Raw genomic sequence first — 57671 nt, 5'->3', positions numbered from 1 at the left:
CTTTTATTTCTAGAGAAGCTAAATATGATTAAGAGTTTAGAGTAAGGGAATTATAGATATTATAGGTCAAATTTAGAACTTTTCCAAATAACTTATCTAAGTATAAAATTATTCATTCTATAATTAAGTCTATTTATCAGAAAGGAGGAAGTAAGATGGTAGATAAGATTAAAAAGAGTAAAGAGGAATGGAAGGGAATTTTAACGGAAGAGCAATTTAGAGTTACACGGGAAAAAGGAACTGAAGCTCCTTTTGTTGGCAAATACTATAATTATGATCAAAAAGGAATCTATAAGTGTATAAATTGTGGACTAGAATTATTCTCATCAGAAAAGAAGTATGATAGTGGGAGCGGGTGGCCTAGTTTTTGGGAAGTGATTGATAAGGACCATATTGATTATAAAGCAGACAAAAGTTTAGGTATGGCAAGAACTGAGATCTTATGTGCTGCTTGTGGTGCACATCTAGGCCATATATTTAATGATGGACCGCAGCCTACTGGAAAGAGGTATTGTGTCAACTCTATTGCCTTGGATTTTGATAAGAAAGATTGATTTTTTAATCTGGATAGTATCAAAAAGAGTCTTATCTTCGGATAGGACTCTTTTTTTATTTTTCTTAATTATATTAATTTCTAATATTAACAGATAAACAGGTGTAAAGACACTTGACATTACAGCAGTCAAATTATACAATATTGAGTAGTAAAGTTGGAAGTAGAATAGATAATATATAAATCTTAGGAGGGAGTTATGAATACTGAATTGATTGAGAGAATAAAAGAGCTAAAAGAAGAAAGAAATGCTATTATTATGGCTCATTATTATCAGATAGATGAAGTACAGGCAGTTGCTGATTATACAGGAGATTCTTTGGGGTTAAGTCGTAAGGCTGCCGAGACTGATGCCGAGGTTATTGTTTTTTGTGGAGTAGATTTTATGGCTGAAAGTGCAGCTATCTTATCTCCTGATAAGACAGTATTACTTCCTGAAATAGATGCCGGCTGTCCTATGGCAGATATGGTCAGTGTGGATGCTCTGCGTCAGAAGAAAGCAGAGTATCCAGATACTACTGTTGTTTGTTATGTTAATTCTTCTGCAGCAGTTAAGGCAGAGAGTGATGTCTGTTGTACATCTTCAAATGCTGTTGATATTGTTAATTCAATAGATAATGATCAGATCTTATTTGTACCTGATCAAAACTTAGGAAATTATGTAAGCCAACAGACTGATAAGGAAGTTATCTTATGGGAAGGTTTCTGTATTACTCATCATCGAGTAAAGAGCAATAGCATAGAGAAAGTAAGAGAACTTCATTTAGATGCAGAGGTTTTAGTACATCCAGAGTGTAGGCCAGAAGTGGTAGAATTAGCTGATTTTGTAGGTAGTACTGCCCAAATTTTGAAATATGCCCATGAATCTAAAGCAGATAAATTAATTGTTGGAACTGAGATGGGTATTTTGTATCAATTAAAAGAAGATAACCCAAATAAAGAATTCTATATACTTAATCAGGGATTGATCTGTCAAAATATGAAGAAGACCTCTTTAAGTAATGTACTTAAGGCTTTAGAAGATAATAAATATCAAATTACAGTAGAAGAAGAGATTAGAGTTAGAGCAAAAAGATCTTTAGATAAAATGTTAGAGCTTAGTAAGTAGTGGTGGTTAGAATGTTAAATAGATATTTGGTAAATTTTAATTTGGCAGAATTAAAGCAAGAAAAGGATGAATATTTGGTAATTGGAACTGGAATTGCTGGTTTAACTACTGCAATTAATTTATCTGATCAGGGAAGAGTTATTTTATTAGGTAAAGAAGAGTTAAAGGATTGTAATACAGAGTATGCACAAGGAGGAATTGCAGCAGCAATTTCTAAAGAGGATAAAGCAATTTTACACTATACAGATACGTTAAAAGCAGGGGCTGGATTATGTAATCCCAAGGCTGTAGATATTTTGGTTAAAGAAGGTAGTCGGAGAATATATGACTTAATAGATTTAGGAGTAGGTTTTGATCGAAAAGATGATGGCATTTCATTAACTCAAGAAGGAGCTCATAGCTGTAGAAGAATATTACACGCTGGAGGAGATGCAACTGGAAGAGAGATTAGATCATCTTTGGCAAGAAGGGTTAGAGAGAATCCAAATATTCAAGTAAAGGATAGAATTTTTGTTATCGATCTTTTAGTGAATAATGAGCAGATTTATGGAGTTTTAGCTTATGATCAGAAGCAGGAAGAGTATATAGCTTATCTAAGCTCAGTTGTAGTTTTAGCTACTGGTGGAGCAGGAGAATTATACCAATCTACCTCTAATCCTAAGGTAGCCACTGGAGATGGAATTGCTTTGGCCTATCGAGCAGGTGCTAAAGTAATGGATTTAGAGTTTATACAATTTCATCCAACTACTTTAGAATTAGAAGGTGTAGATAACTTCTTAATTTCTGAATCTGTTAGAGGTGAAGGGGCAGTATTAAGAAATCACGCTGGTGAAAGGTTTATGAGTAAATATCATGAATTAGCAGATTTAGCTCCACGAGATATAGTAGCAAGAGCTATTTATGAAGAAATGAAAGAAGCAGAAGCAGATTGCGTTTATTTAGATCTAAGTCATTTGAATTCAGAGTTTATTATCAAAAGATTTCCTACAATTTATCAGACCTGCTTAGATTATGGTATAGATATAACTAAAGAATATATACCAGTAGCTCCTGCTGCCCATTATTTAATGGGAGGAATTCTTACTAATACCAATGGTGAAACTAATATAGAGGGGTTATTTGCCTGTGGTGAAACAGCATCTATAGGAATTCATGGTGCTAATAGATTAGCTAGTAATTCACTATTGGATGGATTAGTTTATGGTAAGAGAGTTGCTGATAGAGCTATTGATTATATTAGAGATATAGAAGGCGAAAAATTGGAAGAGTTAACTATTATTTATGGAGATCAATGTTCTGAAGGTATTAATATAGATATAGATAAGCTTAGAAATAAGTTGAAAGATATCATGTCTGATCAAGTTGGAATAATTAGAACTGAAGGTGAATTGAGAGTCGCTTTAGCAGAGTTAGAAGCTTTATTGAATTGTTTGAACTTTGATCTATCTGATGTATCAGGCTTTGAATTACAGAACTTAATTACTGTAGCTTATTTAACTGTTAAAGCAGCCTTAGTAAGAGAAGAAAGTCGTGGAGCCCATTATCGTAGTGATTTTCCTGAAAGTAGAGTAGAGTGGGAAAAGCATACTATATTACAAAAAGACAATCAGTGGGAGGAATTGAGCATTGAATTTGAATAAAGAGATGGTCTTAAAGATAATTGATAATGCTTTAAGAGAAGATATAGGTACAGGAGATATCACAACTCAAGCAGTTATTGATCAAGATCAAGAGATGACTGCTGATATATTAGCCAAAGAAGATGGAATAATTGTTGGTCTAGATGTAGCTTTTTGGGTATTTGAATATTTAGATAGTAGCGTTGAGTTTAGACCTTTGGTCAAAGAGGGAGAAAGAGTAGAAAGAGGAACTATTATTGCCAAAGTGAGTGGTCTTACAACTTCAATTTTAACAGGAGAAAGGTTGGCTCTTAACTTCTTACAAAGAATGTCTGGTATAGCAACTAAGACTGCTTATTATAGGAGTTTAGTTAAAGATTATGATGTCAGAATTGTTGATACTCGAAAGACTACTCCTGGTTTAAGAATACTAGAAAAATGGGCTGTTAAATTAGGTGGAGGAGCTAATCACCGTTTTGGACTTTATGATGCAGTAATGATTAAGGATAATCATATTAGAGCTGTAGGGGGAATTCAAGAAGCGGTTAACCGGGCAAGGCAGAATATTCCTCATACAATGAAAATCGAAATAGAAACTGAGAGCTTAGCAGATGTTAAAGAGGCTTTAGTTGCTAAGGCAGATATTATTATGCTAGATAATATGAGTTTTGAAATGATGGAAGAAGCAGTAAGATTAATAGCTAATAAGGCTATTGTAGAGGCTTCTGGTGGAATAACTGCTGAAAATATAATTGAGGTAGCTAAAACAGGGATAGATGTAATTTCCTTAGGAACTTTAACCCATAGTATTAAATCTTTGGATATTAGCCTGAATTTTTAGCTTGGCTTTGAGATTGATCTGTGGTGTGGATAAGATATAATTTGTCATAAATGAATAGAGTTATTAGCACAATATGTGACTTGTCACTTGTCACCTGTTACTTACTTTTCATTCTTAATATAGAGTTAGAAAAAATGGATACAATAAAAAATAAGGAGGATTAAAGTGGCTAAAGATAAAAAAGGATTTTTAGCAAGAAAGAATATAGAATTTTCATTAGAGCGTTATGGAGTTAAGGCTTTAGGTTATATGGCTCAAGGGTTATTTGCTTCATTAATTGTAGGGTTGATTTTAAAAGTGTTAGGACAAAGGTTAAATATTCCTATATTATTGGACTTTAGTAAGACTGCTATGGGAATGATGGGGCCGGCTATTGGTGTAGCTATTGCTTATGGTTTAGAAGCACCACCATTAGTTATCTTTACTTCTGTTGTAACCGGAGCAGCAGGCGCAGAGCTAGGTGGTCCAGTAGGAGCTTTTTTAGCAGCAGTGATTGGTACTGAGTTTGGGAAGGCTGTTTCTAAAGAAACTAAATTAGATATAGTACTGACACCAGCTATAGTTATTATTATGGGGATGTTAACTGCTAAATTTGTTGGGCCTGGGATTGATACTTTGATGAAGAGCTTAGGACAGGTGATTATGAAAGCAACAGAATTACAACCAGTACCTATGGGAATTTTGGTTTCAGTGCTAATGGGTATGTTCTTAACATTACCAATTAGTAGTGCGGCAATAGGATTAATGTTAAGTTTAAGTGGTTTAGCTGCAGGGGCTGCAACAGTTGGCTGTAGTGCTCAAATGATTGGTTTTGCTGTAATGAGTTTTCGTGAAAATGGATGGGGTGGAGCAATTAGTCAAGGTTTAGGCACATCAATGTTACAGATGCCTAATATAGTTAGAAACCCTTATATTTGGATACCACCAACACTAGCAGGGGCTATTTTAGGACCAATAGCTACAACAATTATGCCAATGAAGAATATTCCAATTGGGGCTGGAATGGGTACAGCTGGTTTGGTTGGGCAGTTTGGGACTGTAGAAGCTATGGGAATAAAAGCAATAGGTTCAATTATATTATTACACTTTATATTACCTGCTATTCTGACCTTAGTTATTGCTGAATTTATGCGTAAACAAGGTCTAATTAAAGATAATGATTTATTATTGGATCTATAATTATTGATTAAATATTTGAAAGAGCTATATAGCTCTTTCAAATATTTTTTTATTTAGATAAGAAAATTCACTTATCCTACTCTGATTTAAAGTGATGAAATTAACCTCCGGATATCCCAGATAATCATAAATGTTATAGATATTTACTTATATTCCCTGGATAAAATTTAATTTTCTTCAAAGAAGGTTTTTGTCGAAAATTATCGAATATAATTATTAAGTAAAAAATGATTTTAATTGCATCAATATAACAAGATATGTTATTATTAGACAGTGATTAAAGATTTAGATCAAGGGGGGATATAATGTTTAAATTTAAAGACATGAAGATAAAAAGAAAGATTCTGGTAGGAATTGGACTAAGTTTTATAATTGCTATGTTAATCTTGGGTGGAATGGTGGTCTATCAATTTAATAAGTTATCAGATAATAGTGCTATACATCTAAAAGAAGTATTACTAACTAAAGAACGGGATAGAATCAAGGATACTGTACATACTATGGCTCAGAATTTAGAACAGATATACCAAGAGAATAAGGAAGAGCTATCAGAAAAAGAGTTGAAAGAATTAATAGTAGATAAGAATAATCAAGTAAGTTTTGGAGAAGCAGGTTATTTCTTCATATATGATTATCAGGGAGAAACAGTTGCATTACCGCCTGATCCTAAATTACAGGGTACTAATCGTTGGGATTTAAAGGATAGCGAGGGGACATATATTATAAGAGAGTTTGTTCAAGCTGTTAAAGATGGAGGAGGATTTGTCACTTATATTTATGAAAATCCTAATACTAAGGAAAAAGAAAGAAAGTTTGGTTATGTAGAGGATATTGCTGGAAGCAATTGGTTTATTGGAGCTGGAGGATATGAATCGGTAATTGATAGTGCTTTAAAGGAATCTAAAGAAGAGATAGAAAAAACTAAATTAAACACTATACTAATGTTAATGATTATATTTGTGCTTACTATAGTAGTTTTAGGTTTTATTATATTAAAAATATCTAACTATTTGACTAAGCATATAGATAGAATTTTAGCTGGATTTAGAAAGGTAGCTAAAGGTGATTTAACTGTAGAACTAGAAGTAGTAAGTAAGGATGAATTGGGAGAATTAACTGAAGGCTTTAATCATGCAACTGAGGGACAAGCCAATATATTGAAAGAAATATTAACTACTGTAGATGATCTATCTGCATATAGCCAAGAGTTATCTGCATCTTCAGAAGAGGGGAATGCAGTTACTGAGACTGCTTCTGAAAGAATTAATGAGATGGTTGCTAGTATTGAAGAGATTTCTAGTAGTAGTCAGGAAATGGTTAGTTTAACAGAAGACACTAACTTAAAGGCAGAACAAGGTAGAGATATGATTGAAGAGACTATTGTTAAGATGAAGCGGATTAGTGACAAGGTAGAAGGTGCTAAAAATATTATTAGTGACTTAGATAATACATCTCGCCAAATTAATGAAATTATCAATATGATTACAGAAATAGCTGAACAGACTAATTTATTAGCTTTAAATGCATCTATTGAAGCTGCTAGGGCAGGACAACATGGCCATGGTTTTGCAGTTGTTGCAGAGGAAATTAAATCTTTAGCTGAGGAGACTGCTAAAGCTACTGATAAAGCAATAACTTTGGTTAAAGAAACTCAAAATAAATCTAATCAAGGTCTAGAAGCTATAAAAGAAGTGGATGGAGAGAGCAGATCTGGTAGTAAGTTAATTCAAAAAACAGGGAATTCTTTTAAAGAAATTGCTGATTCTGTTCAAGATACATCAGCCTATATAGAAGAAGCAACAGCATCAACTCAAGAACTTGCTGCTAATAGTGAACAGGTTATAAATGCTACTACTGATATGAAAGGTATGTCAGATGAAGTAACCAAATCTGCTCAAGAATTGGCAAATATGTCGTTGAAATTAAAAGAGTTAGTAGATGAGTATAAGTTATAATTTAGTTTCTCAACAAGGATATAGTCATTCAATTTTCAAGAAAAGCTGAGATATTTTTGCTGTTAGCTACTAGCCTTCAGCTATTAGTATTATTTTTATAAGCTTTAAGCCAGCTGCTAGTAGCCAATAGCTAGCAGCTAAATTGAAATTTATAAATATTAAAAAACTTAATAAGTTATTATAGCATGTTACTGACTAGATCAGGCAAAAGCTAGGAGAAAATTTTTGGGAGATATAATCAGATATGATTAAGATACTCAAAACAATAATTTTCTTCTGGCTTTTTAATTTTTGTTATATAAATTATATTAAGTTTAAATATGTTGGAATTCTTATTTTGACTCATTCAACTTAGGAGGGATAATAATGAAAAAGAAAGTTTTGGGATTATTAATTGCTATATTAGTAATAAGTAATTTATTTGCTAGTATAAGCTTAGCAAGTTGGTTTGATGAGGAAGATGATATTAATAGTAATCAAATTAAAATTGGATTTTTGCTCAAAACAATGCAAGAAGAGAGGTACTTAAGGGATAAATTTGCTTTTGAAGATGAGGTTAAAAGATTAGGGGCTAAATTAATCTTTGATGCAGCTAGTAATGATGAAAATCTTCAATTAGCTCGTTTTAAGAGGATGTTGGATAAGAATGTAGATGTGGTTGTATTACAGCCTGTTAGCAGCAATAAGACATCTAAAATGATTGAGTTAGCACATAAACAGGGGGTTAAAGTAGTAGGTTATGATAGTTTGATTCTCAATGCTGATTTAGATGCTCATGTTATGCAAGATAGTTGGGCAGTAGGGAGATTACAAGGTGAAGCAATGTTGGAATGGTTTAAAGAGAAGAAGGGAAAAGTTGAAGGGAATGTAGTTTTAATCAAAGGTCATCCCAATGATTCTAATGCAATTATGATGACAAGTGGAGCTAAAAGAATAATTAAGAATAATTCAGGATTAAATCTTGTAGCAGAAAGATGGCATAAGGGATGGTCTTCTGATAAAGCAATGGCTACTGCAGTAGAGTTGTTAGATAAATATGATAATAATATTGATGCTTTTATCTGTAATAATAGTGGTATGGCTCGTGGTGTTGTTGCAGCTTTAGAAGCAAAAGGTTTAGCAGATAGTGATAAAGTATTTGTAGCTGGTTCAGATGCAGATCTTCAAAATATCAAATACCTTGTTCAAGGAAAACAGAATGTTGAAATTTTTAAGAAGATTAAACCATTAGCTAAAGCTGCAGCTAATCTAGCTTATAAATTAGCTAAAAATCCAACAAAAGAGATAAAAGAATTAACAGTGGTAGATCGAATGCTTGATAATGGTTATAAAGAGGTTCCTACAATTGTAACTCCTATTGTAAGAGTTATTAAGGATAATATTGATCAGACAGTGATTAAAGCTAATTTTTATGATAAAGATGATATTTATAAAGATTAATGTTAAAATGTTTTAATTGATTTCAAATATATAATAAAGAAGGTGTTAGCTTATGTTAAATATATTTAATTGGAGAGATATATCAATTAAATGGAAGATAGCTGTCTTGTTATTAATTGTTACTATAGTTCCTTTATTAATAACAGGCTTCTTTATACAAGTTAATAATTACAATAAGCTTAGGGAGTCTTTGCTTCAACAAGGAAGTACAAACTTAAAAGTTGTTAAAGATAGTTTAAAAGCTCAAGAGGATAAATTAGCAGAGATATCTAATAGAGTCTTAGAAAACCAGGAGCTAGTTAATGCTATTAAACGTGAAGATGCTGAAATGCTATATGTTCAATTAAATAAGATAATGAAAAATGAATCTTTAGATTTTTTAACCTTTCTACTACCTGATGGTAGGGTAGTTAGAAGGGGAAATAATCCTAGTAATTATAAAGATAAACTACCTTTTAATAAGATTATAAGTCATACTAAAGAGACTCAAGGTTCTTTTGTTACTTATAAGAAGTATCCAATTGATTTATTAAAGAAAGAAGATAATGTAGGTAATAATTTGAGTAATAGAATAGTTAGTACAGCTAATCAAGAAGATGCTCTAACTATCATGGGAGTTCTACCAGTTAGATTTTTAGATAGATTAGTTGGTTTCTTTATTATGGGGGACATCTTAAATAACAATCCAAATATTTATAATCAAAGATTAGAAAATTTAGTTTTTGCTAATGAAACTTCTAAAAATAATGATTTTTCCGGTATTAAAATGGATGGTAGTTATATAATCGCTTCCCAGGAGCATTGGTCTCCAGAAAAAGGACTAGTTAATGTAGAAATTAAAGAATTAACAGAAGAGCATCTATTATTTGAAGATCAGATAAAAGGGATAAATGGTGAGAATTTGGCAACTCTTAGCTATGCTATTCCTAAGCTTCGTTTAGAAGCTAGTAAACGGGAAAGCTTATGGATTACTATTAAGATTATTGTGATAGTGATTATGGCAGTTGCTTTAATATCTATCTTATTATCTCTAAAGGTTGGTCAAAAAATAGATGTGATCATAGATAAACTAAAACAGATTGCTAATGGCGATTTAAGAACTAGACTAGAGGTTAAAGGAAAAGATGAATTAGGAGAAGTAGCTCTTGAATTCAATCAAACTATTGCAGCTCAAGCTAATATTTTAAAGAAGATATTAGCTATGATAGATGATATATCTTCTTATAGTGAAGAGTTATCTGCTTCTTCTGAAGAAGGAAATGCGGTAACTGAAACGGCTACTGATAGAATTAATGATTTGGCAGCTGGTATTAGACAGATTGCTGATAGTAGCCAAGAAGTAGCTAATTATTCTCAACAAGCTCATGATAAAACTGAGGTAGGAGAGAGAATGATCAAAGAAGTAGTTACTAAAACTGAAGAGATAGTTAATGCAGTTGAAGAAGCTAAAAATACTATCAATAGTTTAGATGATACTTCTCAAGAGGTTGGAGGAATAGTTAACTTAATTACAGAGATCGCAGAACAGACTAATCTTTTGGCATTAAATGCTTCTATAGAAGCAGCACGTGCAGGAGAATATGGACATGGTTTTGCAGTGGTAGCAGAGGAGATTAAAGAGTTGTCCGATGATACTAGAAAAGCTGCTGATAAAGCTATCACTTTAATTAAAGAGACTCAAAATAAATCTAAAGAAGGATTATTAGCAGTAGAACAAGTTAATAAAGAAGCTAGAGCAGGAAGAGAACTAATTGAAGAGACTGGACAGTCCTTTAAGGAAATTGCCGAAGTAGTAGAAGATACTTCCGCTTATATTCAGGAGACAACTGCTTCTACTGAAGAATTGTCATCAAATAGTGAAGAGATTAGTAGAGCAACTGAGGATATGAAAGGTATGTCAGAAGAAGTGACCAAATCCTCAGAAGAGTTAGCAACTATGGCATTAGAGCTTAAAGAATTGGTGAATAGATATAACTTGTAAGCTATTAGTATTATTGTATAAGCTCTAAGCCAGCGGCTAGTAGCCAATATCCAGCAGTTAATAAAAACTGTCACAATATCTATCAAGTATTTAATGTTAATCTAGATATAAGCTATAGTTTAACAATTTAAATTGTTAAACTATAGCTTATTATATTTGAAGATAATAAAATTTGATAATATTTCAGTATAAAAGTTAATGAATTGTATTTGATTTAAAGTTTTTGAAAAAGGATTTTGTAGAAAAGTGTCGAAATTATCAAATATAAGATCATAAGTAAAAAGGGGGGGAGCTGGTCAATTCCAGCAAATGATTGTGAGTATATTTGACAAATTTAAATCTTTTAAGTATGAATTAATGATTAAGTTAACTTTGATGATGATAATAATCTTAGGGTTAATTATAGGAGTAAATTACTATATGGCTAGGGATGGATTAGTTGATGAATATAAGGTTGCAGAAGAGAAAGCAGTTCATCAAGTAGAAAGTTCATTAAAGTTAGTTGATGTAACCTATAATGTTTTAAATAATAAGATGGAAGAGAAGATGAAAGAGATCGCTAAAGATTTACTTAAAGAGTATCAACAAGCAGGTCAAGTCTTAAGTAATAAAGATTTAGAAAAGCTAAAGGCTAAATATGGAGTATCAGATCTTTATATTATAGATAAAAGAGGAGTTTTGATTAGATCAACAGTTGAAGAGAACTTGAATTTGAATTTGGTAGATGCTATTGGTGAACAATTTGGAGAATTTTTAGATAATATAAGAAAGAGAGGGGAATTTGTAGGAGACAAAGTTGCCTTAGAGGTTGGAACTAATAAGTTAAAGAAGTTTGCTTATCAACCAGTAGTAGCTCAAGATTATATTATCGAAATTGGATGGTATGCAGAAGATTTTGATTCTAGTATTGCCAATTCTAATTTTGCTAAGGTATTAGATGAGATTACTAAGAAAGATAGGATTATTAAGAAGGCAAGAATATTTGATTCTATTGACTTTAGAACTATAGGTGATAAAAATTATACTATTCCAGCAGCACATAAGCTTAAATTAAGACAAGCAAAAATTGGTGATGAAATAGTGATTAATGAAGAAGATAAGAGTGGTAATCAATTAACATATACCTATAAGCTTGTTCAATTAGAAAGTATGGATCATGGTAGAATTGTTCAAATTCTATCTAGTAATGAAGAAATGAAAGAAAAGTTAAAGCAACAACTTAATCTGAATTTAAGTATTTTGTTATTAGGAGTTGTAGTTGCTCTATTAGCTTCATACTTTATTAGTAATGAAGTTATTAATCCTATTAATAATTTAGTTGATAAGATGGAAGGTTTGAGTGATGGGAATTTAACCTCATCTTTAGAAGTGCATAGGAAGGACGAATTTGGTAAATTAGCTAAAAGTTTTAATCATACTATAGTTAGTTTAGCAGAGTTAGTTGAAGAGCTTATTGCTGCTACAGAATATTTGACTGCTAATAGTGAAGAATTATCTGCCTCTTCTGAAGAAGCAGAAACTACACTGGAAGCTGTTATAGGAAATATTCAAGAGATGGTAGGTAGTATTGAAGAAGTAGCTACCAAGGTTGAACAGGTTAGTGCATCTGCTCAAGAAGTAAGTGCTACAAGTAATGATGGTAAAGGTTTAATAGCAAAAGCAGTTCAAGAGGTTGATGAAATTAAGAATAAAGTTAATTTAGCAAATAATAAGATAACTGAGTTAACTACTAAATCTGAAGAGATTGAAGAGATTATAGAGATTATTACTAATATAGCTGATCAGACCAATTTATTAGCCCTGAATGCATCTATAGAGGCTGCTCGTGCTGGAGAACATGGAAGTGGTTTTGCTGTAGTGGCAGAAGAAATTAGAGGGTTATCAGAAGAGACGGCTCAAGCAACAGATAAGATAAGTAAGCTGGTAAGTGAGATTAGAGTAACCTCTCAAGAAGCTAATGAAGCGGCTGAAGTTGGAAATCAGCAAGTTAAAGAAGGAAAAGAAAGTATTGACCAAGCTGGAGAATTATTTATGCAGATTGATAAGGCGATAGAAGAGACAAGTTATCAATTACAGGATATTAGTATTTCAACCACTAGATTAGCTGGAAATAGTGAAGATGTTAATAATTCAAGTAATGAAATTATCAATATGGTTGATGAAGTTACTAATTCTTCCTTAGAATTAACTAAATTAACTAATAGATTAGATGAATTGATCAATAAATTTGAGGTTGAATAAATAAAGATAAACCTATACTCTATAGAGTATAGGTTTTCTAATCTAAGTTTAATTATCAGGCCAGACGACTATAAGCTTTCTAATTCTAGAGTAAAATGTAGGTATAGCATTATAATAAAATATTAGGATATTTTCATATTAATTTATGATTTATAATGTATAATTAAAAGACTAAAACCTTAAACTATTCAATTAATAAAAAAATTGATACAATATTTATAAATTATTATCCAATATTTTGAGTTTAGATGGTTTTAATTATTAATTATCAATTATACATTGCAAATTATTAAAATGCTGTAATATTTCCAGTGGATTTTATTTTAGAGTTGAATATCTGCCTACTAATAAAGGTAGTAAGTTACCTTAATTTTCTCTTTGAATTTGGCTGGCTGAGGTGATTGCAGATGATTAAGATTTATACTTTGTTTATAATTTTTTAGTCTACTAGATTTTATTTCTTGAACTTTATGAATTCTCAGATCTTTCAAGTTTAATATCTTTGCTATAAGCTTTAATTTTTCTTTACTATCTGTGAGTGTTTCCTTAAAAAGTCTTTTCTGTTGTTGTTGATAGTCTTGAAAATTATAATAAAGTTCTCTTATATTATAAGTAATTTCAATGGAACGATTATAAGTAGCATGTTTGTTACTAGGATCTGTATTATTAATTATTTGAAGTACATTTCTTAGTATATCTATCAATTGATTATCTGTATAATTGTTGTTAATTTGAATTTTTAGAGGAATAGTTATTTTAAATTTTTTTCTGTTGTACTTATCATTATTAGTTTTAATAATTTGCTTAAGTTTTTTTATGCTATTTTCTTCTATATCATCTTCATCATTTAATCTTTCCATTAGCAAATCAACATTTTGATTGATTTCATATTCAAGTTGTACCTCACTCTTTCCTATACCACTAACTTCAAGCATGATTACTGTTTGATTAGGAGTCAAGTCAAGAGTACTCATTCCAATTGTAGAGATTGTATCTTCGTTATCAGCAGCCCAAAGTGGCAGAGAAAAATAAATCACCATCAATAAAGTAAGCATAAAGGTCAATCTTTTCTTATTCTTAATATTAACACCTCCTAGGTTTGATTAAATTAAAATAATTTGGTAGATTATATCTTAATTATATTATAAAACTAGTGCCTTATGCTAGTTAAATCTTGAGTTGTGAGGTGTTGTTGAAGCTAATTATTAAGATATTTTTTTACTTTGAAAATTAAAACTATCACAAGATATTAAAAGTTAAGCACATTAAAATTATTTATTAACAAATATTAATAGTGATAATTTTAATTAGGAGGAGAGATTATATATGTCTAAGAAGATAGTGGTAATTGGTGCTGTTGCAGCTGGAGCTAGTGCAGCTACTAAAGCTAGAAGAGAGGATGAACAAGCAGAGATAGTAGTTTTTGAAAAAGGACCTTATGCTTCTTTTGCTAATTGTGGGTTGCCCTATTATGTAGGGGGCACGATTAAAGAAAGAAAGAATCTATTTCAAGTTAGTAATGATTATTTTCATGAGAGATTTAATATTGATCTAAGGATTAATCATGAAGTAACTAAGATTAATAGAAAGGATAAGCAAGTTGAAGTTACTAATCATGATACTGGAGAGAAGTTTAGCGAGAATTATGATAAATTGATTATTGCAGTAGGAAGTGAAGCAGTTAAACCTCCAATTCCAGGTATTGAAAGTGATAAGATTTATACATTGTTAACTGTCCCTGATGCTGATGCTATTATGAAAAAGTTAAGAGAGAAACCTAAAAAAGCTGTAGTTGTAGGTGGTGGGTATATTGGTGTTGAAACTGCTGAAGAGTTACATTCTAGAGGTTTAGAGGTTAGCTTGGTAGAGATGGCAGAGCAGATCTTAGCACCATTAGATCAAGAGATGACTACTCCATTACTCCAGCATATGGAAGAAAAAGGAGTAAATCTTGTTTTAGCTAATGGGGTGACAGAATTTAAAGATGAAGACAGTATCAGAGTAGTTTTAGAGAGTGGTAAAGAGATAGATGTTGATTTTGTTGTGTTAGCTGCTGGAGTAAGGCCAAGGTTAAATCTTCTCAAAGAAGCTGGATTAGAAGTTAGTGAGGTAGGAGTTGTAGTTAATGAGTATATGCAGACTAATGACAAAGATATTTATGCTGCTGGAGACATTGTAGAGAGTAGTAATTTGATTACAGGTGAAAAAGCAAGAATTGCTCTAGCTGGACCAGCTAATAAGCAAGGTAGAATTGCAGGAGCCCATGCAGTAGGAAATACAAAGAAGAAGTTTAAAGGTGTGGTAGGGACAAGTATTGTTAAAGTTTTTGATTTAACTGCTGCTAGCACAGGTCTGAATGAAAAAGAGTGTATACGAAAAAATATAATCTATTATACTGTCTATCTAAATAAAGGAGATCATGCAGGATATTACCCAGGTTCTGAGAGTTTAGAGATTAAATTATTGGTTGAAGAAGAAAGTGGTAAATTATTAGGAGCTCAGTCTATTGGTAGAGAAAGTGTAGATAAGGTAATAGATACTTTTGCTACGGCTTTACATGCAGAAATGACAGTAGAGGATTTAGAAGATCTAGATTTAGCTTATGCACCACCATATTCCTCTGCTAAAGGTCCAGCAATTATGTCAGGGATGATAGCTGCTAATCATTTCAGGGGAGAGACTGATTTACTAAGTCCTAAAGAATTACAAGCTATGTTAAAAGATGAGGAAGAGATTCAATTAGTTGATGTTAGAACTTCAGCCGAATATAAAAATTCTTATATTAGTGGTGCTAAGCATATACCTATAAATGAATTACGTGGTAGAATAGATGAATTAGATTCTGCTAAACATACAGTAGTTTATTGTAGAAAGGGTTATAGAGGTTATTTAGCTTATAAGATATTAATAGCTAATGGATTTGATATAGTTGAGAATTTGACAGGTGGTATTTTAGCTTGGGAGCTATTAGATAATAAAAATAGAGAGTCATAGACAAGTTTTAATTATACTTTATACTCTTGACATCTTTTGATAAAGTATATATAATTAATTCAAACACCCCCTCTATAGGGGGGTTAAAAAACAAAGGCAATATTGTAATATTTGAATATGATAATATATCAACATGAAAGACATAGAATAAATTAAATTATAATATTATAATTTAACAAGGGGAGTGATTAAGATGAGGAAAAAAGGATTTATTGGATTTGTTGGTAGGTGGAGTTGGCTTCTAATAGTGGCTTTTTTAGTATTAGGGTGGCAACACCCAATTATCGGTAGTTTGGCTTTAGTCTGTATGATTGCTCCTATTATAGTAGCAGCTTGGAAAGGTGGAAGAGTTTGGTGTGGAGCCGTATGTCCAAGAGGAAGCTTTAATGATAATATATTAAGTAAAATTAGTAGAAGTGTAGAGATACCTTCCATTTTTAAGACAATATGGTTTAGAGTTTTGTTCTTTATCTTCTTAATATATAATTTTATATCAGGAGTTATTAAAGCCAATGGTGATTTAGTAAAGATAGGTTTTGTTTTCTACAAAATTATATTTTTAACTACAGCAATTACAATTTTATTTGGTATCATATTCAATGAGAGAACTTGGTGTTCTTTCTGTCCTATGGGGTCATTATCTGCTTTAATTACTAAAATTAAACGTAAATTAAATGAAAGGCCCAAGAGAATTAGAGTTGACCAGGACAAATGTGTTAATTGTAAGATTTGTGAAAAAGAATGTCCTATAGGATTAACACCTTATGATTTTACTAACAATAATGATAAAGATTTGGATTGTTTACATTGTGAAGAATGTGTATATGCTTGTCCTGTTAATGCTTTGGAAAGAAAATAATAAAGATACTAAGGAAATAAATTATTTTTGGAGTGATAAAGATGGAATTTACTAAAGTAACTTCTGAAAGTTTTGAGCAGAAGGTTTTAGGAGCAGAAGTTCCTGTCTTGTTAGAATTTTCTTATAAATATTGTTCAGCTTGTCAAGAGGTCAAGGAGTTTCTTAAAGATAATATAGATATAGAAGAGATAAAGCTCTTGGAGATAGATATCTCTACAAATCAAAAAATGGCTGAGAAATATAATGTTGATAAAACACCAACATTATTACTATTTAGCCATGGTAAAGAGCGTGGCAGGCATATAGGATATCTTGACCAAGATGAATTAGAAGAGTTATTAAGTCAATTATCAATAATTAGTAGGATAAAGGAGATTATAATGGAGCTGTTCTAACTATATAATCTTTCTTATAAATCTAGATAATAGTTCTAAAAAGAAATGTAAAAGCTTAGTTTGGCCACAGATTAGAGAATAAAGGGCTAATTTATAAAATTAGTATTAAAGATTAGTGGAGATTTGTGTTGATCTGTGGTAGAAAATAATTATAATGAGTTGATCAATTATTTGGACTAAAGAATGAAGTAAGGTATTTAAGCGCATATTAATAAAAGATACTAATCTAAAGGATAAGAGGTGGTAATTATGATCTTTGATGCTTTATTTGGATCAAAGGTAGAGGCGATATCTCCTAAAGAAACAGAAGAGAAATTAGCTAAAGCTAATGTACAAATATTAGATGTTAGAACTAAAGAAGAGTATAATCAAGGGCATATTCCTAATTCAATTAATATTGAAGTAACAGAAGTAGAGAACAATTTAGATAAAATAAATAAGAATAATGAAATTATCACTGTTTGTGCATCTGGGATGAGAAGTAATAGAGCCGCTAAAAAATTAGTGGATTTAGGATATGAGAAAGTAAAGAATATGAAGGGTGGAATGATGGCCTGGAAAGGGAAAGTAGAATAAGGTTAAATAATAAAACAGCAGCTATATAGCTGCTGTTTTATTATTTATAGGATTTTTAGTGAAATCTAAAGGTTCAAATATCTTTTTCAGATTATTTAAATAAATTATTTTATCCTATTGACAAACTTGTATATACAAGTTATAATAACTTATGTAAGGTACTTGTATATACAAGTTTCAGATTTGAAGAATAGTCATTATTGCATAAATAAAAAAGTATATACAAATTATAAGATTATAACCTATATAAAAATTTAAGATTACAAGCTATCTTTAAAATTTATTATTATAATTGGTTTTGGTTAAGAAGATAGAAGAGTAGTAATTGCTAGAACTCTATAATTCTGATAATAACTAGCTCTTACTTATATAATTAGATAATAATTCAACTTTTTAACCGATTATTTACAACTTCTAATTTAGCTTGTAATAAAAATATAGGGGGGTTATAAATGTCTAAATTTTCAAAAGAAGCAGAAAAATTATTAGAGTATATTGGTGGGAAAGAGAATATTTCAGCAGTATCACATTGTGTAACAAGGATGCGTTTTGTATTAAATGATACTAAGAAATCAGATATTGATAAGATTGAAAGTATTAGTTGTGTAAAGGGTACCTTTGCTCAAGCTGGTCAGTTCCAAGTTATCATTGGTAATGAAGTATCAGATTTTTATAATGAATTTGCAAAGATTTCAGGTGTATCTGGTGTTAGTAAAGATGCTGCTAAGAAAAATGCTAGGCAGAATCTAAATTGGTTACAGAGATTAATATCACACTTGGCTGAAATCTTTACACCATTAATTCCAGCTTTGGTAGTTGGAGGTTTGATCTTAGGATTTAGAAATGTAATTGGAGATATCAAGTTATTAGAAGGTGGGACTAAGACTTTAACAGAGGTTTCTCAATTTTGGGCAGGAATTCATCACTTTTTATGGTTGATTGGTGAAGCTATCTTTCACTTCCTACCTGTAGGAATCACTTGGTCTATCTCTAAAAAGATGGGTGCTACAGAGATATTAGGTATCATATTAGGTATTACTTTGGTATCGCCACAGTTATTGAATGCCTATGGTGTAGCTGGTGGAGCAGAAGCACCAGTATGGGACTTTGGATTTACACAAATTAAGATGATTGGTTATCAAGCACAGGTTATTCCAGCTATTTTAGCAGGATTTACTTTAGCTAGTTTAGAAAAATGGTTACGTAAATTTGTTCCAGAGTATATTTCAATGATTTTAATTCCATTCTTAGCATTAGTACCAACTGTATTATTAGCCCATACTGTATTAGGTCCAATTGGTTGGACAGTTGGTTCTTATATTTCTAATATTGTATATGTAGGGTTAACATCAGCTTTTGGTTGGTTATTTGCAGCAGTATTTGGTTTTGCCTATGCACCATTAGTAATCACAGGATTGCACCATATGACAAATGCTATTGATTTACAGTTAATGAGTGAGTTTGGGGGAACTAATCTATGGCCGATGATTGCTTTATCTAACATTGCTCAAGGTTCTGCAGTATTAGCGATAATTTATTTAAATAGAGATGATGAGGAAGAGAAACAGGTTTCTATTCCAGCAGCAATCTCATGTTATTTAGGAGTAACTGAACCAGCTATGTTTGGTATTAATCTAAAATATATATTCCCATTCTTAGCTGCTATGATCGGTTCAGCAATTGCTGGCTTAGTTTCAGTGAGTTCAGGAGTTATGGCTAACTCAATTGGTGTTGGAGGATTACCAGGTATTTTATCAATTCAACCACAGCATATATTAATGTTTGCTGTTTCTATGCTAATAGCAATAATTGTTCCATTTATCTTAACTATCTTCTTTGCTAGACATAAGATTGCAACTGGAAGAAAGAAGATATAGATAAGATATATTTAAATATATAATGAAATTTCAATGTGAGGTTATAGAAAGATAAAGCGACAGTTTCGTGATTAGGCGTTAGGAGGTAGGAGTTAGGAAGACCTTACTAACCCCTATAACTTATGACCTAGCACCTAAAAATATCTCTTTATACCCATTAAATCATATTGTATAAGCTATAATAATAGAAGAATTAAAAATTAACAAAGCTCTCCTTCTTTAATCCAATGGAGAGTTTTGTTTTATAAGAGGTGATCTATTATGGAAAATATTAATGCTGAGTGGTGGAGAAAAGCAGTTGTATATCAGATTTATCCTAAAAGTTTTAATGATACTACAGGAAATGGTATAGGAGATTTACAAGGGATTATAGAAAAGTTAGATTATTTAAATAAATTAGGTGTAGATGTAATTTGGTTAACACCTATATATAAATCGCCACAAAATGATAATGGATATGATATTAGTGATTATTATAGTATTTATGAAGGATATGGCACTATGGAAGACTTTGATAGATTACTAGCAGAAGCTCATCAGCGGGATATTAAGGTTATTATGGATATAGTAATTAATCATACATCTACAGAGCACCAATGGTTTAAAGAGTCTGCTAAGTCTAAGGATAATCCATATAGGGACTTTTATATATGGAAAGATCCTAAAGGTGGAGCAGAGCCAAGTAATTGGAAGTCTAAATTTGGTGGTTCGGCTTGGAAATATGATAAAGATACTGGACAATATTATTTACATCTTTTTGATGTAACTCAAGCAGATTTGAACTGGGAAAATCCAGAAGTTAGAGAGAAACTATATAAAATGATGAATTTTTGGCTAGGTGAGAAGGGTGTAGATGGCTTTAGATTAGATGTAATTAACCTAATTTCTAAGAATCAAGATTTCCCAGATGATGATGGTTCAGTTGCTCCTGGAGATGGACGAAAGTTTTATACTGACGGTCCAAAAGTTCATAAATATATGCAAGAGATGAATCAAGAGGTCTTTTCTAAGTATGAAATGATGACAGTAGGTGAGATGTCATCAACTAATATTGATGATTGTATCAAATATACTAATCCTAAGCGGAAGGAATTGGATATGGTCTTTAGTTTCTATCATTTAAAGGTAGACTATCCTAATGGTGAGAAATGGACTAATGCTGATTTTGATTTTATTGAGTTAAAGAAGATTTTATCAGATTGGCAGGTAGGAATGAATCAAGGTGGAGGTTGGAATGCATTATTTTGGTGTAATCATGACCAACCAAGAGTTGTAAGTCGATTTGGTAATGATGGGAAATATCATAATAAATCCGCTAAGATGTTAGCTACTACAATTCATATGATGCAAGGAACTCCTTATATTTATCAAGGCGAAGAGTTTGGAATGACTAATCCAAATTTTGCAGATATTAATGATTATCGTGATGTAGAATCTTTAAATGCTTATAAGATTCTTAAAGAAGAAGGAAGATCAGAAGAAGAGATTATGTCTGCCATAAAAGCTAAATCAAGGGATAATTCTAGAACTCCGATGCAATGGAATTCAGGTCAGCATGGAGGGTTTACTACAGGTACTCCATGGATTAATTTAGCAGCTAATTATAAAGATATCAATGCGCAACGATCTCTTGCAGATAAAAACTCAATCTTTTATCATTATCAAAAATTAATTAAGTTAAGAAAGAGATTAGATATTATCACTTATGGTGATTATAAATTACTCTTAGAAGATGACCAAGATATTTTTGTCTATCTTAGAACTTATAATAGTGAGAAATTATTAGTTATTAATAACTTCTATGATAAAGATGTAGACTTTAAATTACCAGATGAAGTATCAGACCTTAGTGCTTATAACACTAAAATCTTGATCTCTAATTATGGTGATTCTTCTGAAAATATTAAGAATATAAGATTACGACCATATGAGTCTATTGTTTATCATCTTGCAAAATGAGATTAGAAATGATAGAATATTTTGGGTGATAATTATGGATAATAAGTATCTAAAGATATATAATGAGCTTGCTAAAAAGATAGAACGTGGAGAAATAAGTCCAAAGAGTCAATTACCTTCTGAAAATCAACTAAGTAAAGAATATGATTTATCTAGAGGGACTATTAGAAAAGCACTTGATCTCTTATCTCAGAATGGTTATATTCAAAAGGTTCATGGAAAAGGTTCAATTGCTTTAGATGTTAATAAATTTGACTTTCCTGTTTCTGGAGTTGTTAGTTTTAAAGAACTTTCTAAGAAAATGGGAACAAAAGCAAAGACTATTGTTTCAGAGTTGGAATTAATCAAGCCTGATAAACACTTAAAGTCTAAATTAAATATTTCTGATGATGAAAAGCTATGGAAGATTGTTAGGGTTAGGGAAATATCTAAGCAGAAGATTATTCTTGATAAAGATTTTTTAAAGCAAGAATATGTTCCAAGCTTAAGTAAGGAAGTATGTGAAGATTCAATTTATGAATATATTGAGGATGAATTGGAACTGAGAATTAGTTTTGCTAAGAAATTAATTTCGGTAGAAGAACCTACACTAGAAGATAAAGAACATTTAGATTTAGAAGGATATAATGTAGTAGTGGTAGTAAAAAGCTATGTTTATTTAGATGATGCTACTTTATTTCAATATACTGAATCTAGACATAGACCAGATAAGTTTAGATTTGTTGATTTTGCTCGTAGGACTCATCAATAGTTTAATAAGTTCTATAAGTTTGCTTTCATTATTAAGAATCTCCTTTTAGTTTATTTTTAAAGAAAGGATTATGGTTTAAACCATAATCCTTTCTTTTTTAATTTAATAATATAGAATAAAAAAAATATAAAGAGTAATACTAAGAACTTGAAGTATGAACTATTATCAAAAAAGGAAGGTAATAATATGTGGAGAGCAGCACTATGGGGAGGAATTGCTGGATCTTCTGTTTTTATAGGCTCATTAATAGCTTTGTTCTTTAATATCAAAAAAAGTGTTATTGGTTTTATTATGGCTTTTGGTACAGGAGTTTTAATGGGGGCTGCTGCTTTTGAATTACTTACAGAAGCAGTTGAAAATGGTGGTATAACAGTTACTGCTATTAGTTTTATTTTAGGTGCAGCTCTCTTTACTTTATTTAATTTAATCATTGCTAAAAAAGGAGGTCATAGTAGAAAGAGATCACAGGATAATATAACTGAAAATTCAGGAATAGCAATCTTTATGGGCACTGTAATGGATGCTATACCAGAATCAGTAATTATTGGTGTTAGTTTGACTAAAGAAGAGAATATTAGCTTGCTTTTAGTGGTTGCTATTTTTATTAGTAATTTTCCTGAAGGTCTATCAAGTAGTAGTGGCTTAAAAAAAGCTGGATATTCAAAGACTAAAATTCTAGTATTATGGTTAATTGTATCATTTCTTGCTATATTGAGTTCAATAGTAGGATTTATTTTTTTAGAGCATGGTTCAGAAGCATTAATTGCTACAATTAGTTCTTTTGCTGCAGGTGGAATAGTAGCAATGCTTTCATCAACTATGATGCCAGAAGCTTATGAGGATGGAGGACCTATTGTTGGCCTGATATCTGCTTTGGGATTAATAAGTTCTGTTATTTTGAGTAATTTAAAGTAATTATATAACCATCTCCTTAAGCATTGAATAAACTATATAAAAGATTAAGGAGGTGGTTGATTTGGATTTTATTAAATTACCTGTTGCTATTAAAACAATTAGAATCAATAGGCCTAGACTAAAGCTTTATTACCCCCAAGTTAGAGGAATGAGCGATTTAAAGCTTCAAAGAGAAATTAATTGCCAGATTTATGATTTAGTCTATCAATTAATTGAAGAGCAAGGCTTTTATGAAAATCCATTAACAGATATTACTGCTTATTATGAGATTAAAAATAATCAGCGAGGTATTTTAAGTTTAACTTTGATTAATTATGCTTATGCTGGTGGAGCCCATGGTTTGACATTAACTAAATCACTAACCTTTGATATTGAAACTGCAAAAGTATATAAATTAGTCGATCTATTTAAAGAAGATAGTAATTATCAAGAAGTATTATCGGAAATTATCGAAGAACAGATTGAAGAACGTGATATAGGAGTGATAGATGATTTCCCAGGTGTTAGAGAAGATCAAGATTATTATTTAGCTGATAAATGTTTGGTGATCTATTATCAATTATATGAATTTACACCTTATGTTTTTGGATTTCCCTACTTCCCAATCTCAGTCTATGAGATAGAAGATATTATTAATTTAGAAGGACCATTAGGTCAAATGTTGTATTAACTTTTTGCTTTTGGTGTATTTGGGGTTAATGGAGATAAAGAGACACTTTTTGGCTTTAGGTGCTAGGAGTTGGGAGTTAGTTTTTCCTAATACCTACCGCCTATCTCCTATCGCCGAAACTGTCGCTTTATCATTCTATAACCTAATTTCTCTTTATATTAAGTTTAAGACTATTTAATATTCTCATATCCAAGTCAGTATATTGAGCAGCTAATAGTATAATATAAGCAATATCAAAGAAGAGAGTTGCAATAGAGAAGAAAGTAATGAGTATTGAACCTTGATTTAGATAGAATATAATAGAAGCAAATAAAGTTCCGATTAATTTAAAAATAGCAATATAGATTGATTGGCCTGAAGTACTATTGCGTCTGATTAGCATAGTTATAAATAGGATTGACATTAGTAGGTTCTGTCCAAAGGCTGCATATTTCCCAATATAATCATCGAATTCATAAGAGATAAATAGAATAGTGAAAAAGATTATCAATAATAGTAGAAAGAAAATAGGATAAAATAGCTTTCTGTAAAATTTATTTCTAAAGTCTGCTTGACCGAATAAAAGAAATTGAAGTAGAATAATTAAATCAAGGGAGAACCAAATAATAGTAATATAAAGTCTAGGTAATTCAAGTGGCCAAATAAAGGAAAAGATAAATTCCCAAGAAAGATTAGCACACAAGGCTAACATGGGCATTCCATAAGTCTTGTCTTGAAATCCTTTAAAAATAATTAGAATATAGGTTAAAGACCAAAAAAGTCCAGTACCTATCTCTAGAATTAAAAGTAGAGTATTACTCATAATCTGCCTCCTATCAACTTTTGTTAATATATATGCTGATAAAATAAAGCTTATAGAAGGATCATATTTCCAGATTAATTATTCAATATTTGAAATGATACTTTGATTTTATATTACCCTATATAGATTAAGATTGGATAAAGGCTATTATCAAAAAAGAGTCATTTTAATAGTAGCCTAAGATCGCTTTGTACTCAAACTACAAAAGATTAGCTTTTAATTAGTTCCTGCTACCAATGACAAACGTAATTAAAATAGATATGATTATAGTATGAAGATTTAAATTATCTTTTGTGAAAAAAAATTCAAAGTTAACATGGGAGGCGAAATTTAATGAAGAAGAGATTTTTGGCAATAATAACTTTAGCAATACTTGTTTCAGGACTAATGTTAGTAGTAGGATGTTCAACAAAAGAGGCTATAACTGATGAAAATTATGTACCGATTAAAGAAAGAGGTTATGCTAATCCAAAAGCATTAATTAGTGCAGAAGAATTAAAGAAAATTAAGGATAAAGATGATCTAGTTATGGTTGATTTTAGACATGTGGCTAAGTATAAGTTAGGACATATTCCAGGAGCAGTTAATGTTTATCGTAGTGATGAAGAAAACCCTAATGCTGAATATGGTGGTATTAGAGCTACTGTAGATCAGATGGAAAAAATGTTACAGACTAAAGGTATTAACAATGGAGATTTAATCGTTATTTATGATGATCGTGGAGATTATGATGCTGCTAGAATGTGGTGGATTTTAAAGACATATGGCTATGATAAGGTTAGATTATTAGATGGAGGAATTGTTCGTTGGAAGGCATTAGATTATGATACTCAGATATCAACACCAGATGTTGAAAAAGGTAACTTTAAATTTAACAGAGCTAAGGTTAATGAAGATAAGTGGTTAGCGACTGTTGATTATGTTCAAAAGGCTATTAATGATAGTGATTTACAAATCTTAGATACTCGTTCTAGAGCTGAGTATACAGGTGAGAAGAATATGGCTTCTAGAGGCGGAAGAATTCCAACTGCTCCATGGATTGAATGGAAAGAGGCTATTAATGGTGGTAAGTCTGAAGGGCCTCGTACTTTCAAGACTGCTGAAGAATTAAAAGCAGTATATGAAGCTAAGGGAATAACTGAAGATAAGACAATTATTCCTTATTGCCAATCAGCTGTTAGATCAGCACATACTACTTTTGTATTAACTCAATTATTAGGATATGAAGATGTTAAGAACTATGATGGTTCTTGGATTGAGTGGAGTGCAAGAAAAGATTTACCGATTGAGAAAGGTGAATAATTACTTATATAATATATAACAATATAATTTATAGTCAGGAAGGGGGATTTCCTCCTTCCTTTAATTTTGTTTAAATATCTTTTAATAAAATAATTACTTAATACTTAATTTTTTGCTATTCTACTTTTAGATTATAAATGATTTATCAGGGCAAAAAGGTAAAATTTTATAAAACTTTAAAAGAACTGTACTATATCGTATAATAATGATATAGTATTAATGAAATTTAATAGATTTATCTATAAAAAAAGTTGCTGTTATACTTATTATAGAGGAGAGATAAATATGGAGAAAGTTTTATTTGATTGTGATAATACAATGGGATTACCAAAAAAGGATGTTGATGATGGATTAACTCTACTTTATTTATTGGGTAGAGAGGATGTTGAGCTATTAGGAGTTAGCAGTACCTTTGGTAATGGAACTCTAGCTCAAGCCAATCAGGTAACAAAGCAGATGATTGAAGAATTAGATATTACAGATTTTAATTTACATTCAGGAGCTGCTAATGCCAATGATATAGATACAGCTGCTGCTGACTTTTTAGTTAAAACAGCTAAAGAGAATCCAGGAGAGATAACTTTATTAGCTACAGGTCCTTTAACTAATTTGAAAGCAGCCTATAAAAAAGATGATCAATTCTTTACATATCTTAAACAGATAGTAGTTATGGGAGGTATTACTGAGCCATTATACTTTGGAGATAAAGAAGTATCTGAATTGAACTTTTCTTGTGATGGGGAGGCTACTGAATTGGTATTAAAAGCTGATGTACCTGTTATGGTAGCTAGTGGAAATTTATGTTTAGAAGCATTTTTTGGAAGTGAAGAATGGAAAACTTTATCTAATAAGCAAAATGATAATTATAAATATATCAGTGATTATATTAAGGATTGGTATGATTATGGAGAAGAGTTAATTAATACTAAAGGTTTTTACATGTGGGATTTAGTATCTGCTGTGTATGTTACTAGCCCTGAATTATTTGAGAATCAATATTATACTTTAAATTCTAAATTAGATGATTTGAAGACAGGAACGTTAATTGTTGATATTTCTGATAAGTCACGAGATATAAGAAATGAAGGGGTAATTAATATTCCTACAGGAATAAAGGATATTAAGAAATTTAAAGATGCTATCTTTGCAGCTTGGCTTAATTTTTAAAAATCTGTATGGATTTATTTTGAAGTTTCTGTAATTAATTCAGGGGAAAATTTGTGATAGTTGAATCTTAAGTGGGCTAATAAGGGATTATGGGGATAAAGAGACATTTTTAGGTGCTAGGTGATAGGTCATAGGGGATAGTAAGGTCTTCCTACCTCCCATTTCCTAACGCCTAACTCCGAAAATGTCACTTCATCTATCTATTATATTACTATAAAAACATTTAGACTTTAATGATGAAATGGAATTGATTGAGTTGAGCTAGGGCTAAAAATATAAATATATAGGGGAGAAGTTAACTGATGAAAGATAATAACAGGTTATTGTCTTTACAAAATAAATACAATGAGATACTTCTTGAGGATGGTGGCTTGAGGACTTTATGTGGTGTTTTAACAGAGGATATCAATAATTTTGTATTTATCTTAGATAAATATCGTGAGAATTTACTTTATATAGATAGGAAATTGCGCCAAGATATGGACTTTTATGATTATTTAGATTATAAGAAATTAGAAAAAAAGAAGTAGTTTATACAGATAATGGTTTCCATGTAGAGAGAGCATATTATTCTTGGAAGAATAAAGAGTATACAGAGATTCAAGCTAGGTTAGGAGGACAAGATGAGTTATTGGGTTATCTTGTTATTTTAGAGGAAAATATTTTAGATGAAGATGATTATTTGGCTCTGACTCAAGGGGTTAATGCTATCTCTTTAAAGTTACATCAAAATTATATTATACAGAGCTTGTCACAACGATGTAGTAATGAATTAATTGAAAATCTACTACAAGGTAGAGTTAAAGATAGACAAAAGTTAATTAAAAGTGGTGAATTAGCAGGTTGGGATTTGACAGTTTCTTATCAACTATTTGTAATTAAAGCTAATTTTAGTCGTGATTTAGATAAAGATACAGGTGGTCATGGATTATATACCTACGAGATGGAAGAGAAGATTATTAATAGCTTACATCGAATTATTAGAACAAATATTTCAAGGAAGTATATTATATTTTCGTACCAAGGAGATATTTTACTATTAATTAATTATGAGGATAACTCTAAAGAGATTAGAGAGGACATAGAAAGCCTTCATCAGCAACTAAGTAATCGTTTTCAAGGGGTATCTTTCTCAATTGGAGGGGGTTCTTTTGTTAGAGATTGTTGTATGATAGCAGATAGCTATCAGCAGGCATTATATAGCTTAGAATTCCTTGCTATAACAAATGAAGTTAATAGGGTATTATTTTATGAAGATTTGGGAGTTTTACGTTTATTATGGCAGGTGGATTGTCGTCATTTAATGAAGTTTACCGATGAATTCTTGAAAGAGCTCATTGCTTATGATTTAAATAATAATAGTAACTGGGTAGATACTTTAGGGGCTTTTTTGCAAGAGGGATGTAGTATTCAATATGCTGCCAATCGACTACATATTCACCCAAATACTATGAGGTATAGAATTGAGAGAATACAAGAAATTTTAGGGCTTGATTTACGTGATTTTGAAACACAATTAAATTTGACTACTGCTTATAAGATTCATAAATTTATTATCTGTAGTTGTGAAGAAGGAGGCTAATATAATGGAAAAGAGGGGAGTTTCCAGAAGAAAAGATCCTAAATGGCAGATCAAATTGGCTATTGTGCTCTTATTTATCTCATCATTAATTTTTTATTACTTATATAATTCATTAGCTTTTAATCTAGCTATTTCTTGGGTCTTTGGTCTATTAGTTGGATTTACTTTGCAACGTGCTAAGATATGTTTTACTGCAACCTTGAGAGATCCAATCTTTTTTGGCTTAACTGAATTAGCAAGAGCAGTTATATTATCATTATTAATAGCGACAATAGGATATAGTATAATTCAATATTATCAAATGGTAAATGGTCTAAGTCTTTCAGGAAGATTTGTAGCCTTAGGTTGGCACATTCCAATTGGAGCTTTAATCTTTGGGGTTGGTGCTGCTATTAGTGGTGGTTGTGCTTCTGGAACTTTAGTTAGATTAGGGGAAGGGTTTCAGTTGCAATGGGTAGCTTTAATCGGATTTCTTTTAGGTTCAGTACATGGAGCTCATGATGCTGATTGGTGGTATAGATTATTTAGTGATTATGAGGTACCTCACTTACCTACTTTGATAGGTTGGGGACCCAGTATTTTGTTGCAAGTATCTATGTTAGTTATTCTATATTTATTACTTAAATTGCAATAATAAATTGAACATTTTCAAACTGTAATAATTTGGTTATTTAGTCATAAAGAATTTGTTTTAATTTATCTTCAAATATTTCATCAGGGGTTAGGTAATCTAAGATTTTTCTTGGTAAAGTATTGCACCAGTTTTGGACTCTAGCAATAGATTCAATAGAGAATTGGTTTAGACTATTACCTTTAGGGATAAAGCGTCTTATAAGACCATTATGACGCTCATTAGTTCCTCTTTCCCATGATGAATATGGATGTGCAAAGTATACTTTAGTATCACTAATTTGCTCTAAAAATGACATTTGAGCAAACTCAGAGCCATTATCACAAGTGAAGCTTTTAAATACTTTTGGAAAACAATCTCCTGCTTCATTAACGAGCTTTAAAATAGCATCTTGAACTGCTTGAGCAGTCTTGGCAGGGATTTTACGAATAATTTCTTTACGAGTCATACGTTCTGTCATAGTAAGTAAAACTGATTCATTTTTAGTCTTTTTGCCTATCATAGTGTCAATTTCCCAGTGACCAAACTCACTACGATTATTAATACTTTCAGGGCGTTGATCTATACTTGTACCAAGCTTCTTTTTATTATTTTTAGTGTGCTTTCTTTTTGAAGAACGCTTAAGCTTCAAAGGTAAATCAATGTTTTTAATTGTCAATAATCCAGCGTTGACGTAGTTATAAAGCGTTTTAGTAGATACCATCTCTGGCTTTGGAAATTTATTATGAAGTTTTGCTGCACCACATATAGCATCAAGAGAATGTCCTTTTTCGTAGAACTGTTCTATAACATAATCAATGAACTCTTCACATTGCAAAAGTTTAAATTTAGGACCACAATTCTTGCGATTAGATTCATAAACTCTTTGACCAGTGTCAGGGTAATAGACCATAATCTTTTTATTAGCTTTAATTTGAGAAACTGTACCACGTTTTAGTTCGTTTCTAATGGTATTAGAAGCTCTACCTAAACGTTTTGCAATAGCATTTGGATTCATTCCTTCGGAATGTAATAATGCAATTTGACCACGTTCATAAGCATTTAGGTGTTTATTTTTTCGGGATTTTGGTGTATCATTTAAGTAAGTCATAGTGTGCACCCTCCTGTAACTGGTTATTTTGTGGTGATTTAATTATATTACAGTTTGGTGCCCTATGGCTATTTTTATTTTGTTCAATTTGATTTTACAATGAAGCTCTATATTTATTAGCCTATTTGTGGGAAAAACATAAATTTGATTCATTTTAATGAAAAAGGAGAGGGAGTTATGAATAGATTAGACTGTATCGGAGAACCATGTCCGTTACCATTAATGAAAGCAGAGAAGAAGATAAAAAAATTAAAGATAGGCGAGAAGCTATATATTGAGGTTGATCATACTTGTGCAATGACTAATGTGCCAGAATGGGCTAGAAAACGTGGTTATAATGTGGAGATAGAAGAGGTGACCTTTGGTGAATGGCAAATCACTGTTACCAAAACAAAGTAAAGATGATAAAGAGAGTTTATTTAAAAAGATATTTAAACAGCCATGGCCCTATTGGGTAGGTGGAGTCTTACTGGCATTATTAAATATAATTTATGTAGCATTAACAGGTGATTATTGGGCGATTACAACTAACTTAGCCCGTTGGGGTTCTTGGGTGTTAAGTAATTTTGGAATAGCAACTAATGAATGGGATGTTTGGACTTATTATGATTATTATGCTAGACCATGGCTAGACAAGCAGACTTGGTCTAATCTTGGTATAGTTTTTGGTGCTTTAATAGCTATATTGTTGGCAAAGCAATTTAAATTTAAGAGGGTTAAGAATAAGAAACAAGTTCTAATTGTACTAATAGGTGGTTGGTTAATGGGGTATGGGGCTAGAGTAGCGGTAGGATGTAATATTGGAGGTTTATATAGTTCAATATCTTCATTAGGGCTAAATGGTTGGTTATATCTCCCTTTTGTCATGTTAGGCGTCTTTTTAGGAAGTAAGGTCCTAATGAAATGGTTTACTTAGAGAGTATTAATTAGTAGAATTAGTCTATAGATATTTAAGTTTAAAAAATTGAGTTGATATAAAGAGATATTAACGAGTGAGGAGTAATAGGTGACAAGTTAAGTTTGTTACTTGTGACTAGTTAGTAAAGTTTTATAATATTTATAGTAGTATATTTAAATTTCTTTTTAAAGCTAAATCACCATTTAAAGATATATTAAAGTTAAACAATATTTCAAAGTACAGCTATTAGCTGTGCTTTTTGATTTGTTAGTAGAATATTGATTACAGAAAATTTTTAATTAAGATAGTTACAAGAATATTTTAGGTATTACTAAGAAATATAGATAATCTAATTTATTATCTGCTACTAGTTATTCTTTGTTGCTATAATGTAGCTTTACTATAAAAAGTATTATCAATTTAATATGGGAATATAAAATAAGATGAAATTGGTGTTTTGCTACAAAGAAATATTAATATCTTAATCGATAGTAGCTTTTTTTAATTAAAATGACTTGTCTTTTGTAGATTGAGTACAAAAAAAGAGTATATAATTAGCTTGTGGCTCTAAAGACAAATGTTAGTTTAGTGGATATAATAATATTGACAATAGGAATAAAGTCTGTTTTTAAGGGAGTGCTTGTGAAAAATATATCTTATATGAATTGGAAGGAGGAGTTTCCCTTGTTATCAGAAAAAGTATTAAAGCCATTAAATGAAATAGTAGATGATTGTATGGGTGATGCCGATCCGGCTTGTGTAGCCAGTTGCCCAATGCATACTAATGTCAAGAAATATGTCAATCTAATAGGGGAAGGAAAGGGTAAAGAAGCAGTTGAGGTTATTAGAGAGAAGTTGTTCTTACCTAAGACTTTAGGAAGAATTTGTGCTCACCCTTGTGAAGAAAATTGCAAGAGAAATGAGGTGAATAGTCCTTTGGCAGTAGCAAGTTTAAAGAGGTATGCTGCTGATAACTTTGATGATCCTAATAATTGGGATTTGGATGTTGCTGAAGATAATGATAAGAAGATTGCAGTTATTGGAGCAGGACCTGCAGGAGCTCAAGCTGCTTTAGATTTAAGAAGAGAAGGATATTCTGTTACAGTATATGATCGTCTAGAGGTCTATGGAGGAATGATGAGAGTTGGTATCCCAGAGTATAGACTTCCAAGAGATATTATAGATAGTGAATATTCTCTACTTGAAAAGATTGGCGTAGAGTTTAAGATGGGAGTAGAGATTGGAAAAGATATTGACTTTAATCAGTTAAGAGAAGACTATGATGCAGTAATTGTAGCAGTAGGTAAGCATCAAGGTAGAATTGATAGAAGTCTTGAAAATCATGATGCCGATGGAATTTACCATGCTGCTGAATATTTAAAAGAAATTTCATTAACTCAAGCCTTTGATGGGGTAGGAAAGAAGGTAGCAGTTATCGGTGGTGGAGATGTTGCCATGGATTGTGCTAGATCATCACTTAGATTAGCTGGAGTTGAAGAGGTTCATGCTGTATGTTTAGAGTCTACATATGATGAGATGGCATCTTCAATGCATGAAATTAATGGTGCTCTTAATGAAGGAGTAAACTTTAATTTAGCTTATGGAACTCATAAAATTAATATAGATAAAGATGGAAGAGTATCAGGTTTAGAGCTTAAAGAATGTACAACTATGTTTGATAAGGATGGTAACTTTGCACCTGAATTTAATGAGAATAATAAAAAGGCTTTAGATGTAGATACAGTTATATTTGCTATTGGGCAAGGTGTAGATTCAAGCTTTGATAACGAAGATGTATTGACTAAAAGAAGAAATGGAACCTTTGAATGTGATCCATTAACTATGCAATCAGCTAGTGCTGAGAATGTATTTGTAGCAGGAGATGCAAGTGGAACAGCTTTTATAGTAGTTGGAGCTATGGCTGAAGGTAGAAGAGCTGCTAAATCAGCAGATAGATATTTAAATGCTAAAGATTTAAAGGAAGGCAGAGTTGCTCAAGAAGAAGGCTCATATACTACTAAGTTAGATATACCTCTAGATTGGGATAACTTGCCTAAGCCAGAAAGAGTACATGGTCAAGAATTAGATCCTAAAGAAAGGATTAAATCCTTTGATGAGGTTGAGTTTGCTTTAAGTCAAGAATTAGCAGAAAAAGAGGCTGAAAGATGTTTACAATGTGAATGTAGATTGTGTATGGGAGAATGTGTAATGTTAAATGACTTCTGTCATTCACCAAAAGATTTATTTGCTGAGGTAATGAAAACTGGAGATATAGATCCTTTAATTCCTTATTCTTGTAATATGTGTAGCCAATGTACAATTGTATGTCCTAATGATTTTAAAATTAAGGATAAGTTTATGAAGATGAGAAAAGAGATGGTTAAGAATAATAATGGTAAATCTCCAATTAAGGGACATGGAGCTATAGAGATGCATCAATTCTTAGGATTCTCAAAACTATTTAATACAGCTAAGCCTGCTAAGGATAAAAAATAAGGGGAGGTTTTAATATGTCAAAAACTAAACGAGTATTTATACCAGGTTGTAGTTTACCATCTTATAACCCTGATGCTGTAAAGAAGACTTTAGAGTTTTTACAAGAGAAGTTACCTGGAACAGGGGCAATTTTAAAATGTTGTGGTAAACCTACAAAGGCTTTGGGTCAAGTTGATAAATTTAAGGAGAGATATGCTGGATTTCAAGCTGAGATAGATAAATTAGGGGCAGAAGAGATTATTGTAGCTTGCCAATCCTGTTATTTAACTATGTCTGCAAATAGTCCACAGAAGGTAACTTCTTTATGGTCACTATTACCAGAGATTGGATTGCCAGAAGAATCAGTAGGTATCGGTAAAGATAGTGATATTACTTTTGCTATTCATGACTCTTGTTCAACAAGAGATCGAAAGGATATCCATGATGGAATTCGCTGGATTATTAAGGAGCTAGGTTATAATTCAGAAGAACCACCACATACTAGAGAGACTACAATGTGTTGTGGATTTGGTGGGATGGTAGTTCCAGCTAATCCAGAGCTTGCTCAAAGAGTAATGAATAAGAGAACATCAGAAGTAGAATCAGATTATATGGTCACTTATTGTGCAGCTTGTCGTGAATCTATGGTTAAAGGTGGCAAGAAGGCTGTTCACATCTTAGATTTAATCTTTGGTGGTCCATGGAACTCTAAATCTGAATTCCCAGATAACCCTTCTAGTCCTTTAACTGGGTGGGTAAATAGATATAAGTCTAAGAGAAATATTAAGAAGGTATTAAAATAATAGTAAGGAGTGAGCAGTAAGATATTAATCTTTTTACTATTCACTACTCACTACTTATTGAAATTAAAAGGAGGCTTTATAATGAGTGAGCAAGTTCAAGTTCAAGAAAAAAAGGGTAGTAAAGTTAAGGTGATAGCTTTTGTATTGGTAGTGGCTGCTGTTATCTTTTTAGTTAATAAATTAGGATATATGCAATACTTTAAAGATCCAAAGTTATTAAAAGAGGCTATTAATGGTTTAGGAGCATGGGGACCTATAGTATTTGGGTTATTATGGGTAATAGCTGCTGTGTTCTTCTTACCTGGTTCTGCTTTAGGATTAGTAGGAGGTTTGATCTTTGGACCATGGTTAGGTACTTTATACACAGCTTTAGGTTCAACTGTTGGTGCAGTTTGTGCTTTCTTAGCTGGTAAATATGTGGCTCGTGATATGGTAAAAGGAATGATGGAGAAGAATCCTAAATTAAATAAGATTGATGAAGGGGTACAAGCTGAAGGGTGGCGTTTTGTAATGTTAACCCGTTTAGTTCCAATCTTCCCATATAATGTTCAAAACTATGTTTATGGATTAACAAGTATCAGCTTAGTTTCTTATGCCATAGCTACTTTTGTATTTATGTTACCAGGTTGTTTAGCCTTCTCCTTTGCTGGTGGAGCTATCAGTTCTGGAGGAAGTCCGATGGAGATTATTATGTATTTAGGAATTGCGGGTATAGTATTATTTGCTATCTCTTTAATTCCTAAGTGGTTAAAGAAGAAAAATGGAGATCTATTAGAAGAGGAAGAAGTTAAAAAAGCATAAAGTATAAAGTATAAAGGATTTATAGAAGATAAGCCTATTTATAAATAGGCTTATCTTAATGTTTAAATTGATGTTAAAAAATTAGAGTAGATATTTCTTGTTATCGATTAATTGAAGATTTTATAGAAATAAAGGATCAATAATCAAATTTGTGGATGAAATATCTGAATTAATTTAGCTTTAAGAAAGAATATGTTTGCTTAGTAATTATTGAATTTATATAATAAAGGAGAGATTAAGGTGTTTAAAAAGAAGGTAGTATCCTTAGCATTAGTTATTACTATTTTATTATTATCAATTCTTGGCTGTACTTCTCCCCAAGCTCAAAAGCAAGAAGAGAATGTTTTAGAGCAAGAATGGAAAGAAGTTATAGCATCAGCTAAAGGAACAGAGGTTAATTTCTATATGTGGGGTGGAAGTAGAACTATTAACCAATGGGTTAAAGGTTATGTGGCAAAGAATTTGAAGGAGAAGTATGATCTTACTTTAAATATGGTACCAATGGATGCTACAGATTTTGTTAATAAGTTATTAGGAGAAAAGCAGATTGGAAAGAAAGAAGGAACGATTGATTTATTATGGATTAATGGTGAGAACTTTAAGACGGCAATGGATAATGAATTATTATTCGGTCCTTTTGCTGACAGCTTACCTAATTATAATAGATATATGGATACCGATTCTAAGCAGATAACTACTGACTTTGGTTTTCCAACTAAGGGTTATGAAGCACCATATAGTAAAGCACAATTTATCTTTATTTATGATCAGAATAAGATAGAAGAAGCTCCCTATAGTTTTGAAGAATTAATAGCTTGGATTAAATCACATCCAGGTAAATTTACTTATCCTGCTTTGCCAGACTTTACAGGAAGTGCTTTTGTACGCCATGTAATCTATGAAGTCACTGGTGGTTACGAGCAGTATTATAATTTAGAAGATGAAGCAGAAATTAGAAAGAAAATTAGACCTGCTCTTGAATTCTTAGCAGACTTAGAACCATATTTATGGAGAGAAGGAGAGACTTATCCAAGTACTATTGCTCAATTAGATAATATGTTTGCTGATGGTGAAGTGCTAATGAGTATGGGCTATGATCCAAGTAAAGCAACTAGTGAGATTGTTAAAGGGACTTATCCAGATTCAGCTAGAACCTTTGTACTAGAGAGTGGGACTATCTCTAATACTAATTTTCTAGCAATTCCGTTTAACTCACCTAATAAAGCAGGAGCATTAGTAGTGGCTAACTTCTTAGAGAGTTTTGAAGCTCAGCTGTCTAAATATAGTCCAGAAAATTGGGGAGCTTTACCAGTATTCAGTTATGATAAGCTAAATGTTCAAGAGAAAGAAGAATTGGCTGACTTAGATTTAGGTGTAGCTACTTTATCACAAGAGGTTTTAGACAAGCATAGTGTACCAGAGTTACCAGCCGATTTAGTACCGATTATTGAAGATGAATGGAATAAGATTGTAGGAAAGTAAAGAGCAATTGAGAATTGAAGATGTAGAATTAAAAGTTTTAAGAACTTAATTCTCAATTCTCAATTCTCAAATATCAATTTTCAATTTTTACTTTTGATTGGAGGAATAGATCTTGAAATTAATGAAATATTCAATCATAAAACCATATATCTTATTAACTCCAGCACTGATTATATTATTTGGACTATTCTTAGGAGGGGTGATTTTAGCCTTAGCCCAGAGCTTTGGCTATTTTCCTCTTCTAGGGTTAAATACTTTTACTTTAAAGTATTATATTGAGATATTTACAAGTACGGAGTTTTTAGATGCTTTAAGATATAGTTTTTATATCTCCTTTGTATCATCATTTCTGGCTGTAGTAATTGGTGTCTTTTTGGCTTATCAATTAGTCAGATTACCAAAGGAGTATAAGTTAGTACGTTTGATTTATAAACTACCGATTATTGTTCCTCATATTATAGCTTCATTATTAGTGTTTCTATTTTTTACTCAAAGTGGATTAATAGCTAGGATTTTATATCATTTTGGTATTATTAAAGGCTTAGAAAGTTTTCCTCAATTAGTCTTTGACAGATGGGGAATAGGAATAATTTTAGTCTATTTATGGAAAGAGATTCCTTTTGTTGTCTTGGTTGTTTATACTGTTTTAAATAATATTAATAATTCTTTTGAGCAGGTAGCTGCTAATTTGGGCGCAAGCCAGCAACAGATATTTTGGAATATATACTTACCTTTATCTTTGCCTAGTATAGGTTCATCCTTTATTATTGTCTTTGCTTTCTCTTTTGGTGCCTTTGAGATTCCTTTCTTATTAGGTTCAACCTATCCTAAGACATTGCCAGTGTTGGCATATCAAAGCTATGTTAGCTCAGATTTATTACAACGCCCTTATGCTATGGTAATTGCAATTACCTTGACTGTTATTTGTTTGGGACTTATATATATTTATAAAAAATTATTAGATTTAGTGTTGAGGTATAAATAGCTAATGGCTGATGGCTAGTAGCTATTAGCTAATCTTAGAAAGAGGGATTTATTATGATAACAACTACAAAAGTAATTCGGACTACTCTTATATATATATTATTACTATCTTTAATTTTACCCTTAATAGTGTTAGTAATTTGGTCTTTTACTAATGATTGGCCTTGGCCTAAACTATTTCCCCAATCCTTTACTTTAGAAGGGTGGAAGTATTTTATTAATCCAGTTAATGGGGCTTGGGATGCTTTACAGAGTAGTTTTTTGATTGGAATTGGAGTGACCTTATTAGCTTTGCTAGTGAGTATTCCTGCTGCTAAGGCTTTAGGATTGTATGATTTTCCAGGGAAGAGTTTGATTAATATTTTGGTCTTAGCACCTATTATTATTCCCCCATTAGCAGTGACTATGGGAATTCATATTAATTTTATGAAGTATGGTTTGACTGATAATGTCATTGGGGTAATGATTGTACATTTAATTCCCTGTATCCCTTACTCTATTAGAATTCTAACTAATGTATTTGAGGCAATGGGTGATAAATTAGAGTTACAGGCCAAAGTATTAGGAGCTAATAGTTGGCAGACCTTTATCTATGTAACTTTACCATTAATCTATCCTGGTATCTTTTCGGCAGGGATTATGGTCTTTATTATCTCCTTTAGCCAATATTTATTAACTTTTTTAATTGGTGGAGGACAAGTAGTTACCTTTCCGATGCTACTCTTTCCACTAGTCAAGAGTGGAGATAGAATGTTAGCAGCAGTGTATAGTTGGGTCTTTATTATCGCAGCTTTGATCTTTACTCTGATTATGGAAAGACTATTCAAACAGGATCAGAATAAGAATCAAACTTTTTATATGTAGAGGTTAATACAATTAATAATTAATAATGTAGAATTTATAATTATAGATAAACAACCTTAAAGTGAAATTAATTCAAATGAATTATTAGCTACTGATGTACACAGATTAAAAGCAATTAATAATTATATTTTGCTTAATCTTTTATTACTTTTCATCTCTATCTATCCGTGTTAATCCGTGGCAAAAATAATCTTTTAAATTTTGTTTTAAAGTTGGACATCTATAAGTTCTTAAATATTTTAATTATCAATTATCAATTATCAATTCTTAATTATCAATTATCAATTATAAATTCTTAATTAGCAAGAGGGGGAGTAATTAACATGGCAGAGATAGAACTACAGAATCTAAGCAAAAGTTTTGAAGATAAATCAGTGATTGATTCATTAAATTTAACTGTTAATGATGGAGAGTTAGTGGCTTTATTAGGACCTTCTGGCTGTGGTAAGACGACTACTTTGAACATTATTGCAGGATTATTAGAGGCAGATAATGGAGATTTATTCTTTGATAATCAGAGTGTACTAGATATGCCTACCAAAGAGCGTGGAGCTGTCTTAGTATTTCAGAATTATCTATTATTCCCCCATATGAGTGTAGGCCAGAATATTGCTTTTGGCTTAAAGATGAGAGGGATTGATAAGAAGACTCGAAAGCAGAGAGTTAGTGAATTGTTAGAATTAGTAGGTTTAACTGCTTATGCTGATTATTCACCCAATGATTTATCAGGGGGGCAGAAGCAACGGGTGGCTTTAGCTAGAGCTTTAGCAATTAACCCGCAGGTATTATTATTAGATGAGCCCTTTTCTAATTTAGATGCTAACTTACGTGAGGATATGCAGAACTTTATTCGGAATTTACACCTAGAAGAAGAGATGACTACTATTTTTGTAACTCATGACCGTGATGAAGCTATGCTGATGGCTGATCAGATTGCTGTAATGAATCAGGGAAAGATCGAACAGTATGGCAAAGCTAAAGAGCTATATACCAAACCTAAAACTAGATTTGTCTCTGATTTCTTTGGAAAAGCCAATTATTTAAAGGTAGAACTAGAAGGTAATAACTTTATCTTTAATGGAGTTTCTACTCTGATTAGTGAAAAGGATAAGCTTGCTCTTAAATTAAGGTCAGGAAAATCAATAGTTGCAATGATTAGACCTGAATTTATTGAACTTGAAAGTATGGAAATAGAGGGAAATAAAGAAACTTTAGAGTTTAGTGGAAGTGTAGTAGAAGAACATTTTGTTGGCGATAAGATTTATTATCAAGTTGATATAGGATCTGATATTTTGGAGGTTACTGAATTACCTAAAAAATCTTTTGAAGTTGGAGAAGAGGTTAAAGTAATCATTGCTCTAGAAAATATTTGGTTTATGGAGGGGGAAGGATGAGCTTAGTATCGGTGGTTATCCCAGTACTTAATGAAGAGAGTACTATTATTGAAACTTTAGAGCATGTTCAGGGCTTATCAGGTAATAAAGAGATTATTGTTGTAGATGGAGGAAGTGAAGATAATACCTATAATCTAGCGCAAAATTTTACTGCTAAAGTCTGTCAGACTACTAAGGGAAGAGGTCACCAAATGAATGTAGGTGCTGAGCTTGCTGAAGGTGATGTGATTCTTTTTTTGCATAGTGATTCAAGGTTAGAAGAAGGTGCTATTTTAGCTATTCAAGATGCTATAAAAGATGAGAAGATAATTGGTGGAAATTTTTCTTTGAAGATAGATGATAATTCTTGGGTTTTAGGTTTTATTTCTTGGACCTCTAACTTACGAGCTAAGTATCTGAAGTTAGCCTTTGGTGACCAAGGAATCTTTGTTAGAAGAGAAATATTTGCAGAGCTAGGTGGTTACCCTGAGATAGAGTTGATGGAGGACTGGGAGTTTTCTAAAAAAATGTCTAAAAGAGGTAAGCTAGATTATTTGCCTAATAAAATATATACTTCAGCTAGAAGGTGGCACAAATTCGGAATTTGGAAGACTATCTTTTTAATGCATAAGATCAAGTTGCTTTATATCTTAGGTGTTAGTCCAGCTAAACTGAATCAGATTTATAGAAATGCAAGGTGATGCAGTGATGAGTAATCATTAATAAGCATAAGAGAGTTTTAAATTAACCCTAAGCCACATGGTTTTAAACTGTGGTAGTTTATAGGTAGTTTCGACTGCTACAGGCTAAACCTCATAGTTAGACTTTTGCTCGTTACCGGCCACTTGTTACTCGTCATTAAAAAATTGGAGGTGTTTATTATGTCAGTTGGAATTGTTCTAATGAGCCGTATACCTATTCCTGGAAAGACTAAAACTAGATTACAAAGCCACTTATCACCTCAAGAATGTGCAGAACTTCATAAGGCTTTTTTAAAGGATATAACTAAGATGTTGACTAAGGTTAGCAAGATGCGCCAAGATGTTAAGTTATATTTAGCTTATACTCCTTCAGGCAAAGAAAGTATTTTGGAGAGTTTGATACCTAAAGAGTTTAATTTTTTTGCTCAAGAGGGGAATGATTTGGGTGAGAAGATGTATAATGCCTTAAATTATGCTTATGAAGATGGTAATGATCGTCAAATTATCATGGGTAGTGATCTACCAGCTTTACAGCCAAATAATATTTTAAAAGCAATAGATAGATTGTTGCAAGATGATATAGTATTAGGACCTTCTTTTGATGGAGGATACTATCTAATGGGAACTAGAGAAGCAAAAAGATTTCTTTTTGATGACTTGGTGTGGGGGAAAGATGAAGTATTGGAAGCTACAATAGAATTGATTCAAAAAGAAAGTAATCTTCAATATAGCTTAGTTGATCAGTGTGCTGATATTGATCTATATCAAGAGTTATTAGAGTTATATCAGAGGCTATTAGTAGAGGGTAATTGGGAGCTGTATCCTAAGGCTACTGCCAAATTTACCAAAGAACTATTTGGATCAGAGAATAAGTTAGGAGGAACTTATTTATGTCCAGTAACACGCTAAGCAAAAAAGAGCTATTAGAGCAGGTGAAGAACTATATAAAGCAAGAAAATTTCAAAAAAGATCTGGGGTTAGCAGGGAATCCTAAAGTCTCTTTTCTAGCTCAGGGGGAGTATAATCTCAATTTTTTATTAGAAGATCAGTTCAAGAAGTATGTTTTACGTTTAAATACCGGAAGTCAAATGCATTTAGATAATCAGATTAAGTATGAGTACCAGGCTTTAGAGAATTTAAAGAGTTCTACAGTTACACCTAATCCTTTATTTTTGGATGATAGTTGTAGAGATTTACCTTTAGGCATGTTAGTAATGGAGTATCTGCCAGGAAGAAGCCTTATTTATGAAGAAGATTTAGTTAAAGCTGCTAAGGTTTTGGCTAAAGTACATAATGTAGAGATTCCTAAAGATCATGATTTGATTATAGAAAAGAAACCTTTATCAGGAATTTGGGAAGAGTGTAAGCAGTTAATCCCTACTTATCTTGACTCTAGTTTGGGCAAAGCTGAAATTAAATTATTTTTAGAGAAAATGTTAAAGGGTTTAGATCAATTACGTCATCAAGAAAGTAGTATCTTAGAGTTGTTAGCTTTATCTATTGTTAATACTGAGGTCAATTCAGGTAATTTTATTATTGATGATAAGCATAATAATTTCTACTTAGTTGATTGGGAGAAACCTCTTCTTTCTACTCCCTTACAGGACTTGAGCCATTTTATGGTTCCAACTACTACTCTATGGAAGACAGATTATCGGATGTCTAAAGAGGATAGAGATTGCTTTATTAGAGCTTATTGTGAAGAACGTGGTTTTGCTGAAGCTAAGAGAGATGAGATTAAAGAAGCGTTAAAGATATTTGATAAGTTTTCAGCAATGAGAGGAATCTCTTGGTCAGCGATGGCTTGGATTGAATATCAAAAACCAGGTCGTTTATTAAAGAATGAGGATACCTTTAAGAAGATAGAGATGTATCTACAGGAAGATTTTTTGAAGGATATATTTCCTGAGTTTATATAACTAGAAAAGCATTTTGCTTTTCTAGTTTTTTTATGTTTATTCAGATTAAATCCTCTTTATATCTGGATTCTTTTAATTTGTATAACCAAGTATTTACCTTATAAAATAGATGTTTAGGTGATTATTTGATATAATGTAAATTGAAATTTCAATTATATTGATCAATTTACTTTAAATTATATAAATTAGAGTTTAGATTATTAAGGAGGGTTAGAATGTCTCGAAGTTGCGAAAGTTGTAAAAACCGCTTATGTGCTAGAAAGGTTCCTATCTTTGCAAATTTATCTAGAGAAGAGCTAATGGAGATAATTGCTATGACTGGACATGAAAAATATGATAAAGGAGATAATATCTTTTTTGAAGGACTAGAAGGAAATACTTTATATATAATTAATCAAGGTCAAATTAAACTCTTCAAATATACAAAAGATGGTAAGGAACAGATACTCCATATATTATCTGATGGTGATTTTTTTGGAGAATTAAATCTGTTAAAGGGTGGAGAGTATCACTTTAATGCAGAAGCGATTACTACTGCTAAGCTCTGTACTCTAACCAAAGATAAGATGAAAAGCATTGTTTTAGAGTACCCAGAGATAGGATTGAAGATAATGGAGGTTTTAGGAGAGCGAATATCTAATTTAGAGACCTTGGCTCAGAATTTAGCAACCAATGAAGTAGAAGTAAGAATAGCAAATTTATTATTAGATTTAGAGGATAAATATGGGCAAGAAACTGCCAAGGGTGTTGAGATGAAGGTTCCTATTACTAGAGAAGATATGTCAAATTACACTGGTGTGGCTCGAGAGACTATCAGTAGAAAGCTAAAGAAATTTGAAGAAGAGGGTATTATTAAATTAGTAGGTAATAAGAAGATAGTTATTATAGATAAAGATAAACTAAAAGAATATAGTTAACAAATTATTTCGAGCAAAGCTTCTAGGAATTAGTCCTAGAAGCTTTTTTTATCAGCTATTAATTATAGTTTGAGCTTATTTCCTTTTGGATATCTTTAAAACATTTAAATTATTTGATCTAAATTGATTGAAGTCACATCTTTATTTAGATAAGTAATCTATAATTAAGTTAACAGTTAAGAGAAGAAGGGGGAATTACTAATGAATAAAGAAATTAAAATTGCTGAAAATTCTTATTGGGTAGGTTATGTTGACGATAGAAAGGTACCATTTCATCGCTTAATTTTAGAAAAAGGAACAACTTATAATAGTTATTTATTAAAGACAGATAAAGCAACGGTGATCGATACTGTAGATATTAGTTTTGGAAGAAAGATTGTAGATAATGTTAAGGAGTATATGGATCCAGCAGAGATAAAATATATTGTAATTAATCATGTAGAACCAGATCATTCTGGAGGATTACCTGCACTAGCTAATAAAGCCAAGGATGCAATAATAGTAACTACAGAATTAGGGGCTAAAGAGTTAAAAGAGATGTATCGTTTGCATGATAGAGAGTTCTTAATCGTTAAAGATGGTGATAAATTAGATATAGGTGGAAAAACTCTAGTCTTCTTTGAAACTCCATATCTTCATACTGAAGAAACAATGATTACCTATTGTATAGAGGATAAGATTTTATATCCTTGTGATATCTTTAGTAGTCATGTAGCAACTTATGATCTGTTTAATGATTTAGCAGATGAAGATATCATAGAAGACTTTGAAACTTATTATAAATTAATTATGCATCCTCATCGCCCATATGTACAAGATATGATTGAGAAGATAAGAGACCTCAAGATAGATATGATTGCTCCTTCTCATGGATATATCTTAAGAGAAGATGTTCAAAAATATATTGATATTTATGAGCAAAGTAGTAAAGCAACTACTGAAGATAAACAGGCACTAATCCTTTATTCATCTATGACTGGAAATACTAGAAAGCTTGCTAAAGAGTTAAAACTAGGACTAGAAGAGAGAGAAATTGAAAGTAAGGTAATCAATGTCAAAGATAATAGCAATCTTGAAGATATTAAAGAAGAAATAAAAGCAGCCGATGCAATCTTCTTTGGAAGTTCAACTCGATATGCGGATTTGGTAGGTGGGTTAGAAGAAGTACTAAAGGAATTAAAAGAAATGGACTTAAACACTAAATTTGGAGTTGCCTTTGGTTCTTATGGTTGGAGTGGAGAAGCAATAGAAGTAATTAATGATTACTTGAATGATACAAATATAAAGGTAGTTGATAGTTCTTATGTGATTAAGAATACTGGAATGGATAATCTAAGATTTCCAATTAGAGTTAAGTTTTCTCCAGGAGAATATGAAAAGAAAGAATTGAAAGATTCAGCTCATTTAGTTGCAGATCTATTAATTGCCTAAATATATAATTAGAGGAGGAAGATAAGATATGGAAAAATTATTTACTAGTGAGATGAGAATTGGGGAGATTGTTGCCGAATTTCCAAAGTCCACTGATATACTTATGGAATATAATATAGATTTTTGTTGTGGTGGAGATAGGCCATTAGCTTTAGCAATAAAAGATCAGAATTTAGATGAGAAAAAGCTACTAAGTAAATTAAATAATGCTTATAAAGAATTTAAGCTTAGAGATAAAGAAGAGATTGATTGGAGAACAGAGTCTATGACTAAACTTATAGATTATGTTGTTAACACTCACCATCAATTTATGAGAGATGAGTTGCCTAGGTTAAATGAGCTATTAAATCGGATTTTATCTGCTCATTATACTAAGCATGGTGAATTATTAGCTAAGATTCACAAATTATTTTACCAATTACGGGGAGAAATTGAAGAACATTTAATCAAAGAAGAGAAGCTTTTATTCCCTGTAATAAAAGAATATGAGAAGAACCGGTCACAGGACAATTTAAGGGAAGTTTTTGAGGTGATGTATGAAACAGAAGAAGAGCATGATCAGGCTGGAGATATATTAAAAGAGATTAGAAGACTAACTAATAATTATAAGCTGCCATCTTCAGCTTGTAAGACCTTTGAATTAACTTATAAAAAATTTGAAGCAGTAGAGGGAGATTTGTTCCAACACATTCATCTTGAGAATAATATCTTATTTGAGAGATTAAAGAAGGAGAATAAGAATTAATTGCAGATTATAAACTTAATTTCTATTCACAGGTATCTAAGAATTTAAATTCTTAGATACCTGTTTAGAATATTAATATTTAGAAAGGAGATCAAAATGAATCAAGTAATTGAAGTGATGAAAAGTCATAGAAGTATTAGAAGCTATATTGATAAAGAAATTTCTGAAGAGATTATTAAAGAGTTAATAGCTGTTGCTCAGTCAGCTCCTACCTCAATTAATGGCCAACAGGTAAGTGTAATTGTGATCAAAGATAAAGATAGAAGATCAGAGATTGCTAAGTTAGCAGGAAGACAACCTTGGATTGCACAAGCCCCAGTCTTCTTCTTATTTGTGGCTGATTTTTATAAAGCTAAAATTGCAGCAGATAAGTTAGGTCAAGATTTAGTAATTACTGATAGTGTAGAAGCAACCACTGTAGCTGCAGTTGATGTTGGATTAGCAATGCAAAATGTTATTACTGCAGCAGAGTCATTAGATTTGGGAATTGTACCTATTGGTGGAATTAGAAATGATCCGGCAGAATTGATTAAACTTCTTAAACTTCCTAAATATACATATCCCTTTGCAGGTCTAGTAATTGGCTATCCAGCAGATACTTCTAATCTCAAACCTAGAATGGATCAACAAGCCTTTAGACATGATGAAGAATATAATAAAGATAAGCTAGCTCAATTAATAGATCAATATGATCAAGAAATGTCATTATATTTGAAAGAGATCGGTAGAGAGCAAGAGGTTAATTGGAGTGTGAACACTATGAAACTTTATCAGAAGGTATACTGCCCAAAGGTTTATCCAACTATGTTGGCCCAGGGATTTAAGAATGAACGGTAATAAATATTAAATAATAGTATTTAAGTTTATTGATCATATCTATGCATAGATATGATCTTTTTATATTTGGGGCAATTTTTCATTAAAGCTTCAAATTTAATTAGGCTAATCTTTGCTTAGATACTATAGTTTATGTAAGAATAATAATTGGTTTCAAAATATTAACTAAATAAATAAACAATAAATAAATTTAATAGAAAAAGAAGGAAAAATTCAAGCTATGAATAATTAAATATATAGAAAGTATAGATAATTATAACATTAATCGATGTATTTTCTATTAATCAGAAGTGGAGATAAGAAATATTCTAATAAATCTCTAACAGAGAATCCTCATTCAAAATAGAAGATATAGATATAAAGGGGGAGTTCTTATATGTATTTAGCTAAGGTTTCAGAATTAAGTAAAGGTGATATATTAGCCAAGAAGATATATAACTCTGATGGTAAATTATTATTGGGTGCTGGAAGAAAATTAAATGAGAAATATATTAATAAGTTAAAGTCATTACAGATCAATCATGTTTATATTGAAGATGATAGAGTAAATTTAGCAGAAGAAGATATAGAAATTATCCCTGAAAAAATAAAACAAGAAGCAGTAATGATAGCTAAAGAATGTATAAAAAAGATAAATTGTGGCGAAAATAAATTAGATGAAAAAGATCAGAAACAATTATTTAAATTAATTGAAAGGATTGTTGAGACAGCAACTGCTAATACTACATTGTTAAATTGTATTAAGGACATAAGGTTATTAGAGGATGAATTATTTTTTCATTTAACTAATGTTACTGTACTGTCTTTAATTATTGGAAAAAAGTTAGATTATAATCGAAAAAGACTATTAGAATTGGGTTTAGGAGCTTTTTTACATGATATCGGCAAATCAATGGTTCCACCTGAAATATTAGATAAACCAGGTAAATTAACATCTGAGGAGTTTGAAGAGGCCAAAAAGCATACTACATATGGTTATCAAATTTTAAGCAAGTTAGAAGATGTTCCAGAAATATCGGCTAGAATAGCTTACTTGCATCATGAAAGATGTGATGGTTCTGGCTACCCAAAGGGAATAAGTAAACGCTTCATAGATGAATATGCTCGAATTGTAGCAATTTCTGATGTCTTTGATGCTATGGTCAATGATCGAGTTTATCGTAGTTCTATTAAGGTTTCAGAAGTAATAGAGTACCTTTATACTACCTTTACAGAAAATAAAATGGATAGAGAATTGTTAGATGAATTTTTAAAGATGATTGTACCTTATCCTGTTGGGACTAAGGTTAAGCTTAGTATTGGATGTGAAGCTGTAGTAATTAAAGTTAATGAAGATATGAAGTCAAGACCAATAGTTAGAGCGTTAAATTTTAATGGTTTAGAGATAGATCTTTCTAAAGATTTAAATATAGAGATTATAGGAGAGATAAGTTAATGAAGATTAACTATTAACAATTATAAATTACAGATTATAGTTTGAAAAATTTTAAGACTAGCTTTTAGGCTAGTCTTTATTTTTAGGTAATTTAGTTATTTTTAACTTAGTCAATTATGACTATAATAAAGAATGGCTATAATAAATAAGATATGATAAGATAAACTAAATAATAAATTATTTACAGAGGTGAGAAGATGAATTTAAAATGGAGTTTAAAAGAATTATATCCTAGTTTTGATTCTAAGAAATTCAGAAGGGACTTTAGAAGACTAAAGGATAATATAGATAGATTAATTCTATGGGCTAAGGATAACTTAAAGGATAAAGATAATGCTATTATTAAAGCAGAAGAATTTATCAGAAGTTTAAGTGATATTTATAGTTTATTAGATTTATTAAGTAACTTTGCTGAACTGACTTTGAGTGTAGAGGCTAAAAATAATCAGGCAGTGGAGATTATAGAGAGTTTAGAGAAATATGAAACAGAGTTAACAATCCCTTATGTGCAATTTCAAAAATGGATTGCTTCTTTGGAAGATTTAGAAACTATCATATCTTCATCAGAACTCTTAAACGAACATAGATATTTTATCACTAGTTTAGTAGAAAAGAGCAAGTATCTACTAAGCAAAGATGAAGAATTATTAATTTCTAAACTGGAGAATACAGGATCTAAAGCTTGGGAAAAGCTTTATAATCTTTTAACTTCTACTTTAATGGTTGAGATTAATCTAGAAGGTGAAGATAAAGAACTTCCATTATCTATAGTACGTAATCTTGCTTATGATAGTGATGCCAAAATTAGAAAAAGAGCCTACCAAGCAGAGCTAAGTGCTTATGAAAAGATTGATGATTCTATCGCAGCTACTTTAAATGGAATTAAAGGAGAAGTACTTACAGTATCTGAAATGAGAGGTTATAAAGCTCCCTTGGATCAGACTTTAATTAATTCTCAAATGAGTCAAGAAACTTTAGATGCTATGCTTAAGGCTATAAGAAAATCTCTACCTATTTTTCACTGTTATTATAGAAAGAAAGGAGAGTTATTAGGCCATAAGAGGGGGCTACCTTTTTATGATCTATTTGCTCCAATTGCTGATTTGGATATGACTTTTACTTATGAAGAAGCTCAGAATTTTATCATTAATAACTTTAGAAACTTCAGTGGTGAATTAGCTGATTATGCTCAGAATGCTTTTGAAAATAGATGGATTGATGCTAAACCTAGATCTGGAAAACGTGGTGGGGCTTTTTGTAGTAATATTCATCCAATTAGAGAAAGTAGAATTCTAGCCAATTTTACGGGCAGTTTAAGTGATGTTCTAACATTAGCCCATGAATTAGGTCATGGTTACCATGGTCATTGTCTAAAAGATGAAAGTATAATTAATAGTGATTATCCAATGCCTTTAGCAGAGACAGCATCAATCTTTTGTGAGACTATAGTTAAAGATGCAGCCTTAAAGACTGCTAAGGATCAAGAAGCATTAGCTATATTAGAAACTTCTATTTCTGATGCTGGTCAAGTAATAGTAGATATCTATAGTAGGTTTTTATTTGAAAGTGAAGTATTTAGAGCAAGAAAGGATTCATCCTTGTCAGTTGATAAATTAAAAGAGTTGATGCTAAAAGCTCAAAGAAAAGCTTATGGAAGAGGATTAGATGCTAACTATTTACACCCTTATATGTGGTTATGTAAGCCACATTATTATTCTGCAGAATTGAATTTTTATAATTTTCCTTATGCTTTTGGTTTATTATTTGCTAAAGGAATTTATAATAAGTACCTAAAGTCAGGTCAAGAATTTGTAGCAGAATATAATAAATTTCTGACTGCCACTGCCAAAAATGATATAACCACAGTAGCTGATTTAATTGAGATAGATGTTAATTCAGTTTCATTTTGGAGAAGTTCTTTAGAATTTGTAGAAAGAGATATTGAAAAGTTCTTGAAGTTATAAGTTATATCAGTTTAATAACTATTTGGAAAAAGATAACTGAATTTTTTATCATCAAAATAATCTAAACAAAGGATGAAATATTAAATGAGAGAAAAAGAGATATTTACTAACAAGTATTTAGTAGCAGTATTAGCAATTTTAGCTTGTGTACTATGGGGGACAGCTTTTCCTTCTTTGAAGATAAGTTATCAAAAGTTGAGAATTGCTAAGAATGATTATTTTTTAAAGATGTTATTTGCTTCTTATCGTTTTTTTATTGCTTCTTTAATATTATTAAGTTATCAATTTTGTAGAAAGGGAAGTAGTAGTTTAAAGTTGAAATTATCTGATCTAAAATTGCTAATATTTTTGGGGTTATTTCAAACCACCTTGCAGTATTTCTTCTTTTACAATGGATTAGCTAATACAACTGGAACGAAAGCTTCTATATTAGGGACAACGGGAACCTTTCTAACAGTAATTATAGCTCACTTTATTTATAAAGATGATAAGCTAAATTTACAGAAAAGTTGTGGATTAATTATAGGCTTAGTGGGTGTTATAATTGTTAATCTAGAGAGAGGTAGTTTTGATTTTTCTTTTTCTCTCTTAGGAGAAGGTTTTATAATTTCTTCGGCAATTGTATCTACTATAGCTAGTGTAATTGCTAAGAATGCCACAACTAAGATTAGTCCAATGTTAGTAACAGCTTACCAGATGTTAATGGGATCCATAATCTTATTTTTGATTTCAATTTTTAAGGTAAGCCCTACAAGTTTAAATTTTGTAGGTTTTACTCCATTATTATTAGTCTATTTATCCTTGGTTTCAGCTATTGGATTTGCTTTATGGTATACCTTAATTAAGTATAACCCCTTAGGCTATATAACTATGTATAAGTTTGTAGTTCCAGTAAGTGGAGTATTATTTTCTAGTTTACTATTAGCAGGTGAGGCAGTTAGTATAAATATATTTCTTGCATTACTTTTAGTATCTTTAGGAATAATAATAATTAATTATCAGAAAACTTCAATAAGAAAAGTTGGTAGGCCTTAACTTATAGGCCTACTTTTAATTTTTTGAATAAATAACTAGTAAACAGATAAGAGTTACTATTTTTATCTGTTAATTGCTTTCATAATTCATTTAATTATTCTGTATATATTAATAAGAAACTTTAATTGTAAAATATAATTGTATATATACTAAAATAGAGACAATGAAATAAATTGTTTTAATTGACTAATAATAAAAAATATTGGCATTTTTTGAAATTTAATTGTATAATATAAGTATAAGAATAATAAGTGTATAAGAGGAAAATTCAAGGGCAATGTTTATTTAAAAGAACCCCGCTTAATTGTAGCTACAATTAAGCGGGGTTCTTTTAAATATATGATTCTTTAGATAGGGAGGTATATATGGAAACAATAATAAAAGTAAGTGATTTAGTTAAAACATATAAGGTACAAAGAGGGAAAAAAGGTCTCAAAGGAGCAATAAAAAATCTATTTAGCAGAGAGTATGAAGAGGTTAAAGCGGTTGATGCTATAAATTTAGAGATCAATAAAGGGGAAATGGTAGGTTATATTGGCCCTAATGGTGCTGGTAAATCTACTACTATTAAGATGCTAACTGGTGTATTACAACCTACTTCAGGTAGTGTTAGGGTGAATGGGTTGGATCCTTTTAGGGATAGAATTGAGAATGCCTTTAATATAGGAGTTGTTTTTGGTCAGAGAAATCAGCTTTTATGGGATATTTCTGTACAGGAGAGTTTTGATCTTTTTAAAGATATCTATGAGATTCCAGAAGATCTTTATCAAAGAAATCTAGAGATTTTTGATGAGATGATTGGTTTAGATGATATTATGGATATTCAGGTACGTAAATTATCTTTGGGAATGAAGATGAAAGCAAATATAGTAGCATCTTTATTACATGACCCAGAGGTAGTATTTTTAGATGAACCTACCATTGGCTTAGATGTGATGGTTAAACATTCTATCCGAAGATTTTTAAAACAGGTTAATCAAGAGAAGAATACAACCGTTATCCTAACTACTCATGATATGGATGATATTGAAGAGTTATGTGATCGAATTATTATTATTGATCAAGGTAATATATTATATGATGGTAATTTAATAGGGTTAAAAGATGAATTTATCACTAACTCACGTTTGGAAGTCGAACTAAAAGAAGCTGTTCCGATAGTAGAGTTATTTAATGAAGATGAGTTTAAAATTAATAAGAGAAAAGAAGGTTTAGCCTGGGAAATTATTTTTCCTAATAGGTATAAGCCAGCTGCTATTATCACTAAGATTATGGAAAAAGCTGAAGTTGTTGATGTAAGTATTGAAGAGATGTCCTTAGAACAGATGATCAAGCAATTATATGAAGATAAAAGTTTAGGAAGTGATAATTAATGAAAGGAAAAAAGTACCTATCTTCTTTTACTAATGCAATTAAAACAGGTATGGTTTATAAATTTGAGCTTTATATGTGGGGTATTAATGCTTTAATTGCAATCTTTATGTACTATTATTTGTGGAGATCTATCTTTGAGAATCAAAGTGAAATTCATGGCTTTACTTTAGAAAGTATGGTTACATATATAATAGTAGCAACTTTAATTAATAATTTACTGCCTAGATGGCATTGGGGTGAGATTGCCAATTTAATTAGAAGTGGTGATATAGTAATGGAGTTGGTAAAGCCCTATAATTTAATTCTTAAATTTTATTTTTGGCAGATGGGAACAGGGACTTTATTTTTTGCTATGACATTAGTTCCTTTTATTATGATCGGGATTTATTTCTTTCATTTACAGCCTCCAGCTAGTTTGCTTCATTTATTAATCACCGTTATATCTGTATTATTAGCCAGTTTTATCTCTTATTTTTTGTGGTTATTTGTTGGTTTAACTTCTTTTTATACAACTAATGTATGGGGAGTTTATACTACTATGATGGGAATTAATTTATTCTTAACAGGAACTTTGATTCCATTAGAATTTATGCCAGATTGGCTAGAGAAGATAATCTATATTCTGCCTTGGCAAAATACTGTTTATACTCCAGTGTCTATTTATTTGGGGAAAATTTCAGGGTTAGCTCTGATTAAAGTTTTAGTAATTCAAATTATTTGGTCAATATTATTATATTTAATTCTAAACTTTTACTATAAGCTAGGATTAAAAAGGCTTGTAGTACAAGGGGGGTAATGAATGAAACGATATTTAAAGGTTTACTTAAAGATGTTAGGAGCCCATATTAAGAGCTTAATGCAATATAAATTTGATTTTCTAATCGGAGTAATCTCTACTATATCTTTACAGGCAGCTAATCTAGCCATGATTTGGGTTATATTTAAAAATGTTACTCAGATTAAGGGTTATAGCTATGAGCATATATTATTAATCTATGGTACAGCTCTGTTGGCAAAATCAATTAATCATATCTTTTTTGATAACTTATGGCTTTTACCTCAAAGGTATGTACAACATGGAGAGATGGATAGGTTATTGACTAAACCACTAAACCCACTATTTTATTTAATTGCAGAGCGATGGCAAGAAGACGGGATAGGAAATTTGTTGGTAGGGTTATTTATTGTTAAAGATGCAGTGGCTAAATTAAATTTTGAATTTACCGTCTTTACTTTAGTAATCTATGTTATCTTTATTCTAATGGGAGGATTGCTTTATGCTTCAATTAATTTAATTACTTCTTCTTTTAGTTTTAGGTTTGTGAAGGTATTTCCATTAATAGAGTTGGTTCATGATTTAAATGAGTTTACTAGATATCCAATCTACATTTTCGATAAGTTTTTTAGGATATTATTGACTTGGATTATACCTTTTGCTTTTGCTTCTTTTTATCCAGTAGAAGCATTACTTAATGGGTTTAAATCTGGGTATTCATTTATTATTATACCTTTTGCTCTTTTGTTTTCCCTTTTAGCTTATCGAATTTGGCTGTGGAATTTAGGGGCTTATAGTTCTACAGGATCTTAATAAAAAATAGGAGGGAATTAAAGTGATAGGAGAAGTTGTTAGAGTTAGGGAAAAAGAATTTGTTGTTAAGAAGTTTTTAGGCAAAGGTAAATCAGGATATTCGTATTTAATTGAAAATGGTGATGAAAACTATGTTCTAAAGAAGATGCATGATGAACCCTGTCCATATTATGATTTTCAAGATAGTAAAGTAAAGTGTGAAATCAGTGATTATAAAAGGTTAAAAAATCTGATTAAGATGCCTCAATTAATAGAGTATAATTTAGAAGAAGAATATCTAATTAAAGAATACATTGATGGACCAATTGTAGCAGAGTTGATTGCTAAGAAGCAATTAAGTGAAGCTATGGTAGAAAGGATCTTTAAAATCTTCAAAATAATGAAAGAGGCTAAGATGAATATCGATTACTTTCCTACTAATTTTGTAGTTTCTAATAAGGAATTGATTTATGTAGATTATGAATTTAATGATTATGATCCACAATGGGATTTGATTAATTGGGGGATTTATTATTGGGCAAATATTAAAGGGATGAAGGAATATTTAGAAACAGGAAAGATTAGTAAAGCTGATCAAGCTGTTGATTCTGGACTTCCAGATAAAGAAACCTTTGAAGAACAGGTGCAAAAGTGGATAAACAAGTATAATTAATGGAGGAGTTAATATGAGTAAAATTCTGGTTTCAGGGCTAATAAATATTGAAACAACATTAAAGATAAAAGAATTTCCTTTGGAGTACAATCCAGTTAACTATCCTTTTTTTGGAGTTAATAGTACTGTTTCTGGAGTAGGGTATAACCTTGCTAAAGCTTTGACTGCCCTTGGCGATGAGGTCAACCTTCTTTCAATGATAGGCCAGGATTTATCAGCTAAAGCTATCATAAGTACTTTAGAGGAAGAGGGGATAGCTGGAGATTATGTACTTGATAGTCTTAAATCTACTCCTCAATCAATAATTATCTATGATGATCAAGGGAAAAGACAGATTCATGTTGATTTAAAGAATATTCAGGAAAGTAATTATCCTGAACAGATCTTTGAAAAGTTGGTTAAAGAATCTTCTATTCTTGCTTTGTGTAATATTAATTTTTCGAGGCCCTTTCTTAAAAAAGCAGTTAAATTAGATAAGATAGTTGCTACTGATGTCCATACTATTTCTGATCTTAATGATGATTATAATAAGGAGTTTATGGAGGCGGCTGATATTCTCTTTATGAGTGATGAGCTATTGCCAACTTCTCCTGAAGGTTGGGTTAATCAGATTTTCAATAAATTCAAAGCTGAGATAGTAGTAATTGGCTTGGGATCTCAGGGAGCTCTATTAGCTATTAGAAAAGATAATTTTGTAGAGAGAATACCTGCTGTTAAAACTAGAGAAATAGTCAATACTATTGGGGCTGGAGATGCTTTGTTTTCTGCCTTTATTCATTTTTATAATCAAAGTAGAGATCCTTATGAGTCATTAAAGAAAGCTATAGTTTTTGCTTCTTATAAGATTGGAGCTACTTCAGCAGCTGAAGGATTTCTAGCTGAAACTGAGTTGACTCAACTTTATAATAAAACTAAAGGATAATTATAAATTAGCCACTATGAAGGGATCACTTCATGGTGGCTAAAGTTGTTTAGATATATTAAAATTAGTACTTTAATTTAGTCATAAAAGCTTCTCTAATAATTATATTATTTAATAAAGGAGTTAGGAATTAATAGTAAAGTAGGAGGATTAATTTTGTGAAAAAAATGATAAGTTATTGTGGTTATAGATGTGATCTCTGTTCAGCGTATAGAAAGAATATCAACAGTAAAGCTGATCAAAGAGATGCTAGTAAAGGCTTGTCTAAATATTATGGGCTTAATATCCCCACAGAAGAGATATATTGTTATGGTTGTTTAAATCAAAATAAGGATTTACGGATAATAGATAAAAGTTGCTCAATAAGCTTATGTGTCTTGGAACAAGGCTTAGATAATTGTTTAGTTTGTGATGATGTTTGTAAAAGGTTAGAAGAAAGATTTATTAATTATCAGAAAGTAAAAGATAGCTTATCAGATACTTCTAAAGATGATTATCAAAAATTTATTAAACCTTATGAGATGAAGAAAAGGTATTCTAAATAAAATTAATTAATCTAATGTATATCAAGACAATTTACAAATAATATCATTTTATAGATTCTTATATCTTTGAATTTATGCATAAAATGTAGTATTATAGTGGTATTAATGGTTTTTGTTGTATACAAAGGATATGAATTGGTTATAAGTTTAGTAAGCGGTTAATTATATATTTGCTAGGAGAGGAGTTAATTCATGTCTATTTGTATTCTAAGAGAAGGGGCAGAAATTATAGTTGATTTTTCTTATACTAAAGAAAGAGTAAATAAGATAAAGAGAATTAGAGGCAGAAGGTGGGATCATGAAAACAAGGTCTGGAGATTACCTTATCATGTGGACAAGTTATTAGAAATCCAAGAGCTATTTAAGGATGAAAAGTTAGATATACAATTTGAGTATTATAAAGAAAACGATATTATCTTAATTAAAGTAGAAGAAGAGTTAAAAATCCAGGGTTATAGTTCAAATACAGTCAAGGTTTATCTATCTCACATTAAAAAATTTGCAGACTATACAAGCCAAAATCTAAGTGAAATTACTGAGAAAGAAATTAAGAAGTATATCTTGTTTTTATTAGATAAGCAAAATTTTTCTCATTCCTTTGTTAATCAAGCTATTAGTGCATTAAAGTTTTTTATTTCTGAAATTTTAAAAATGGGTGATATTAGTTTTAATATTACCAGGCCTAATAATGAAAAAACATTACCTAAGGTTTTGAGTGAAGAAGAAGTATTTAAAATATTAAATTCTTTAGATAATCAAAAGCATAAGACTATTCTTTATTTAACTTATTCTGCTGGATTAAGAGTAAGTGAGGTAGTAAAGTTAAAATGTGAAGATATTGATAGTGACCGAATGCTAATTAGGGTCAACCAGGGGAAGGGAAGAAAAGATCGCTATACTATTCTTTCAAAAGTTGCTTTAGAGCAATTAAGAAAATACTATAAGTTATCTAAACCTAAGGAATGGTTATTTCCCAGCAGGTGTTCTAATTCACATCTAAGTAAAAGAACAGTACAAAGAATCTTTAAATCTGCTTGCTATAAAGCTAAAATACAAAAGAAAGTAGGAATTCATAGTTTGAGGCATTCTTTTGCCACTCATTTATTAGAACGAGGAGTGGATTTGCGTTATATACAAGAGTTACTTGGTCATCAAAGTACAAAAACAACAGAAATTTATACCCATGTAAGTAATAAAAACATTGGGAAGATTGAAAGTCCATTGGATAAGTTTTGATATTTTGAAGTTATTGATTTAATTAAGATATATAGGATTTTAACGACATCAAGTTCGTTAAAATCCTATATACAGTGATATAAATGACATTGGTGTCGTTTAAATTAAGTTATATGAAATGCTCCGCATAGAAAAGTTAAAACCCGGGAAAGATATGTTGAATCATCACAAACAACAAACCTCCCGGGAGTGATAAAAGATGT

Annotated in this window: 52 protein-coding genes; 49 read left to right on the top strand and 3 right to left on the bottom strand. The window is 31.1% G+C overall.

All coding sequences use genetic code 11. The features are described 5' to 3' along the window. The first annotated feature begins 155 nt into the window (after positions 1–155). From msrB to OREMA_RS18440, 9 genes are all read left to right on the top strand, one after another. Positions 156–554, top strand: coding sequence for a peptide-methionine (R)-S-oxide reductase MsrB (gene msrB / locus OREMA_RS0112460; protein WP_018249597.1), 399 nt, complete (start codon positions 156–158; stop codon positions 552–554). 198 nt (positions 555–752) lie between these two features. Beyond that, positions 753–1661: a quinolinate synthase NadA gene (gene nadA, locus OREMA_RS0112455; protein ID WP_018249596.1), complete on the top strand. Its 909-nt coding sequence runs from the start codon at positions 753–755 to the stop codon at positions 1659–1661. Positions 1662–1672: 11 nt separating this feature from the next. Then, positions 1673–3301: an L-aspartate oxidase gene (gene nadB, locus OREMA_RS0112450; protein ID WP_018249595.1), complete on the top strand. Its 1629-nt coding sequence runs from the start codon at positions 1673–1675 to the stop codon at positions 3299–3301. After that, positions 3288–4121, top strand: coding sequence for a carboxylating nicotinate-nucleotide diphosphorylase (gene nadC / locus OREMA_RS0112445; protein ID WP_018249594.1), 834 nt, complete (start codon positions 3288–3290; stop codon positions 4119–4121). The genes nadB and nadC overlap by 14 nt, the downstream gene beginning before the upstream one ends. A gap of 165 nt (positions 4122–4286) precedes the next feature. Further along, positions 4287–5300, top strand: coding sequence for a PTS transporter subunit IIC (locus tag OREMA_RS0112440; protein ID WP_018249593.1), 1014 nt, complete (start codon positions 4287–4289; stop codon positions 5298–5300). Positions 5301–5605: 305 nt separating this feature from the next. Beyond that, on the top strand, positions 5606–7255 hold the full coding sequence (locus tag OREMA_RS0112435) for a methyl-accepting chemotaxis protein (RefSeq protein WP_018249592.1): 1650 nt from the start codon (positions 5606–5608) through the stop codon (positions 7253–7255). Positions 7256–7621: 366 nt separating this feature from the next. Beyond that, positions 7622–8695, top strand: a complete 1074-nt coding sequence (locus OREMA_RS0112430; protein WP_018249591.1) for a sugar ABC transporter substrate-binding protein — start codon at positions 7622–7624, stop codon at positions 8693–8695. Between the two features lie 52 nt (positions 8696–8747). Further along, positions 8748–10676, top strand: a complete 1929-nt coding sequence (locus OREMA_RS18445; RefSeq protein ID WP_018249590.1) for a methyl-accepting chemotaxis protein — start codon at positions 8748–8750, stop codon at positions 10674–10676. A 420-nt stretch (positions 10677–11096) separates the two neighbouring features. Next, positions 11097–12917: a methyl-accepting chemotaxis protein gene (locus OREMA_RS18440; RefSeq protein WP_169331535.1), complete on the top strand. Its 1821-nt coding sequence runs from the start codon at positions 11097–11099 to the stop codon at positions 12915–12917. Positions 12918–13261: 344 nt separating this feature from the next. Here OREMA_RS18440 and OREMA_RS0112415 read toward each other — a convergent pair whose 3' ends face one another. Then, positions 13262–13972 carry a hypothetical protein gene (locus OREMA_RS0112415; RefSeq protein WP_018249588.1) on the bottom strand — a complete coding sequence of 237 codons (711 nt, stop codon included), beginning with the start codon at positions 13970–13972 and terminating at the stop codon, positions 13262–13264. A gap of 271 nt (positions 13973–14243) precedes the next feature. Here OREMA_RS0112415 and OREMA_RS0112410 point away from each other — a divergent pair, with 271 nt between their 5' ends. The 9 genes from OREMA_RS0112410 to OREMA_RS0112370 all read left to right on the top strand — a co-directional run bounded on the left by OREMA_RS0112410 (position 14244) and on the right by OREMA_RS0112370 (position 23913). Further along, on the top strand, positions 14244–15911 hold the full coding sequence (locus OREMA_RS0112410; protein WP_018249587.1) for an FAD-dependent oxidoreductase: 1668 nt from the start codon (positions 14244–14246) through the stop codon (positions 15909–15911). A gap of 193 nt (positions 15912–16104) precedes the next feature. After that, the gene (locus tag OREMA_RS0112405; RefSeq protein ID WP_018249586.1) at positions 16105–16770 is read left to right on the top strand and encodes a 4Fe-4S binding protein; all 666 of its coding nucleotides are present in this window, start codon (positions 16105–16107) and stop codon (positions 16768–16770) included. Positions 16771–16811: 41 nt separating this feature from the next. Further along, on the top strand, positions 16812–17165 hold the full coding sequence (locus OREMA_RS0112400) for a thioredoxin family protein (protein ID WP_018249585.1): 354 nt from the start codon (positions 16812–16814) through the stop codon (positions 17163–17165). Between the two features lie 249 nt (positions 17166–17414). After that, complete coding sequence (locus tag OREMA_RS0112395; RefSeq protein ID WP_018249584.1) at positions 17415–17741, top strand: rhodanese-like domain-containing protein; 327 nt, start codon at positions 17415–17417, stop codon at positions 17739–17741. Positions 17742–18193: 452 nt separating this feature from the next. Then, a complete protein-coding gene (gene treP, locus OREMA_RS0112390) occupies positions 18194–19618 on the top strand; it encodes a PTS system trehalose-specific EIIBC component (protein WP_018249583.1) in 1425 nt (474 codons plus the stop codon). A 261-nt stretch (positions 19619–19879) separates the two neighbouring features. Then, entirely contained in the window at positions 19880–21577 is a 1698-nt protein-coding gene (gene treC / locus OREMA_RS0112385) for an alpha,alpha-phosphotrehalase (protein WP_018249582.1), read from the top strand. 34 nt (positions 21578–21611) lie between these two features. After that, entirely contained in the window at positions 21612–22328 is a 717-nt protein-coding gene (gene treR / locus OREMA_RS0112380; RefSeq protein WP_018249581.1) for a trehalose operon repressor, read from the top strand. Between the two features lie 186 nt (positions 22329–22514). Next, positions 22515–23243, top strand: coding sequence for a ZIP family metal transporter (locus OREMA_RS0112375; protein WP_018249580.1), 729 nt, complete (start codon positions 22515–22517; stop codon positions 23241–23243). 61 nt (positions 23244–23304) lie between these two features. Continuing rightward, complete coding sequence (locus OREMA_RS0112370; RefSeq protein WP_018249579.1) at positions 23305–23913, top strand: DUF3298 and DUF4163 domain-containing protein; 609 nt, start codon at positions 23305–23307, stop codon at positions 23911–23913. A gap of 142 nt (positions 23914–24055) precedes the next feature. On the opposite strand, the gene OREMA_RS17755 is transcribed toward OREMA_RS0112370, so the two are convergent. After that, the gene (locus tag OREMA_RS17755) at positions 24056–24715 is read right to left on the bottom strand and encodes a transmembrane-type terpene cyclase (protein WP_018249578.1); all 660 of its coding nucleotides are present in this window, start codon (positions 24713–24715) and stop codon (positions 24056–24058) included. A 333-nt stretch (positions 24716–25048) separates the two neighbouring features. Here OREMA_RS17755 and OREMA_RS0112360 point away from each other — a divergent pair, with 333 nt between their 5' ends. From OREMA_RS0112360 to OREMA_RS0112340, 5 genes are all read left to right on the top strand, one after another. Then, positions 25049–26017 carry a sulfurtransferase gene (locus tag OREMA_RS0112360; RefSeq protein ID WP_018249577.1) on the top strand — a complete coding sequence of 323 codons (969 nt, stop codon included), beginning with the start codon at positions 25049–25051 and terminating at the stop codon, positions 26015–26017. A gap of 285 nt (positions 26018–26302) precedes the next feature. Then, the gene (locus OREMA_RS0112355; RefSeq protein ID WP_018249576.1) at positions 26303–27184 is read left to right on the top strand and encodes a nucleoside hydrolase; all 882 of its coding nucleotides are present in this window, start codon (positions 26303–26305) and stop codon (positions 27182–27184) included. Positions 27185–27486: 302 nt separating this feature from the next. Continuing rightward, positions 27487–27714, top strand: a complete 228-nt coding sequence (locus tag OREMA_RS0112350) for a hypothetical protein (RefSeq protein WP_018249575.1) — start codon at positions 27487–27489, stop codon at positions 27712–27714. Between the two features lie 101 nt (positions 27715–27815). Then, the gene (locus OREMA_RS0112345; RefSeq protein ID WP_018249574.1) at positions 27816–28766 is read left to right on the top strand and encodes a PucR family transcriptional regulator; all 951 of its coding nucleotides are present in this window, start codon (positions 27816–27818) and stop codon (positions 28764–28766) included. Positions 28767–28770: 4 nt separating this feature from the next. Beyond that, positions 28771–29400 (top strand): YeeE/YedE thiosulfate transporter family protein, encoded by a 630-nt coding sequence (locus OREMA_RS0112340; protein ID WP_018249573.1) that lies wholly within the window; start codon positions 28771–28773, stop codon positions 29398–29400. A gap of 37 nt (positions 29401–29437) precedes the next feature. Here OREMA_RS0112340 and OREMA_RS0112335 read toward each other — a convergent pair whose 3' ends face one another. Beyond that, positions 29438–30487, bottom strand: coding sequence for an IS30 family transposase (locus tag OREMA_RS0112335; protein ID WP_018248379.1), 1050 nt, complete (start codon positions 30485–30487; stop codon positions 29438–29440). A 177-nt stretch (positions 30488–30664) separates the two neighbouring features. Between OREMA_RS0112335 and OREMA_RS0112330 the strand changes: the two genes are divergently transcribed. From OREMA_RS0112330 to xerA, 26 genes are all read left to right on the top strand, one after another. Further along, a complete protein-coding gene (locus tag OREMA_RS0112330; RefSeq protein ID WP_018249572.1) occupies positions 30665–30886 on the top strand; it encodes a sulfurtransferase TusA family protein in 222 nt (73 codons plus the stop codon). Next, positions 30852–31403, top strand: coding sequence for a YeeE/YedE thiosulfate transporter family protein (locus tag OREMA_RS0112325; RefSeq protein ID WP_018249571.1), 552 nt, complete (start codon positions 30852–30854; stop codon positions 31401–31403). The genes OREMA_RS0112330 and OREMA_RS0112325 overlap by 35 nt, the downstream gene beginning before the upstream one ends. Before the next feature lie 717 nt (positions 31404–32120). After that, entirely contained in the window at positions 32121–33881 is a 1761-nt protein-coding gene (locus tag OREMA_RS0112320) for an FAD-dependent oxidoreductase (protein ID WP_407667770.1), read from the top strand. A 14-nt stretch (positions 33882–33895) separates the two neighbouring features. After that, positions 33896–34663 carry a (Fe-S)-binding protein gene (locus tag OREMA_RS0112315; protein ID WP_018249569.1) on the top strand — a complete coding sequence of 256 codons (768 nt, stop codon included), beginning with the start codon at positions 33896–33898 and terminating at the stop codon, positions 34661–34663. An 81-nt stretch (positions 34664–34744) separates the two neighbouring features. Then, positions 34745–35464 (top strand): TVP38/TMEM64 family protein, encoded by a 720-nt coding sequence (locus tag OREMA_RS0112310; RefSeq protein WP_018249568.1) that lies wholly within the window; start codon positions 34745–34747, stop codon positions 35462–35464. A 240-nt stretch (positions 35465–35704) separates the two neighbouring features. After that, complete coding sequence (locus OREMA_RS0112305; RefSeq protein ID WP_018249567.1) at positions 35705–36946, top strand: ABC transporter substrate-binding protein; 1242 nt, start codon at positions 35705–35707, stop codon at positions 36944–36946. A gap of 112 nt (positions 36947–37058) precedes the next feature. Beyond that, positions 37059–37931 carry an ABC transporter permease gene (locus tag OREMA_RS0112300; RefSeq protein ID WP_018249566.1) on the top strand — a complete coding sequence of 291 codons (873 nt, stop codon included), beginning with the start codon at positions 37059–37061 and terminating at the stop codon, positions 37929–37931. Between the two features lie 53 nt (positions 37932–37984). Continuing rightward, entirely contained in the window at positions 37985–38794 is an 810-nt protein-coding gene (locus OREMA_RS0112295) for an ABC transporter permease (protein ID WP_018249565.1), read from the top strand. A 323-nt stretch (positions 38795–39117) separates the two neighbouring features. Then, on the top strand, positions 39118–40188 hold the full coding sequence (locus OREMA_RS0112290) for an ABC transporter ATP-binding protein (RefSeq protein WP_018249564.1): 1071 nt from the start codon (positions 39118–39120) through the stop codon (positions 40186–40188). Further along, positions 40185–40868 (top strand): TIGR04283 family arsenosugar biosynthesis glycosyltransferase, encoded by a 684-nt coding sequence (locus OREMA_RS0112285; RefSeq protein ID WP_018249563.1) that lies wholly within the window; start codon positions 40185–40187, stop codon positions 40866–40868. The genes OREMA_RS0112290 and OREMA_RS0112285 overlap by 4 nt, the downstream gene beginning before the upstream one ends. Positions 40869–41048: 180 nt before the next feature. Further along, positions 41049–41777 (top strand): TIGR04282 family arsenosugar biosynthesis glycosyltransferase, encoded by a 729-nt coding sequence (locus OREMA_RS0112280; RefSeq protein WP_018249562.1) that lies wholly within the window; start codon positions 41049–41051, stop codon positions 41775–41777. Beyond that, positions 41759–42787: an aminoglycoside phosphotransferase family protein gene (locus tag OREMA_RS0112275; RefSeq protein ID WP_018249561.1), complete on the top strand. Its 1029-nt coding sequence runs from the start codon at positions 41759–41761 to the stop codon at positions 42785–42787. The genes OREMA_RS0112280 and OREMA_RS0112275 overlap by 19 nt, the downstream gene beginning before the upstream one ends. Before the next feature lie 215 nt (positions 42788–43002). Continuing rightward, the gene (locus OREMA_RS0112270) at positions 43003–43704 is read left to right on the top strand and encodes a Crp/Fnr family transcriptional regulator (RefSeq protein WP_018249560.1); all 702 of its coding nucleotides are present in this window, start codon (positions 43003–43005) and stop codon (positions 43702–43704) included. A gap of 201 nt (positions 43705–43905) precedes the next feature. Continuing rightward, on the top strand, positions 43906–45135 hold the full coding sequence (locus OREMA_RS0112265; RefSeq protein WP_018249559.1) for an FprA family A-type flavoprotein: 1230 nt from the start codon (positions 43906–43908) through the stop codon (positions 45133–45135). A 28-nt stretch (positions 45136–45163) separates the two neighbouring features. Then, positions 45164–45880 (top strand): iron-sulfur cluster repair di-iron protein, encoded by a 717-nt coding sequence (gene ric / locus OREMA_RS0112260; protein WP_018249558.1) that lies wholly within the window; start codon positions 45164–45166, stop codon positions 45878–45880. A 96-nt stretch (positions 45881–45976) separates the two neighbouring features. Further along, complete coding sequence (locus OREMA_RS0112255; RefSeq protein ID WP_018249557.1) at positions 45977–46717, top strand: NADPH-dependent oxidoreductase; 741 nt, start codon at positions 45977–45979, stop codon at positions 46715–46717. 376 nt (positions 46718–47093) lie between these two features. After that, a complete protein-coding gene (locus OREMA_RS0112250) occupies positions 47094–48152 on the top strand; it encodes an HD-GYP domain-containing protein (RefSeq protein WP_018249556.1) in 1059 nt (352 codons plus the stop codon). Between the two features lie 197 nt (positions 48153–48349). Beyond that, positions 48350–50116 carry a M3 family oligoendopeptidase gene (locus OREMA_RS0112245; RefSeq protein ID WP_018249555.1) on the top strand — a complete coding sequence of 589 codons (1767 nt, stop codon included), beginning with the start codon at positions 48350–48352 and terminating at the stop codon, positions 50114–50116. Between the two features lie 84 nt (positions 50117–50200). Beyond that, positions 50201–51151 (top strand): DMT family transporter, encoded by a 951-nt coding sequence (locus OREMA_RS0112240; RefSeq protein WP_018249554.1) that lies wholly within the window; start codon positions 50201–50203, stop codon positions 51149–51151. Between the two features lie 365 nt (positions 51152–51516). Continuing rightward, positions 51517–52524 carry an ABC transporter ATP-binding protein gene (locus OREMA_RS0112235; protein WP_018249553.1) on the top strand — a complete coding sequence of 336 codons (1008 nt, stop codon included), beginning with the start codon at positions 51517–51519 and terminating at the stop codon, positions 52522–52524. Continuing rightward, a complete protein-coding gene (locus OREMA_RS0112230; protein ID WP_018249552.1) occupies positions 52524–53321 on the top strand; it encodes an ABC transporter permease in 798 nt (265 codons plus the stop codon). Before OREMA_RS0112235 ends, OREMA_RS0112230 begins: the two co-directional genes overlap by 1 nt. A gap of 3 nt (positions 53322–53324) precedes the next feature. Next, entirely contained in the window at positions 53325–54113 is a 789-nt protein-coding gene (locus OREMA_RS0112225; RefSeq protein ID WP_018249551.1) for an ABC transporter permease, read from the top strand. Positions 54114–54135: 22 nt separating this feature from the next. Continuing rightward, the gene (locus tag OREMA_RS17750; RefSeq protein ID WP_018249550.1) at positions 54136–54765 is read left to right on the top strand and encodes a protein kinase family protein; all 630 of its coding nucleotides are present in this window, start codon (positions 54136–54138) and stop codon (positions 54763–54765) included. Between the two features lie 13 nt (positions 54766–54778). Further along, positions 54779–55687: a carbohydrate kinase family protein gene (locus tag OREMA_RS0112215; protein ID WP_018249549.1), complete on the top strand. Its 909-nt coding sequence runs from the start codon at positions 54779–54781 to the stop codon at positions 55685–55687. Between the two features lie 167 nt (positions 55688–55854). Beyond that, positions 55855–56232: a DUF3795 domain-containing protein gene (locus OREMA_RS0112210; RefSeq protein ID WP_244871505.1), complete on the top strand. Its 378-nt coding sequence runs from the start codon at positions 55855–55857 to the stop codon at positions 56230–56232. 192 nt (positions 56233–56424) lie between these two features. Then, entirely contained in the window at positions 56425–57468 is a 1044-nt protein-coding gene (gene xerA / locus OREMA_RS0112205; protein WP_018249547.1) for a site-specific tyrosine recombinase/integron integrase, read from the top strand. Positions 57469–57671 lie beyond the last annotated feature (203 nt).

Origin of the sequence: Orenia marismortui DSM 5156 (genome assembly GCF_000379025.1) — a bacterium.
GTDB lineage: Bacteria > Bacillota > Halanaerobiia > Halobacteroidales > Halobacteroidaceae > Orenia > Orenia marismortui.
Note: the sequence above shows the minus strand (reverse complement) of the source record. Positions and strands in the feature narration are given on the sequence as shown.

Coding starts and splice junctions, on each gene's coding strand:
- OREMA_RS0112255 (WP_018249557.1), top strand. CDS start 45,977: ATGAATCAAGTAATTGAAGTGATGAAAAGTCATAGAAGTATTAGAAGC.
- OREMA_RS0112315 (WP_018249569.1), top strand. CDS start 33,896: ATGTCAAAAACTAAACGAGTATTTATACCAGGTTGTAGTTTACCATCT.
- OREMA_RS0112225 (WP_018249551.1), top strand. CDS start 53,325: ATGAAACGATATTTAAAGGTTTACTTAAAGATGTTAGGAGCCCATATT.
- OREMA_RS0112250 (WP_018249556.1), top strand. CDS start 47,094: ATGTATTTAGCTAAGGTTTCAGAATTAAGTAAAGGTGATATATTAGCC.
- OREMA_RS0112285 (WP_018249563.1), top strand. CDS start 40,185: ATGAGCTTAGTATCGGTGGTTATCCCAGTACTTAATGAAGAGAGTACT.
- OREMA_RS0112430 (WP_018249591.1), top strand. CDS start 7,622: ATGAAAAAGAAAGTTTTGGGATTATTAATTGCTATATTAGTAATAAGT.
- OREMA_RS0112395 (WP_018249584.1), top strand. CDS start 17,415: ATGATCTTTGATGCTTTATTTGGATCAAAGGTAGAGGCGATATCTCCT.
- nadA (WP_018249596.1), top strand. CDS start 753: ATGAATACTGAATTGATTGAGAGAATAAAAGAGCTAAAAGAAGAAAGA.
- OREMA_RS0112270 (WP_018249560.1), top strand. CDS start 43,003: ATGTCTCGAAGTTGCGAAAGTTGTAAAAACCGCTTATGTGCTAGAAAG.
- OREMA_RS0112240 (WP_018249554.1), top strand. CDS start 50,201: ATGAGAGAAAAAGAGATATTTACTAACAAGTATTTAGTAGCAGTATTA.
- OREMA_RS0112360 (WP_018249577.1), top strand. CDS start 25,049: ATGAAGAAGAGATTTTTGGCAATAATAACTTTAGCAATACTTGTTTCA.
- OREMA_RS0112350 (WP_018249575.1), top strand. CDS start 27,487: ATGAAAGATAATAACAGGTTATTGTCTTTACAAAATAAATACAATGAG.
- OREMA_RS17755 (WP_018249578.1), bottom strand. CDS start 24,715: ATGAGTAATACTCTACTTTTAATTCTAGAGATAGGTACTGGACTTTTT.
- OREMA_RS18440 (WP_169331535.1), top strand. CDS start 11,097: ATGGCTAGGGATGGATTAGTTGATGAATATAAGGTTGCAGAAGAGAAA.
- OREMA_RS0112405 (WP_018249586.1), top strand. CDS start 16,105: ATGAGGAAAAAAGGATTTATTGGATTTGTTGGTAGGTGGAGTTGGCTT.
- OREMA_RS18445 (WP_018249590.1), top strand. CDS start 8,748: ATGTTAAATATATTTAATTGGAGAGATATATCAATTAAATGGAAGATA.
- OREMA_RS0112400 (WP_018249585.1), top strand. CDS start 16,812: ATGGAATTTACTAAAGTAACTTCTGAAAGTTTTGAGCAGAAGGTTTTA.
- OREMA_RS0112375 (WP_018249580.1), top strand. CDS start 22,515: ATGTGGAGAGCAGCACTATGGGGAGGAATTGCTGGATCTTCTGTTTTT.
- OREMA_RS0112435 (WP_018249592.1), top strand. CDS start 5,606: ATGTTTAAATTTAAAGACATGAAGATAAAAAGAAAGATTCTGGTAGGA.
- OREMA_RS0112335 (WP_018248379.1), bottom strand. CDS start 30,487: ATGACTTACTTAAATGATACACCAAAATCCCGAAAAAATAAACACCTA.
- treC (WP_018249582.1), top strand. CDS start 19,880: ATGGAAAATATTAATGCTGAGTGGTGGAGAAAAGCAGTTGTATATCAG.
- OREMA_RS0112280 (WP_018249562.1), top strand. CDS start 41,049: ATGTCAGTTGGAATTGTTCTAATGAGCCGTATACCTATTCCTGGAAAG.
- OREMA_RS0112245 (WP_018249555.1), top strand. CDS start 48,350: ATGAATTTAAAATGGAGTTTAAAAGAATTATATCCTAGTTTTGATTCT.
- treR (WP_018249581.1), top strand. CDS start 21,612: ATGGATAATAAGTATCTAAAGATATATAATGAGCTTGCTAAAAAGATA.
- msrB (WP_018249597.1), top strand. CDS start 156: ATGGTAGATAAGATTAAAAAGAGTAAAGAGGAATGGAAGGGAATTTTA.
- nadB (WP_018249595.1), top strand. CDS start 1,673: ATGTTAAATAGATATTTGGTAAATTTTAATTTGGCAGAATTAAAGCAA.
- OREMA_RS0112310 (WP_018249568.1), top strand. CDS start 34,745: ATGAGTGAGCAAGTTCAAGTTCAAGAAAAAAAGGGTAGTAAAGTTAAG.
- OREMA_RS0112295 (WP_018249565.1), top strand. CDS start 37,985: ATGATAACAACTACAAAAGTAATTCGGACTACTCTTATATATATATTA.
- treP (WP_018249583.1), top strand. CDS start 18,194: ATGTCTAAATTTTCAAAAGAAGCAGAAAAATTATTAGAGTATATTGGT.
- OREMA_RS0112275 (WP_018249561.1), top strand. CDS start 41,759: ATGTCCAGTAACACGCTAAGCAAAAAAGAGCTATTAGAGCAGGTGAAG.
- OREMA_RS0112215 (WP_018249549.1), top strand. CDS start 54,779: ATGAGTAAAATTCTGGTTTCAGGGCTAATAAATATTGAAACAACATTA.
- OREMA_RS0112330 (WP_018249572.1), top strand. CDS start 30,665: ATGAATAGATTAGACTGTATCGGAGAACCATGTCCGTTACCATTAATG.
- OREMA_RS0112410 (WP_018249587.1), top strand. CDS start 14,244: ATGTCTAAGAAGATAGTGGTAATTGGTGCTGTTGCAGCTGGAGCTAGT.
- OREMA_RS0112290 (WP_018249564.1), top strand. CDS start 39,118: ATGGCAGAGATAGAACTACAGAATCTAAGCAAAAGTTTTGAAGATAAA.
- OREMA_RS0112210 (WP_244871505.1), top strand. CDS start 55,855: ATGATAAGTTATTGTGGTTATAGATGTGATCTCTGTTCAGCGTATAGA.
- OREMA_RS0112355 (WP_018249576.1), top strand. CDS start 26,303: ATGGAGAAAGTTTTATTTGATTGTGATAATACAATGGGATTACCAAAA.
- OREMA_RS0112230 (WP_018249552.1), top strand. CDS start 52,524: ATGAAAGGAAAAAAGTACCTATCTTCTTTTACTAATGCAATTAAAACA.
- OREMA_RS0112340 (WP_018249573.1), top strand. CDS start 28,771: ATGGAAAAGAGGGGAGTTTCCAGAAGAAAAGATCCTAAATGGCAGATC.
- OREMA_RS0112235 (WP_018249553.1), top strand. CDS start 51,517: ATGGAAACAATAATAAAAGTAAGTGATTTAGTTAAAACATATAAGGTA.
- OREMA_RS0112415 (WP_018249588.1), bottom strand. CDS start 13,972: ATGCTTACTTTATTGATGGTGATTTATTTTTCTCTGCCACTTTGGGCT.
- OREMA_RS0112320 (WP_407667770.1), top strand. CDS start 32,121: ATGGGTGATGCCGATCCGGCTTGTGTAGCCAGTTGCCCAATGCATACT.
- OREMA_RS0112265 (WP_018249559.1), top strand. CDS start 43,906: ATGAATAAAGAAATTAAAATTGCTGAAAATTCTTATTGGGTAGGTTAT.
- ric (WP_018249558.1), top strand. CDS start 45,164: ATGGAAAAATTATTTACTAGTGAGATGAGAATTGGGGAGATTGTTGCC.
- xerA (WP_018249547.1), top strand. CDS start 56,425: ATGTCTATTTGTATTCTAAGAGAAGGGGCAGAAATTATAGTTGATTTT.